This window comes from Neobacillus niacini, from assembly GCF_023715415.1.
GTDB classification, from domain to species: Bacteria; Bacillota; Bacilli; order Bacillales; family Cytobacillaceae; genus Neobacillus; species Neobacillus niacini_C.
The window spans coordinates 1-57,671 of the sequence record NZ_JAMBOB010000008.1 but is presented as its reverse complement, the minus strand read 5'-3'; the positions used below and the strand labels follow the sequence as shown (position 1 = coordinate 57,671).

Annotated in this window: 56 protein-coding genes, 1 rRNA gene, 2 pseudogenes and 1 riboswitch; of the genes and pseudogenes, 8 read left to right on the top strand and 51 right to left on the bottom strand. The window is 40.2% G+C overall.

Features of this window, described 5'->3' with window-relative positions:
* The first annotated feature begins 121 nt into the window (after positions 1 to 121).
* Positions 122 to 460: a hypothetical protein gene (locus M3189_RS19010; RefSeq protein WP_251636605.1), complete on the top strand. Its 339-nt coding sequence runs from the start codon at positions 122 to 124 to the stop codon at positions 458 to 460.
* Positions 461 to 693: 233 nt separating this feature from the next.
* Here the strand turns inward: M3189_RS19010 and M3189_RS19005 are convergent, their stop codons facing one another.
* From M3189_RS19005 to M3189_RS18965, 9 genes are all read right to left on the bottom strand, one after another.
* The gene (locus M3189_RS19005; RefSeq protein WP_251636603.1) at positions 694 to 2,160 is read right to left on the bottom strand and encodes a nicotinate phosphoribosyltransferase; all 1,467 of its coding nucleotides are present in this window, start codon (positions 2,158 to 2,160) and stop codon (positions 694 to 696) included.
* Positions 2,161 to 2,218: 58 nt separating this feature from the next.
* Complete coding sequence (locus M3189_RS19000; RefSeq protein WP_251636601.1) at positions 2,219 to 2,770, bottom strand: cysteine hydrolase family protein; 552 nt, start codon at positions 2,768 to 2,770, stop codon at positions 2,219 to 2,221.
* Positions 2,771 to 2,871: 101 nt separating this feature from the next.
* Positions 2,872 to 3,813, bottom strand: a complete 942-nt coding sequence (locus tag M3189_RS18995; RefSeq protein ID WP_251636599.1) for a diacylglycerol kinase — start codon at positions 3,811 to 3,813, stop codon at positions 2,872 to 2,874.
* A gap of 179 nt (positions 3,814 to 3,992) precedes the next feature.
* Positions 3,993 to 4,907: a hypothetical protein gene (locus M3189_RS18990; RefSeq protein ID WP_251636598.1), complete on the bottom strand. Its 915-nt coding sequence runs from the start codon at positions 4,905 to 4,907 to the stop codon at positions 3,993 to 3,995.
* On the bottom strand, positions 4,904 to 4,996 hold the full coding sequence (locus tag M3189_RS18985) for an LPXTG cell wall anchor domain-containing protein (protein ID WP_251636596.1): 93 nt from the start codon (positions 4,994 to 4,996) through the stop codon (positions 4,904 to 4,906). Before M3189_RS18985 ends, M3189_RS18990 begins: the two co-directional genes overlap by 4 nt.
* Complete coding sequence (locus M3189_RS18980) at positions 4,993 to 6,069, bottom strand: DUF6677 family protein (RefSeq protein WP_251636594.1); 1,077 nt, start codon at positions 6,067 to 6,069, stop codon at positions 4,993 to 4,995. Before M3189_RS18980 ends, M3189_RS18985 begins: the two co-directional genes overlap by 4 nt.
* Positions 6,066 to 6,548, bottom strand: a complete 483-nt coding sequence (locus M3189_RS18975; protein ID WP_251636591.1) for an anti-sigma factor family protein — start codon at positions 6,546 to 6,548, stop codon at positions 6,066 to 6,068. Before M3189_RS18975 ends, M3189_RS18980 begins: the two co-directional genes overlap by 4 nt.
* Positions 6,545 to 7,060, bottom strand: coding sequence for a sigma-70 family RNA polymerase sigma factor (locus M3189_RS18970; RefSeq protein ID WP_251636589.1), 516 nt, complete (start codon positions 7,058 to 7,060; stop codon positions 6,545 to 6,547). Before M3189_RS18970 ends, M3189_RS18975 begins: the two co-directional genes overlap by 4 nt.
* A gap of 194 nt (positions 7,061 to 7,254) precedes the next feature.
* Positions 7,255 to 8,037, bottom strand: coding sequence for a class I SAM-dependent methyltransferase (locus tag M3189_RS18965; protein WP_251636587.1), 783 nt, complete (start codon positions 8,035 to 8,037; stop codon positions 7,255 to 7,257).
* Positions 8,038 to 8,146: 109 nt separating this feature from the next.
* Here M3189_RS18965 and plsY point away from each other — a divergent pair, with 109 nt between their 5' ends.
* On the top strand, positions 8,147 to 8,773 hold the full coding sequence (gene plsY / locus M3189_RS18960) for a glycerol-3-phosphate 1-O-acyltransferase PlsY (protein ID WP_251636585.1): 627 nt from the start codon (positions 8,147 to 8,149) through the stop codon (positions 8,771 to 8,773).
* Between the two features lie 34 nt (positions 8,774 to 8,807).
* On the opposite strand, the gene M3189_RS18955 is transcribed toward plsY, so the two are convergent.
* Entirely contained in the window at positions 8,808 to 9,368 is a 561-nt protein-coding gene (locus tag M3189_RS18955; protein WP_353057452.1) for a thioredoxin family protein, read from the bottom strand.
* Between the two features lie 209 nt (positions 9,369 to 9,577).
* On the opposite strand from M3189_RS18955, the gene putP reads away from it, so the two are divergent.
* Entirely contained in the window at positions 9,578 to 11,056 is a 1,479-nt protein-coding gene (gene putP / locus M3189_RS18950) for a sodium/proline symporter PutP (protein ID WP_251636581.1), read from the top strand.
* 533 nt (positions 11,057 to 11,589) lie between these two features.
* On the opposite strand, the gene gatB is transcribed toward putP, so the two are convergent.
* The 8 genes from gatB to aceB all read right to left on the bottom strand — a co-directional run bounded on the left by gatB (position 11,590) and on the right by aceB (position 19,547).
* Entirely contained in the window at positions 11,590 to 13,017 is a 1,428-nt protein-coding gene (gatB, locus tag M3189_RS18945; RefSeq protein ID WP_251636579.1) for an Asp-tRNA(Asn)/Glu-tRNA(Gln) amidotransferase subunit GatB, read from the bottom strand.
* A 12-nt stretch (positions 13,018 to 13,029) separates the two neighbouring features.
* A complete protein-coding gene (gene gatA / locus M3189_RS18940; RefSeq protein ID WP_251636577.1) occupies positions 13,030 to 14,487 on the bottom strand; it encodes an Asp-tRNA(Asn)/Glu-tRNA(Gln) amidotransferase subunit GatA in 1,458 nt (485 codons plus the stop codon).
* A 66-nt stretch (positions 14,488 to 14,553) separates the two neighbouring features.
* On the bottom strand, positions 14,554 to 14,847 hold the full coding sequence (gene gatC, locus M3189_RS18935) for an Asp-tRNA(Asn)/Glu-tRNA(Gln) amidotransferase subunit GatC (protein ID WP_133370904.1): 294 nt from the start codon (positions 14,845 to 14,847) through the stop codon (positions 14,554 to 14,556).
* Between the two features lie 196 nt (positions 14,848 to 15,043).
* The gene (locus tag M3189_RS18930) at positions 15,044 to 15,589 is read right to left on the bottom strand and encodes a hypothetical protein (RefSeq protein ID WP_251636575.1); all 546 of its coding nucleotides are present in this window, start codon (positions 15,587 to 15,589) and stop codon (positions 15,044 to 15,046) included.
* 309 nt (positions 15,590 to 15,898) lie between these two features.
* Positions 15,899 to 16,330 carry a YueI family protein gene (locus tag M3189_RS18925; protein WP_251636573.1) on the bottom strand — a complete coding sequence of 144 codons (432 nt, stop codon included), beginning with the start codon at positions 16,328 to 16,330 and terminating at the stop codon, positions 15,899 to 15,901.
* A gap of 133 nt (positions 16,331 to 16,463) precedes the next feature.
* Entirely contained in the window at positions 16,464 to 16,601 is a 138-nt protein-coding gene (locus M3189_RS18920; protein ID WP_251636570.1) for a hypothetical protein, read from the bottom strand.
* A 42-nt stretch (positions 16,602 to 16,643) separates the two neighbouring features.
* On the bottom strand, positions 16,644 to 17,921 hold the full coding sequence (gene aceA / locus M3189_RS18915) for an isocitrate lyase (RefSeq protein ID WP_251636569.1): 1,278 nt from the start codon (positions 17,919 to 17,921) through the stop codon (positions 16,644 to 16,646).
* A 33-nt stretch (positions 17,922 to 17,954) separates the two neighbouring features.
* Positions 17,955 to 19,547, bottom strand: coding sequence for a malate synthase A (gene aceB / locus M3189_RS18910; protein ID WP_251636567.1), 1,593 nt, complete (start codon positions 19,545 to 19,547; stop codon positions 17,955 to 17,957).
* 248 nt (positions 19,548 to 19,795) lie between these two features.
* Between aceB and M3189_RS18905 the strand changes: the two genes are divergently transcribed.
* A complete protein-coding gene (locus M3189_RS18905) occupies positions 19,796 to 20,002 on the top strand; it encodes a hypothetical protein (RefSeq protein ID WP_251636565.1) in 207 nt (68 codons plus the stop codon).
* Between the two features lie 43 nt (positions 20,003 to 20,045).
* Here the strand turns inward: M3189_RS18905 and M3189_RS18900 are convergent, their stop codons facing one another.
* On the bottom strand, positions 20,046 to 21,095 hold the full coding sequence (locus M3189_RS18900; protein WP_251636563.1) for a glycoside hydrolase family 15 protein: 1,050 nt from the start codon (positions 21,093 to 21,095) through the stop codon (positions 20,046 to 20,048).
* Between the two features lie 167 nt (positions 21,096 to 21,262).
* Between M3189_RS18900 and M3189_RS18895 the strand changes: the two genes are divergently transcribed.
* Positions 21,263 to 21,439 carry a hypothetical protein gene (locus tag M3189_RS18895; RefSeq protein WP_251636560.1) on the top strand — a complete coding sequence of 59 codons (177 nt, stop codon included), beginning with the start codon at positions 21,263 to 21,265 and terminating at the stop codon, positions 21,437 to 21,439.
* A gap of 19 nt (positions 21,440 to 21,458) precedes the next feature.
* Here M3189_RS18895 and M3189_RS18890 read toward each other — a convergent pair whose 3' ends face one another.
* From M3189_RS18890 to M3189_RS18835, 12 genes are all read right to left on the bottom strand, one after another.
* Positions 21,459 to 22,085: an NAD(P)-binding protein gene (locus M3189_RS18890; protein ID WP_251636558.1), complete on the bottom strand. Its 627-nt coding sequence runs from the start codon at positions 22,083 to 22,085 to the stop codon at positions 21,459 to 21,461.
* Positions 22,086 to 22,094: 9 nt separating this feature from the next.
* Complete coding sequence (cobA, locus tag M3189_RS18885) at positions 22,095 to 23,540, bottom strand: uroporphyrinogen-III C-methyltransferase (protein ID WP_251636555.1); 1,446 nt, start codon at positions 23,538 to 23,540, stop codon at positions 22,095 to 22,097.
* A 106-nt stretch (positions 23,541 to 23,646) separates the two neighbouring features.
* Positions 23,647 to 23,967, bottom strand: a complete 321-nt coding sequence (gene nirD / locus M3189_RS18880; RefSeq protein ID WP_251636553.1) for a nitrite reductase small subunit NirD — start codon at positions 23,965 to 23,967, stop codon at positions 23,647 to 23,649.
* Positions 23,968 to 23,973: 6 nt separating this feature from the next.
* Complete coding sequence (gene nirB / locus M3189_RS18875) at positions 23,974 to 26,388, bottom strand: nitrite reductase large subunit NirB (protein ID WP_251636550.1); 2,415 nt, start codon at positions 26,386 to 26,388, stop codon at positions 23,974 to 23,976.
* 367 nt (positions 26,389 to 26,755) lie between these two features.
* Positions 26,756 to 28,303 carry an L-glutamate gamma-semialdehyde dehydrogenase gene (pruA, locus tag M3189_RS18870; RefSeq protein WP_251636543.1) on the bottom strand — a complete coding sequence of 516 codons (1,548 nt, stop codon included), beginning with the start codon at positions 28,301 to 28,303 and terminating at the stop codon, positions 26,756 to 26,758.
* A gap of 127 nt (positions 28,304 to 28,430) precedes the next feature.
* Positions 28,431 to 29,597 carry a CamS family sex pheromone protein gene (locus tag M3189_RS18865; RefSeq protein WP_251636535.1) on the bottom strand — a complete coding sequence of 389 codons (1,167 nt, stop codon included), beginning with the start codon at positions 29,595 to 29,597 and terminating at the stop codon, positions 28,431 to 28,433.
* A 13-nt stretch (positions 29,598 to 29,610) separates the two neighbouring features.
* Positions 29,611 to 31,617, bottom strand: coding sequence for an NAD-dependent DNA ligase LigA (gene ligA, locus M3189_RS18860; protein ID WP_251636533.1), 2,007 nt, complete (start codon positions 31,615 to 31,617; stop codon positions 29,611 to 29,613).
* Between the two features lie 73 nt (positions 31,618 to 31,690).
* Entirely contained in the window at positions 31,691 to 33,988 is a 2,298-nt protein-coding gene (gene pcrA / locus M3189_RS18855; RefSeq protein ID WP_251637083.1) for a DNA helicase PcrA, read from the bottom strand.
* Positions 33,989 to 34,053: 65 nt separating this feature from the next.
* The gene (locus M3189_RS18850) at positions 34,054 to 34,737 is read right to left on the bottom strand and encodes a heptaprenylglyceryl phosphate synthase (RefSeq protein ID WP_251636531.1); all 684 of its coding nucleotides are present in this window, start codon (positions 34,735 to 34,737) and stop codon (positions 34,054 to 34,056) included.
* Between the two features lie 174 nt (positions 34,738 to 34,911).
* On the bottom strand, positions 34,912 to 35,223 hold the full coding sequence (locus M3189_RS18845; RefSeq protein WP_251636529.1) for a YerC/YecD family TrpR-related protein: 312 nt from the start codon (positions 35,221 to 35,223) through the stop codon (positions 34,912 to 34,914).
* A 28-nt stretch (positions 35,224 to 35,251) separates the two neighbouring features.
* The gene (locus M3189_RS18840) at positions 35,252 to 36,298 is read right to left on the bottom strand and encodes a DUF3048 domain-containing protein (RefSeq protein WP_251636527.1); all 1,047 of its coding nucleotides are present in this window, start codon (positions 36,296 to 36,298) and stop codon (positions 35,252 to 35,254) included.
* 71 nt (positions 36,299 to 36,369) lie between these two features.
* Positions 36,370 to 38,112, bottom strand: a complete 1,743-nt coding sequence (locus tag M3189_RS18835; RefSeq protein WP_251636525.1) for an adenine deaminase C-terminal domain-containing protein — start codon at positions 38,110 to 38,112, stop codon at positions 36,370 to 36,372.
* A 165-nt stretch (positions 38,113 to 38,277) separates the two neighbouring features.
* Here M3189_RS18835 and M3189_RS18830 point away from each other — a divergent pair, with 165 nt between their 5' ends.
* Entirely contained in the window at positions 38,278 to 38,568 is a 291-nt protein-coding gene (locus M3189_RS18830) for a YgaP family membrane protein (RefSeq protein WP_251636523.1), read from the top strand.
* A 107-nt stretch (positions 38,569 to 38,675) separates the two neighbouring features.
* On the top strand, positions 38,676 to 38,822 hold the full coding sequence (locus M3189_RS27215) for an EYxxD motif small membrane protein (RefSeq protein WP_353057446.1): 147 nt from the start codon (positions 38,676 to 38,678) through the stop codon (positions 38,820 to 38,822).
* Here the strand turns inward: M3189_RS27215 and purD are convergent.
* The 18 genes and pseudogenes from purD to M3189_RS18740 form a co-directional block, all read right to left on the bottom strand.
* Complete coding sequence (gene purD / locus M3189_RS18825) at positions 38,800 to 40,071, bottom strand: phosphoribosylamine--glycine ligase (protein ID WP_251636521.1); 1,272 nt, start codon at positions 40,069 to 40,071, stop codon at positions 38,800 to 38,802. The two genes, M3189_RS27215 and purD, sit on opposite strands and share 23 nt — an antisense overlap.
* A gap of 15 nt (positions 40,072 to 40,086) precedes the next feature.
* Positions 40,087 to 41,625 (bottom strand): bifunctional phosphoribosylaminoimidazolecarboxamide formyltransferase/IMP cyclohydrolase, encoded by a 1,539-nt coding sequence (gene purH, locus M3189_RS18820; RefSeq protein WP_251636519.1) that lies wholly within the window; start codon positions 41,623 to 41,625, stop codon positions 40,087 to 40,089.
* Positions 41,600 to 42,202, bottom strand: a complete 603-nt coding sequence (gene purN / locus M3189_RS18815) for a phosphoribosylglycinamide formyltransferase (RefSeq protein WP_251636517.1) — start codon at positions 42,200 to 42,202, stop codon at positions 41,600 to 41,602. The genes purH and purN overlap by 26 nt, the downstream gene beginning before the upstream one ends.
* Entirely contained in the window at positions 42,199 to 43,224 is a 1,026-nt protein-coding gene (gene purM / locus M3189_RS18810; RefSeq protein WP_251636516.1) for a phosphoribosylformylglycinamidine cyclo-ligase, read from the bottom strand. Before purM ends, purN begins: the two co-directional genes overlap by 4 nt.
* 11 nt (positions 43,225 to 43,235) lie before the next feature.
* Positions 43,236 to 44,642, bottom strand: coding sequence for an amidophosphoribosyltransferase (gene purF, locus M3189_RS18805; RefSeq protein WP_251636514.1), 1,407 nt, complete (start codon positions 44,640 to 44,642; stop codon positions 43,236 to 43,238).
* Complete coding sequence (gene purL, locus M3189_RS18800; protein WP_251636512.1) at positions 44,618 to 46,846, bottom strand: phosphoribosylformylglycinamidine synthase subunit PurL; 2,229 nt, start codon at positions 46,844 to 46,846, stop codon at positions 44,618 to 44,620. The genes purF and purL overlap by 25 nt, the downstream gene beginning before the upstream one ends.
* Positions 46,830 to 47,513: a phosphoribosylformylglycinamidine synthase subunit PurQ gene (purQ, locus tag M3189_RS18795; RefSeq protein WP_251636510.1), complete on the bottom strand. Its 684-nt coding sequence runs from the start codon at positions 47,511 to 47,513 to the stop codon at positions 46,830 to 46,832. Before purQ ends, purL begins: the two co-directional genes overlap by 17 nt.
* A complete protein-coding gene (gene purS / locus M3189_RS18790; protein ID WP_251636508.1) occupies positions 47,510 to 47,764 on the bottom strand; it encodes a phosphoribosylformylglycinamidine synthase subunit PurS in 255 nt (84 codons plus the stop codon). Before purS ends, purQ begins: the two co-directional genes overlap by 4 nt.
* Complete coding sequence (gene purC / locus M3189_RS18785; protein ID WP_251636506.1) at positions 47,757 to 48,470, bottom strand: phosphoribosylaminoimidazolesuccinocarboxamide synthase; 714 nt, start codon at positions 48,468 to 48,470, stop codon at positions 47,757 to 47,759. The genes purS and purC overlap by 8 nt, the downstream gene beginning before the upstream one ends.
* 307 nt (positions 48,471 to 48,777) lie before the next feature.
* Complete coding sequence (purB, locus tag M3189_RS18780) at positions 48,778 to 50,076, bottom strand: adenylosuccinate lyase (RefSeq protein WP_251636504.1); 1,299 nt, start codon at positions 50,074 to 50,076, stop codon at positions 48,778 to 48,780.
* Positions 50,073 to 51,227 (bottom strand): 5-(carboxyamino)imidazole ribonucleotide synthase, encoded by a 1,155-nt coding sequence (gene purK / locus M3189_RS18775; protein ID WP_251636502.1) that lies wholly within the window; start codon positions 51,225 to 51,227, stop codon positions 50,073 to 50,075. The genes purB and purK overlap by 4 nt, the downstream gene beginning before the upstream one ends.
* Positions 51,214 to 51,702 (bottom strand): 5-(carboxyamino)imidazole ribonucleotide mutase, encoded by a 489-nt coding sequence (gene purE, locus M3189_RS18770; protein WP_251636500.1) that lies wholly within the window; start codon positions 51,700 to 51,702, stop codon positions 51,214 to 51,216. The genes purK and purE overlap by 14 nt, the downstream gene beginning before the upstream one ends.
* A gap of 255 nt (positions 51,703 to 51,957) precedes the next feature.
* Positions 51,958 to 52,059: riboswitch (purine riboswitch) on the bottom strand.
* 85 nt (positions 52,060 to 52,144) lie between these two features.
* The gene (locus M3189_RS18765) at positions 52,145 to 52,342 is read right to left on the bottom strand and encodes an NETI motif-containing protein (RefSeq protein ID WP_251636498.1); all 198 of its coding nucleotides are present in this window, start codon (positions 52,340 to 52,342) and stop codon (positions 52,145 to 52,147) included.
* A complete protein-coding gene (locus M3189_RS18760) occupies positions 52,339 to 52,881 on the bottom strand; it encodes a DUF2179 domain-containing protein (protein ID WP_251636490.1) in 543 nt (180 codons plus the stop codon). Before M3189_RS18760 ends, M3189_RS18765 begins: the two co-directional genes overlap by 4 nt.
* A gap of 122 nt (positions 52,882 to 53,003) precedes the next feature.
* Complete coding sequence (locus M3189_RS18755) at positions 53,004 to 53,921, bottom strand: alpha/beta fold hydrolase (protein ID WP_251636488.1); 918 nt, start codon at positions 53,919 to 53,921, stop codon at positions 53,004 to 53,006.
* Positions 53,922 to 53,985: 64 nt separating this feature from the next.
* Complete coding sequence (locus M3189_RS18750) at positions 53,986 to 54,438, bottom strand: MarR family winged helix-turn-helix transcriptional regulator (RefSeq protein ID WP_251636486.1); 453 nt, start codon at positions 54,436 to 54,438, stop codon at positions 53,986 to 53,988.
* Between the two features lie 111 nt (positions 54,439 to 54,549).
* A pseudogene (locus tag M3189_RS18745) lies at positions 54,550 to 54,807 on the bottom strand (sensor histidine kinase); the annotation flags it as partial.
* A pseudogene (locus M3189_RS18740) lies at positions 54,806 to 55,042 on the bottom strand (response regulator); the annotation flags it as partial. The pseudogenes M3189_RS18745 and M3189_RS18740, both read right to left, overlap by 2 nt.
* Before the next feature lie 60 nt (positions 55,043 to 55,102).
* Between M3189_RS18740 and M3189_RS18735 the strand changes: the two are divergent.
* Positions 55,103 to 56,323 carry a hypothetical protein gene (locus tag M3189_RS18735; protein WP_251636484.1) on the top strand — a complete coding sequence of 407 codons (1,221 nt, stop codon included), beginning with the start codon at positions 55,103 to 55,105 and terminating at the stop codon, positions 56,321 to 56,323.
* A 48-nt stretch (positions 56,324 to 56,371) separates the two neighbouring features.
* On the opposite strand, the gene M3189_RS18730 is transcribed toward M3189_RS18735, so the two are convergent.
* Together M3189_RS18730 and rrf are read right to left on the bottom strand one after the other, a co-directional pair.
* Positions 56,372 to 57,265 (bottom strand): fumarylacetoacetate hydrolase family protein, encoded by an 894-nt coding sequence (locus M3189_RS18730; RefSeq protein WP_251636482.1) that lies wholly within the window; start codon positions 57,263 to 57,265, stop codon positions 56,372 to 56,374.
* 282 nt (positions 57,266 to 57,547) lie between these two features.
* Positions 57,548 to 57,663 (bottom strand): 5S ribosomal RNA (rrf, locus tag M3189_RS18725).
* Positions 57,664 to 57,671: the final 8 nt, after the last annotated feature.

Below are 57,671 nucleotides of genomic sequence, written 5' to 3'. Positions count from 1 at the left end.
ATCTAATTGCGAAATCAGCCATAAATTGATTATATCCCCTTTACTTTCGCGTAAATTGTCGGAGCATATTCATTTAACAACATAACAAAAGTGTTTATAATTAAAACAATCCCGGAAGGAGGTGATTACGATAAAGAAGGTAAAAATTCTTCCCATCGCATTGCTCCTTGCCTTCGTATCCTTTACAATTCTTCTTCACCAATCAAAGGTAATTACTCATCTACATCATGAACATAAAGCAGTTCTAACCATTGATGATTGGAATACGAAATCAGCATCCGACGATGAAGAGAAACATCTATACCACCTATACTTTATTGGAGTACTTGCCTTATTTTCACAAATCGTAGTCACCATTCAAAGAATCTCCACTAGAATATACACCAAGAGTTTTATCTTCCTTCTACCCGTTTTTCATCAGTCGAATTACGTTATCTCCTCCCCTGATTTGATAAGTTAAAACTTACAAAAAGGGAGGAAAACTAAATGTGGATTCGCTTTTTAATGATTGGTGTATTTTCATTAACAGCAGCAGGAATGCTTACCTTTCAAGGTATAGAAATTTACCATGCTTTCATGGATTTCTTTAAACAAAAATAAACAGGAATCCCGCGGGCTACCGAAATAATCCCGCGGGATTTTATATTTATTCGGCCAAAATAAAGACACCCAGACTTGGGTGCCTTCCACTAACTATTCTGCCTTCATCTGTGCCACTTTCTCTTTTACTTCTTCAATATTCCTCATTTTGTTATCCCAGCATTTTTTGCTAAGGTCAACAGGATATTCCTCAGGATTCATGGTCCGCTTATATTCGTCCCAGAGGGCAACTAGGTTTTGCTTCACATACTCACGAGACTCCTCAAGACATGGCATTTCAAAAACAAGCTCTCCTTTGGAATAAATCACTTCATGTAATTCTTTTGCAGTAAAGTTCGTAACCACCTTATTCATATATGTATGTGTAGGGTGGAACATTTTCAGCTGCTTTTCAGGCAGTTTTTCGCTTGCAAGCGTAATATAGTCGCCTTCAGCATGGTTATTCTTATTATTAATAATACGGTATATTTTTTTAATACCTGGGGTTGTAACTTTTACTGGATTGGAAGAGATCTTAATCGTATCCTCCATTTTTCCATTTTCGCCTTCAATCGAAACGATTTTGTAGACAGCCCCAAGTGCTGCTTGTTCGAAGGCCGTAATCAGCTTAGTTCCAATTCCCCAGCTATCAATTTTTGCACCCTGTGCTTTTAAGTTTAGGATCGTATACTCGTCGAGATCACTTGAAGCAAAGATTTTGGCCTCCTTAAATCCTGCCTCATCAAGCAATTTACGTGCTTCCTTCGAAAGGTAGGCCAGGTCCCCGCTGTCTAAACGGATTCCTACAAAATTAATCGAATCTCCCATTTCCTTGGCGACTTTAATCGCATTCGGAACACCCAAACGAAGGGTATCATACGTATCAACTAAAAAGACACAATCCTTATGGGTTTCAGCATATTTACGGAAAGCGATATACTCGTCCTTATAGGCTTGGACCATAGAGTGAGCATGCGTACCGGAAACGGGAATTTGAAATAATTTACCCGCCCGGACATTACTTGTTCCATCAAACCCGGCTAGGTAAGCAGCCCTGGTACCCCAAATGGCTGCGTCCATTTCCTGAGCTCGGCGAGTACCGAATTCCATTGCGATTTCACTTCCTAGCACCTGCTTAATACGAGAAGCCTTCGTCGCAATTAATGTTTGATAATTAATGATGTTTAATAGTGCCGTTTCAATCAACTGTGCTTCAGCAAGTGGGGCGTCTACACTTAAAATAGGCTCATTTCCAAAAACAAGCTCGCCCTCTTTCATACAACAAATGGTCCCCGTAAATCGCAGGTCCTTTAAATAAGCTAAAAAGTCATCCTGATAGCCCACTTCATTTTTCAAATACTCCAAATCATCCTCTGTAAAGCGAAAGCCCTGGATATATTGAATAACTTTTTCCAAGCCAGCAAAAACGGCATAGCCATTCCCAAACGGGAGCTTTCGGAAAAACAATTCGAACACCGCTCGTTTATTATGTATACCATCTCTCCAATACGTTTCTACCATATTGATTTGATATAAATCTGTATGAAGAGTAAAGCTATCATCTTGATAAATGTTTCTCATTCTAACCCTCCGAAGACCTACTTTTTCAACATATTAAATAATTTTACCATTATAAAAACTATTTAACCAGCGCTCCAAGTGATTGCTCAAAATGCCCTAATGCCCATTCATGACCTTTTTGATTAAAGGAAGCAACAGCATCTTTGTAGACTACAATCTTAAAACCTTTATTGTATGCGTCTACAGCAGTATGAAGAACACAAATATCCGTACATACCCCAACTAGGTGCAGTTCAGTAATTCCCCGTTCCCGCAGCTTGATTTCAAGATCGGTGCCAGCGAATGCAGAGTACCGTGTTTTATCCATGTAATATACATTTTCTCGCTCTTTTTTCTCTTCGTAAAGTGTTTGCAGTCCACCAAACAAATCTCTGCCTGACGTTCCACGAATATTATGCGGGGGAAAAAGTTTTGTTTCTGGATGATACGTATCCCCTTCATCGTGAACATCAATCGCAAATACAACAAAATCACCAATATCAATAAACTCACGTGTTAATTGAACAACCTTCTCTTCAATTTCCTGACCCGGCTCACCACAGGTTAACGCCCCTGCATCTGCTACAAAATCATACGTATAATCAATATTAATGAATGCCTTCTTTTCCATTACGCTACCTCCCCAATGAATATATCCTATTACTATTTCTGTGCTGAAACCATTTATTCCTTTAAACCAAAAAGCCCGCTCCATATTGGAACGAGCCTTTATTAGCTATATCTCTGTCCCGGCACCCAATCAGTAGGTTTATCAAGCGGGCGAATATCATCAAGTGGAACAAACACCTCTAAATGACGATAAAGGTTTGCGAATTCTGCCGGTAGTAATCCACCAAATTCACCATCAAGATTTAGTTGTACCTTTTCAGACGAATGTACTTTAATTCGGCTCGCTTTCGCATAAATGACATTAGGATCATTAACATGCTCACCGCGAATCGCCAAAGTTGCGACTCGAATAAATTCTGCCAAATTGATTTTTTTCAAGATTAGCAATGAAAATAAACCATCGTTAATCGATGAATCTGGCGCAATCTTTTCGAAGCCGCCGATTGAATTCGTCAGCCCCACAAGGAATAGCATTGCTTCCCCTTCAAATAGCTTTCCATCATACTCAATCGTAACGTCCGAAGGCTTAATGGAAGGGAGCATTTCCATCCCTTTTAAATAGTAGGCAAGCTGCCCAAGCATTGTTTTTAATTTACTCGGAACTTCATATGTAAGCTCCGTAATCCTTCCGCCGCCAGCAATATTAATAAAATACCTGTCATTAATTCGACCAATATCAACTGGGATCCGTTCGCCTTTGGTGATAATATCAACCGCTGCCCCAATGTCCCTTGGAATGTGCAAAGCCCTGGCAAAATCATTCGTTGTACCTGCTGGAATAATTCCCAGCTTTGGTCTATATTCCTGCTCTGCAAGACCATTGACTACTTCATTAATGGTGCCATCACCACCTGCAGCAATCACAACATCATATTGTCGTTCAACCGCTATCCTAGCAGCAGCCGTTGCGTCACCTGCACCCGTCGTCGCATGGCAAGAAGCTTCATACCCGGCGATTTCAAGCTTTTCCATAATCTCCGCTAGATGGCGCTTTAGAATTTCCCGTCCTGAAGTGGGATTATATATCAATCGAGCTCGTTTCATCATTCATCATCCTATTTTTATGAAATCAATAAATGGCATATGATGGGTCCTTCTATATTCTACCAATTTACCCTATAGCTTACAATTATTAACCCAAGCAATATATCTTAGTCTATCCATATTGCCACCGTCTCCTATCATAACCTTTTTTTATTTTTTTGCAAAAAATAAGATGTAAATTAATTCGTATTTAAACTAACATGATACGTATTCGTTATATTTATATGATATTTACCCTCGCCAGATTGATATACAGCGTTTCTCTCTATACCTTCCACATCCGGGTTCACTTTTTCGGTAACCTTCCATGCTCCATCCATCCCATTTACTTCACCAACACCAGCGGCTGCAATGTTTAAATTGCTGTCTTCAGTAACCTTTACATCTAGTGAAGAGGCACCATTAATACTCCAATTATTCTCGAGTTTCCTTGGATTTAATGTAATATCAGCCCCAGTACTAATGACCTCTAGTTCCACACCCTTTGGGATAAGAATGGTTGAGGCAATTTCTTGATGACTATAAAAGGGTCCCAATTCATTAGGAAGTGTCTTAACATTTATATAAAGGGTATCTCCCTTTTTATTCGCATACACATAGTCATTTGCACTTGCTATGAGCTTTTTCTTTTTTGAAGTCTGTGTCCGATACGTTCCAAACATAGAGACCTCCTGCTCATCGGTTGCTTCAATCGTTGTTTGGTAGCCTACCGTTCTTAGTACAACACGCTTGATACTTTCATCCATTTGATAGGAAAAGTCAGGCAGCTCAAAAGATCGCTCTTCCCTCGCAACGACTTCTTCTACTTTCTCCATGATTCCAGTTGCACTTAGCATCGCAAACACAATTCCCACAGTTCCTAACAAACCAACAAAGATAATACTTAAAAAATCATATTTTAAAACGGGCTTCTCCTGCCGTGAGAAAAATAAGTAGAGGAGAATTTCGATTCCAAGAACGATTAATAAAATTGGCCACCATGCTGTCATCACATGAACTAGATCGAATCCTAGAAAACGCGAGAGAAAAAGGAAGAGGCCAAGGAATACGAGCGAGGCCCCCATCGAAAACGTACCAACACGCCATGTTCTCATGCCTGTTCCTCCTTTCTTTTTCTAAAAAGAAAACCAATTCCAGCTCCAATTAAGAGAACCCCTGTTAGTGTATTCTTCCATTTATTCATGATTTCCCTTCCTCCCTTTTTTGCTTGCTTCCGGATAACAGCTTTATTCCTCCGCCAATTAATAGCGCACAGACAAGACCCGTTTGGAAATATCGTTGTATCCAGTACATTAAATCAATTTGGATGAGATTCGAGATCATTGGAGAAACGACAGGAATAACCACATTCATGAAAAGGTAGTAGAGTCCCATCACAACTAATCCAATTCCAACCCACTTCTGATGATTAATTAAGTACGAAATAATCGGAACATCATCGATTTCTTCCTCACCATATTTGGATACCTTTTGCATAGCGTCAAAAAAACTGTAAAACCAGATAATTGGTATCAAGAACAAGAAGATCCCTAGACGTAAAACATCTAAAATATAGATAGAAAACAAGAAGGCGGCCATTAACTGAATCCCGCGTTGCTGTAAACCTAAATACAAGTGTCCTGCACCAGGGAAAATCGAGAGGAAGGTGGCAATCGATTTGCTTTTCTTCCCATCCTCTCTGCGTGTTTCAAAATCTTCAAAAATGGTCCGGTCAATAAGTTCCTCACTGCGCTGTTTCTTATTTAACTGCTGGACAGCGTCAAAAAATCCATACACCCAGATTATCGGCAAGCCCATTAAGAATACAAGAAACTCTGAACGACTGCTTAAAGCCGTTATAAAAATCACCATAATACCAAGTCCTAAAAACGCTGCTAACAATGTGAGCCCCCGGTTCATCAGCCCCAGTTGAAAATGGCCCAAGCCTGGGACAAATGACAGCACAATCGTATAGAACCGTTCTGATTCCTGTGTAGCCTGTACTTGAGGTTCATCGGGATTTGTTGTCTTTAATGCTTTCTTTTGCTTAGAAATTTGAACACCCAGGTCTATAAAACTAACTAAGTAAATAAAGATACCCACCATAAAGCACAAGATAGCCACTTCACCATTGTTGGAAAATACCGCAATGACTGTAATGAAAGCTAAACCCACCACAGAAAGTAAATAAAGAACTCCCCGTATCATGTTACCGAAATAAATATGACCGAGGCCTGGGAATAGCGATAGAGTTAACGCCTTCGTTGAACTTTTCATTTTTTATTTGCCTCCTTTTTCTCCAAAGAATCCATCCATGCAAATGTTTTATCGATTACGCCTTCTGTCACGGAAAGCTTTTTTTCCTTACTATGATGTGGTGCTTCTACAGCACTAGCGTAAGTAGCAAGCGACTGAAACACCCCTGAAAAGGTAAGCAATAACGTAGCTGCTGCAGCTAATAAATAATGAAACGCCGCCTGTTGATAAAATGGCTTTTTAGTTTGTATTGTTTGTTTCTGTGCAGCAGGTTTTATACTGGCTGCCTTTTGTTTCGCTATATCCGCCATCACCAAGTCTGTAAAACTGGACTCATTTGAAAGGATTGGAAGTGATGATTCATGGACAGCTACTGCTTGTAAGTAAAGCTCCAGGCATTCGTCGCATGTATATAAGTGACTTTCAAATTCCTCACGGGTCTTTTCATTTGTTTCTTCTTTCACGTAATTCAACCACTCATTGTAACTAAAATGCTTCATGAAAAATCGTCCTCCTTCCAATTCTTTTTCATCCAAGTACGCGCACGGTACAGCTTCGTTTCAATGGTTTTTACCTGTACATTTTGTTCTTCTGCCAATTGCTGATAACTTTTTTCAGCTATATAAAAACCATAAATAACATCTCGATAATTCTCAGGTAGCTCATCAAGTCTTTTTCTTACGAGCCTTTGCCTTTCATTAACGATTAGTTCTTTCTCAACACCATCCTTTGGAGTACCTAGTGCCTTCTGCTCCAAAGCTTCCACCACTTCTTCTTTTCTTCGTGCTTGCTTTCTCTTTATATCAATTGCATGATTTACAGCTATTCTGGTCATCCAAGTCTTAAAACCTTGGCTTTCGTATTGGGAGAGAGAGTTATAGATTTTCATAAAAACTTCTTGAGCGGCATCTTCGGCTTCCTTTTGATCACGAAGAACAGCAAAGACAGTCCGGAACACATCATTGCGGTACTTCTCAACCAAAAGGCGAAAGGCATGATCATTGCCGTCCATTACTTTTTGTATTAAAACTGAATCACTAATCGCTCTCTCCCCCTTTCTTTTGCGACCTTCACCTTAATAGACGAGATACTATTTACAAACCCCTACACGTTTATAAAAATATTTTTCTTTTCTCATTTAATAAAATAGTAGCATATAAAAAACGTGCGAAGTATTCGCACGCTTTTTACTTTCTAGACTTTCTTTTATTCTTTCAGCCTTAATATACAAACATTACATTCGTGTGGAATGATGTATGGCTCATGCTCTGATAAGGAATCTTTTAAATCTTGAAGTGCATTTTCTCTTACCTTCTCATCTAATCCTGCTAGCCAGGAGACGGATTCTATTCTCTCTATCCATTCTTCCTTTGAAAAGGTAACCGAATAGCTAAGCCTATAAAAATCACTTAACTCAAAGCCACTGTTTTTCCATTCATCAAACCATTCAACAGGAAATCCGTTTATTCTCTGCTTAGATTCAGCTTTAGCTCCTGCAGGTTTTAATCCACCACTTAGATATTTCGATAAGACTTCAAATGTCTTCTCAACCACTACAGAACCAGTAAGAAAGCCAGAATCTATAACTATTAATGTGCCTTTTTCTTTTAAAATTCGTTTTATTTCCAGAATTGCCTTATCACGGTCGAACCAGTGCCAGGCACGCATTACGGTTACGATATCGAACTGAGAATCTTGTAAGCCAGTATTCTCAGAACTCGCTTGGACATATGGAATTTTATGGTTCTTAGACCTATTTAATTCATTTGCATATTGCAGTAATTCTTTTGAGTGATCTACGCCGATAACATCAGCCTTTCTCATTGCCATTTTCCTTGTTAAGGCACCAGTACCACAGCCAATATCCGCTACTTTTCTCCCATCAAAGTAAATGCCTCGGATGTATAGGCTATCCATTAAACTTACAGGAATATCTTCTCTTGCTTTCGCATAACTATTAGCAACTTGACCAAAATTTATATGTTCCATATCGGTAGCCCCTTTAATATTTCCTATTTCAGGAATTATTAAAATAATACCATTGAAGTATGGTAAAATGCTATTGTTGTAGAAGATACTCTGACAAAGGAATGATGATATGCTTTGGTTGCTGCTCCTTTCCTCCTATTTGATTGGAAGCATTCCGACTGCGCTAATTGTGGGCAAGCTGTTCTATGGGGTTGATATTCGCGACCATGGAAGCAAGAATCCTGGTGCAACGAACACATTAAGGGTTCTTGGAAAGGGATCTGCCATTATCGTGGTACTCGTCGATATTGGTAAAGGGGCACTCGCTGCTTACCTTCCTTTATACTTCAACCTTGGTGTTGAACCACTTTACTTTGGTCTAATGGCAGTAGTAGGACATTGCTATCCCATTTTTGCCGGGTTTCGCGGTGGAAAAGCCATCGCTACCACTGCTGGAACTTTAGCAGTAGCAAGTTTCCCATTAGCTTTACTTGCTTATGCAACGTTCTTCTTGGTAATATTTTTAACAAAATACGTATTTTTCGGCTCCATCTCTGTAGGACTCAGCTTACTTATTTATTCTTATTTTTCGCCAGAAATTAAATTTGAACTTATTTTTCTATTTTTTACCTTATTTTTGATTTATCTTCACCGTTCTAATATTCGAAACCTAATTCTTGGAATTGAACCCAAAATCAATGACAAGAACCTAATTAACGACCGAATTCCACCAAAGAATAACGGTATAAAAATGTAAAAAATCCCTGGCTGAAAACGCCAGGGTTTTATTTTTACAAAATGGCTGTCATAATGCTGTTGGCAACGGTTTGCCAAATGGATGAATCAGTCTGATAGGATGTCCCAAGACGTTTATATAATGCCATTTGCTTCTCTTGGAAATCCGGCGCTTCCTTATCAGGCAGTTCTGCACGTCCTTTTTCTACAAGAGCCTGCATTTGGGGTGCACGTGGTCCCCAAACTCCCACTTCATTTCCTTCTTGGTCAATGAAAATAAAAATTGGAATCGCTCTTGATGTACCATTCGTTAAATATTGGTCCATTAACTCAAGATTTTGATCTCTTAGTACAAATCGAACCTCTACATTGGCTGCTTCGGCCACTCTAAGCAAAACGGGGTTATTCAACATGGCGTCACCACACCAATCCTCCGTAAGAACAATGGCTCGTAGCTTTTTCGACTGCACTGCCTCAAGCTTTCTTTTGTCCTCTTCGTTTAACTCAAAGCGTTCATAAATGGAGAGCATGTCTTCTTTATTCCTTGTCATTACATCAATATACTGATCTTTTGTTAATCCCGTTTGAAACCAAGAATTTAATTCCAATATAAACACTCCCTTCAACTTATTATTATCATCATAATCCTTTCAATCCCTACTTACAAACATATGGATTATCCCTTTCCTACTATTATTGTACAAGTATATTTTCCTATTTTAAGAAAGTAATAAATTAACAATGGAAAAAGTTTTTCTGAGTTGATAGAATATTTTATATATAATAAATATTATTTTATTTTATTTTTACAATAGGGGGAAAATCTATGTCCAATGAAACACTTCAGCTAGTATCAATTGGAATTTACCTTGCCATGATGCTTTTTATCGGTTGGTATTCCTATCGAAAAACCAGCAATCTAACGGATTATATGCTTGGGGGAAGGTCTTTAGGACCTGCTGTAACCGCCTTAAGTGCTGGGGCTGCAGATATGAGCGGCTGGCTGTTAATGGGCTTACCTGGAGGAATTTATGTAACTGGTTTAGCTGATGCCTGGATTGCCATTGGTTTAACAATTGGCGCTTATCTCAACTGGTTATTGGTTGCACCGCGGCTACGTTCTTATACACAGGTTGCCAATGATTCCATTACGATTCCAAGTTACTTGGAAAACCGTTTTAAAGATAACACGAAGCTCTTGAGGATTGTATCTGGTATCGTTATTCTTATTTTCTTTACTTTCTATGTTTCTTCTGGAATGGTCTCAGGTGCAGTCTTTTTTGAAAGCTCCTTTGGTACAAGCTATCATACAGGGCTATATATTGTTGGCGGTGTTGTGGTCGCCTACACTTTATTTGGAGGCTTCTTAGCAGTTAGTTATACCGATTTTATTCAAGGGTTAATGATGCTGATTGCTCTTTTGCTTGTTCCAGCAATAGGAATCTTTAGCACAGGTGGCCCTTCTGAAACATTTGAAACGATTCGCGCAATCGACCCAGCTAAACTTGATTTACTAAAAGGAACAACCTTTTTAGGAATTGTTTCTGCAATGGCATGGGGACTCGGCTATTTTGGTCAGCCTCATATCATAGTCCGCTTTATGGCGATTAAAACGATTAAGGAAACAAAGAGTGCCCGAAGGATTGGGATGGGCTGGATGATCATAACCCTTATCGGGACAATTTTTACAGGATTAATTGGAATTGCTTATTTTGAGAAGAATCCTCAACATGTATTAGAAAATCCCGAAGCCGTATTTATAGAATTGAGTCAGATATTATTCCACCCGCTATTTGCTGGTTTTGCGCTAGCTGCGATTCTTGCGGCTATTATGAGTACGATTTCTTCACAATTAATCGTAACATCAAGTGCATTGGTGGAGGATTTATACAAAGTGGTAATGAATAAAGATGCAAAGGATAAACAGCTTGTTTTCTTAGGAAGAATGGCTGTACTTCTTGTTGCTGTCGTTGCTTCTCTTCTAGCTTTCAAGCAAAACAGTACAATATTGGACCTTGTCGCCTACGCATGGGCAGGGTTTGGGGCCGCCTTCGGTCCAGTTATCCTGCTAAGCCTATTCTGGAAAAGGATGACTAATTGGGGAGCACTTTTTGGAATGATCGTTGGTGCTGTCACCGTTATTGTTTGGAAAAATGTTGGTCTTGGCGACACACTTTACGAGATTGTTCCAGGCTTTGTCCTTAACCTACTCGTCGCTGTAATCGTAAGCTTCATCACTTATAAGAAAAATGAAGAGATTGAAAAAGAGTTTGATGAAAGTGTCCGCTTATTAACAAAGGAATAGAAATTTTTAGAAATACCTGGATCTCAATATCCAGGTATTTTTTTATTTATTTGACTAACCGACAAATTCCTCCTTTTCTTGTTAATCAAACGTTTGATTAGTTTTGATTCAACTCCTGATAGTAAAGGTTTTTTATAAAAAAAGGGTAGAATCCTGTCATTTAACCAATCATTTGATTAAATAACGATTAAACCCTTTAACTGAAAGGCATTTTGCCTAAATGGTAGTAAAATGATTGTCGATTAATCGGTCCGAATCCAGTCCGTAATCATTATTGGCTGCTAATTGGTAACCACTCGACAATAATCCCCAGCGCCAAGACTAATCAAACGTTTGATTAAAAATTACTTCAACCCATATTATTAAAAGCTTTCCATTAAAAAAAGGGATGAATGATGTCGTCTAATCAAACGTTTGATTAGATTTATTCAAAGCCGTATGGATAATGAGTTTTCCCGGGAAAACTTCAAAAAAGTATGTCGAGTTCTTTTCGACAAAAAAACTGGCAGTATGTTATCTGCCAGCTTCGGATTTTATCGTTTGCTTAATTCCTGATTCAATAATTGGTTTACTTTTTGCGGATTTGCCTGCCCCTTTGTAGCCTTCATTAGCTGCCCAACGAGGAAACCAACTGCCTTATTTTTACCATTTTTAAAATCCTCAATCGATTGTGGATTGGCATCGAGCACCTCAGAAATAATCTTAAGGAGTGTTCCTTCATCTGAAATTTGAACAAGTCCTTTTTCTTTAACGATCGCTTCTGCATCGCCGCCATTTTCAATCAGTTCTTTAAACACAGTCTTAGCAATTTTTGAAGAGATGGTTCCGTCTTCAATGAGCTTAATCATACTAGCTAAGCCTTCAGGTGTTAATGCTATCTGATGGAGTTCTTTCCCCTCCGCATTGAGGTATGCAGAAACATCTCCCATGATCCAGTTCGAAGCCAATTTGGCCTCTGCACCTGCTGCGACAGCTCCTTCAAAGAAATCTGCCATTTCTTTCGTTACCGTTAATACCTTGGCATCGTAAACAGGTAGTCCTAGTTCATTTATATAACGCTTTTGCCGTTCGTCCGGAAGTTCAGGAATTTCAGCAGCAATTTGGGCTTTCCATTCCTCATCAATATAGATATCCAGTAAATCTGGTTCCGGGAAGTATCGATAATCATCCGATCCTTCCTTTACACGCATTAGAAGTGTAGCACCTGTAGCTTCATCAAAGCGACGAGTTTCTTGATCAATTGTCCCGCCACTCGTAACAACCTCACGCTGACGCTTTTCCTCAAACTCCAGACCTTTACGGACGAAGTTAAAAGAGTTTAAGTTCTTTAATTCTGTCTTCGTTCCAAACTCTTCTTGTCCAACTGGGCGGATAGAAATATTGGCATCACAACGAAGTGAACCCTCTTCCATCTTACAATCGGAAACCCCTGTATACTGGATAATTGATTTTAATTTTTCAAGATAAGCGTATGCCTCATCAGGCGTACGGATATCTGGCTCAGAAACGATTTCCACAAGCGGAGTTCCCTGACGGTTATAATCCACTAATGAATAGCCATTCCCGTGACTCAGTTTTCCTGCATCTTCTTCTAAATGAATCCTCGTAATGCCAATCCGTTTTGTGTAGCCGTTTACCTCAATATCAATCCAGCCATGCTCGCCAATCGGCTTATCAAATTGAGAAATCTGATAGGCCTTCGGATTATCTGGATAAAAGTAGTTTTTTCGGTCAAATTTCGTATGAGTGGCCACCTGGCAATTCAAGGCCATTGCTGCCTTCATTCCGAATTCTACTGCCTTTTTGTTAAGGACCGGCAGTACTCCTGGATAACCAAGGTCAATTACACTCGTATTCGAATTCGGTTCTGCCCCAAAATGGTTGGGGCTTGCTGAAAAGATTTTTGAATCTGTTTTTAACTCCACATGCACTTCAAGACCAATCACCGTTTCAAATTCCATCGTCTTCACCCCCTATATTCCTGGCTTCTTTTTATGGTAGTCAGTTGCTTGTTCAAATGCGTGCGCTACCCGATAAATGGTCGCCTCATCAAAATGCTTACCGATGATTTGCAAGCCAAGCGGCAGTTCATTATCAAAACCACACGGTATAGAGATTCCGGGGACACCTGCTAGGTTCACTGGAATCGTCAAAATATCATTTATATACATCGTTAAGGGATCATCGATCTTTTCACCAATTTTAAACGCTGGAGTTGGTGTTGTAGGACCAACGATAACATCATATTTTTCAAATACATCTTCAAAGTCCTTTTTAATTAGCGTACGGACTTGCTGTGCTTTTTTGTAATAGGCATCGTAATAACCAGAACTTAATGCAAAGGTACCGAGCATGATTCTGCGTTTTACCTCGTCTCCAAAGCCTTCTGATCTAGAATTCTTATATAAATCAAGTAAATTATCCGCATTCGGAGTTCTATAACCATAGCGAACGCCATCAAATCGAGCTAGATTGGCAGACGCTTCGGAAGAAGAAAGTAAATAATAGGCAGCTAAAGCATATTTAGAATGCGGCAAGGAAACCTCTTCCCAAACTGCTCCTTGTTTTTCAAGTACTTTTAAAGCATCTAACACGGATTGACGAACTGCTTCAGTTACACCCTCTCCAAGATACTCTTTAGGTACGGCGATTTTTAACCCTTTAACATCTCCAGTTAATGCAGAAACAAAATTCGGCACATCCACATTCGCTGATGTAGAGTCCATTGGATCTAGTCCGGATATGGCCTGCAAAAGATAAGCATTGTCTTCAACACTTCTTGTAATCGGTCCGATTTGGTCAAGGGAGGATGCAAAGGCAACCAAACCAAAACGTGACACACGGCCATAAGTTGGTTTTAACCCTACTACTCCGCAAAATGCTGCAGGCTGACGAATAGATCCCCCTGTATCAGAACCTAATGAAAATAATACTTCCCCTGCGGCAACAGAAGCCGCTGACCCGCCTGATGAACCACCTGGTACTCTCTCTAAATCCCATGGATTACGAGTCTTTTGATAATAGGAATTTTCGTTAGAAGAACCCATCGCAAACTCATCCATGTTTAACTTACCAATTGTAACAGTTTCCTGCTGCTGCAGCTTTTGAACAACCGTAGCATCATAAATTGGATTGAAGTTTTCTAATATCTTACTAGCACAGGTTGTCCGGATTCCTTTCGTGACAATATTGTCCTTTATGCCAATCGGCATCCCAAATAACAAGCTGTTTGCGGAATTTGCAGTAAGCTTCTCATCAAGTGAATTTGCCGTTTGTCTTGCCTTTTCTTCATCTAACGTTAGAAATGCTTGTACCTTGTCATCAACCTGAGCAATTCTTTTATATGACTCTTCAACAAGATCAGCGACTTTTAGTTCTTTTTTATGTAAAAGTTCATGGAGATCTGACACTTTATAATCAAATAAACTCACACTTTTCCTCCTTCTAGCTAGCTCCAACGCTAAGGGCTCACCCTAAGCAAGGCGCTTACGCTTTACTTACTCCCCGATTATTGCAGGTACTTTTATCTGTCCATCCTGGTGATCTGGTGCATTTTTCAATACTTCCTCACGTGGTAATCCTGTTTGCTTAATGTCCTCACGGAAGATATTTTTCATATCTAAGACATGATATGTTGGTTCAACATTTTCCGTATCTAATTCATTTAACTGTTCTGCAAATGTAATAATTGCATCCAATTGCTTCGTGAACTTTTCAGCTTCTTCTTCTGTTATCGCTAATCTAGCTAAGTTTGCTACGTGTTTCACTTGTTCGTTTGAGATTCGTGTCATTTTTTTTACCCCCAATCCCTTTTGTCATAGTCATTTTATTAATGATAATACCAAACTTTTCTGCTTTACCGCAATGATTCCCTCACTAGTATCGGCAAAAGGATTGCTTTTTAGATTGCTAGCATAAAAAAAAGGAGCATTAGCTCCTGTCTTAGTTTTTATTTGAAACCATTTCCATCCCTCGATTATGTATTGATTATTGTTGAGGTATAACCTCTCCATTACTATTTAGAGCTCTGACCTGCGGGCGGATGCCTATTCCCACATAATAGCGTTTTCCATCCTTTTTAATCATTTTTGCCTTTTTATAATCTTCCGTATCCTGGTTGGCGATTTCAATGGCAGTGATATTCTCATTATTGATTTCTCCAAACACAACGTAAATATCCTTATGAACATTACCTTTGTCATCATACTTGGTGTAGTTCTCATTATAAATGGAATAGGTTTCGCTCTCCGCATGTTCCCACCCATTCGGACCATCATTTTTCCATCCTTCTTCATCGTTCCCTTCAAAGAAAGAAACACCCAGCACCGGTTCCTTTATATCTTCCACTTCTTCCCCTTCTGCTTTCGTTGAGTACAGGACGATTGTTATCCCATCACTTTTCGACTTGTATAAAACTTCTTGCACTTCAAAAGGGATCGTTTCTGCAATCGCCTTTTCTAGCGTCGGATATTTGCATCCTGCCAGAGTAAACATCATAACAATCACTATTAAAAGAACTATTCCTCTTCTCATAATTATCTCCTCCTAGATTTTGGCCAGATGTTAGTAATCTAGTTATCTCTAGCAAAAAGTACAGCGTAAAATGAATACCGACTTCCTACTGACCATTTTTCTTCTCGTTCCTATTATGAGGTTGCTATCTATTTACTCCCTTCCTAATTTAATGACTTAAATGATAGTCTCCTTATAAATAATAATATTCCAACTTTTCGTATAATTCCAGTTATATCCAAATATAGTTCTAAATACCCCTTCTAATGAACCTAGTTGAATGACAAAGGAAGCAGTCTGGGGATAGACTGCTTCCTTTGTGCATGATCGCTATCGTTTAAAGAGTTTCGCAAAGAGTCCTTTGCTTTTTTGGGGTTCAGGCTGGCTGATTTCTTTCTTCGTAATGTAAATGTCTTCTTTATCAACTGCTTCGTCCATCGTAAGTAATAAACCCACTTCTGTATCATGTTCCTTGTTGGTTACAATTTTATGCTCAATATTGTGTTTGGCTGCTAATTTTACATATTTGGATAAGACCGTATAGTCCATATTTCCGTTCAGTAAAAGATTTACCTTAGGATTTTTCTTCATTTCTTTCTCTACTTGGGGATAAATCGTCGCTTCGGCCACTTGGCTTTTCTTAAGAGCAAGAATGATGCGTTCTCGTAAGGTACCTAGAAATTTCCGCCGTTCATCTGGCTTCGTTTCCAAAGGTCCATGTATTCCCTGTTGAAGGACTTCCTCCACGTTCGGCTTTTTCAAACAGATCAACTCCTTTTAAAAGGACTATTATTATGTATGATAATACCCTAAAAAATGTTCATTTCCAAAAAAGTAGCCGTTATTCGCGAGTGTTTTCTGCTTCCGAGAGTATTTCTTGCTATCCGCAAGTATTCTACGCCATCCGCAAGTATTTTCCGCCATCCGCAAGTATTTTCAGCCATCCGCAAGTATTTTCCGTCATCCGCAAGTATTTCTCGCTATCCGCAAGTATTTTCCACCATCCGCAAGTAAATGCCTCCCGCCAAGCCAAAAATCCCCCTTCTCAACTTAGAGAAAGGGGATAACGTAAAGGCTATTTTGTAAATTGCTCTTCTTCAGTTGAACCTTTTAATGCGGTCGTAGAAGATGTGCCACCAGTGATGACCATGGAAACTTGGTCAAAGTAGCCTGTTCCTACTTCACGTTGATGTCTTGTTGCTGTGTAGCCGTATTGCTCGCTGTCAAACTCAGCCTGCTGCAATTCGGAGTATGCCGCCATACCACGCTCCTTGTAGCCGCGAGCTAATTTAAACATGCTGTGGTTCAAGGCATGGAAACCGGCTAATGTTACGAATTGGAACTTGTAGCCCATTTTTCCAAGCTCTTGCTGGAATTTTGCAATCGTTTCTTGATCGAGTTTCTTTTTCCAGTTAAACGATGGTGAACAGTTGTAAGCAAGCATTTTACCAGGGAACTTTTCATGGATTGCTTCCGCAAAACGTCTCGCTTCCTCAATGTTTGGCTCTGATGTTTCACACCAGATTAGATCTGCATATGGTGCATAGGCTAAACCGCGGGCAATCGCCTGATCAAGTCCTGCCTTAGTACGGAAAAAGCCTTCTGCTGTCCGCTCACCCGTAATGAACGGTGCGTCGTTCATATCAATATCACTCGTAATTAAATCGGCAGCATTTGCATCCGTGCGTGCAACCAATACAGTTGGAACTCCCATAACATCTGCAGCCAAACGAGCAGCGATTAAGTTCCGAACCGCAGTTTGTGTTGGCAATAAAACTTTACCGCCTAAGTGACCACATTTTTTCTCAGAGGAAAGTTGATCTTCAAAATGGACGCCTGCAGCTCCTGCTTCAATCATTCCCTTCATCAATTCAAAGCAGTTTAATTGCCCGCCAAAGCCCGCTTCTGCGTCCGCTACAATTGGAACAAACCAATCAATCGAATCATCGCCTTCTGAATGGGTAATTTGATCCGCACGCTGAAGGGCTTGGTTAATTCGTTTTACCACACTCGGCACGCTGTTTGCGGGATACAAGCTTTGATCCGGATACATATGCCCAGATAGATTGGCATCTGCTGCAACCTGCCAACCACTTAGGTAAATTGCCTTCAACCCAGCTTTTACCTGCTGAACAGCTTGATTTCCTGTTAACGCCCCTAGTGCATTAACGTAATTTTCTTCATTCATCTGCTTCCAAAGCTTTTCTGCACCACGTCTAGCCAATGTATGCTCGATATCAAGAGAACCACGAAGCTTAATAACATCCTCAGCACTATATGGTCTAGTTATCCCATTCCAGCGTTTATCTAATTCCCAGCTTTCTTGTAATTCCTTCGCTCTTGAATTTGTCATTTTAAATTCCTCCTATTAATCTATCAAATTTTTTTATAAAAGCTTATACCCAGGTAATGTTAAGAATTCTACAAACTCATCATTTAGGATCAATCTGTCAAATAGTTCCACCGCTTCAGTGAAGCGGCCATTCTCATAAGTGTCAGAGCCAATTTCATTCTTTATTTTCTCTAGTTCCTCAACCTTAAAATGCTTATACATCTCTGCAGTTACTTTCCTTCCGTCCGCCAACACACCTTTTGGGTGGCGGATCCATTGCCAAACTTGAGCCCGTGAGATTTCAGCCGTTGCCGCATCCTCCATTAAGTTATGAATAGGTGCAGCCCCTCTGCCAGATAACCACGAAGCCATATATTGAATTCCTATATTGATATTTACGCGCACACCTTCTTCGGTAATTTTACCGTTTGGTGTCTCGAGCAAATCACTCGCTGTTATCGTAATCTTTTGTTGTTTGTTTGTATGAATCTGGTTAGCCATCGGCATTTCTCGATCAAATACTTCTAGAGCTACCGGGACAAGACCCGGGTGTGCTACCCATGTACCATCATGACCATCGTACGCTTCACGTTCTTTATCTCCACGAACCTTTGCGAATGCTTCCTCGTTAGCCTGAGGATTATCACGAATTGGTATTTGTGCCGCCATCCCGCCAATTGCGGGCGCTTTCCGTCGGTGACAGGTTTGAATCGTCAACAAGGAGTAAGAACGCATAAATGGTACAGTCATACTAACCTGAGATCGATCTGGCAGAATGATATTTTCATGGTTACGCAGTTTTTTCAAATAGCTAAAAATATAATCCCATCTGCCGCAGTTTAAGCCTGCTGAGTGTTCCTTTAATTCAAATAGAATTTCATTCATTTCAAATGCTGCCATAATGGTCTCAATTAAGACGGTTGCTTTAATCGTTCCTTGAGGTATTCCAAGTTTTTTCTGTGCAAAATTAAATACATCATTCCAAAGCCGTGCTTCTAAATGGCTTTCTAGCTTCGGCAGGTAAAAATAAGGACCTGTTCTTCTTGCCAGCAGACTTTTTACATTATGGAAAAAGTACATTCCAAAATCAAAAAAGCTCCCAGAAATAGGCTTGCCATTTAGCAGCACATGTTTCTCTTCTAAATGTAGTCCACGCGGTCTTACAAATAAAACTGCTGTTTCCTCATTCAGCACATATCTTTTGCCATTTTGATTTTCATAGGAAATCGTTCGATTTACTGCGTCTCTTAAGTTGATTTGTCCCTCGACGATATTTTCCCAGGTTGGTGAAGTTGCATCTTCACAATCTGCCATAAAAACCTTTGCACCAGAATTTAGTGCGTTGATGACCATTTTTCTTTCTGTCGGTCCAGTAATCTCTACACGGCGATCCTGAAGATCTTTTGGCAATGGAGCAATTGTCCAGTCCCCATTACGAATAGGCTTTGTTTCAGGAAGGAAATCCGGAAGCTTTCCGTGATTCAATTCCTCTTGGCGTTTTTGCCTGTACTGCAACAGTTCCATTCGCCTTGCACCAAAGTTTTGCTCAAGTTCCTCGATAAACTTCAGTGCCTTTGGTGTTAAAACCTCATCGTATTGCGCTTTCTTGGCACCAACCACTTCAATTCCTGTTGTTTGCGTCGACATGAACGTATTCACCTCTTTGTTATAATACAGCGTATATCCATGTGTTGTATTATATAACACTAATTTTCAAAATGGAACTATTTTTCAGAAAATTTTCAAAAATAGGTACAAATTCCCTGTTGAAGTTTTCTTACGTAATATCTCCAATCTGATTAGATCATTTGAAAGGTGTTTTTTTCCAATAATATTTAGCAAATGGAAGGTCATGATATAGAGGTGCTTCACAATTGTTTAAAGGAGGAATCGTTATGCCACAAATTGATGTCAACCAATTAAATCAAGCGAAAGCGAATGTAACGCTGACACAAACACTGCTTAGTCAAGCAATTGAAAAAGCAAATTCAGATCCAACCCTAGCTCAGGAAGCGATGAAACAAGCATCAAGTGAAATCTCTTCTGCTTTATCAGCTGTTACGCAAGCACAAAATACAGTAAAAGCTACTTCAACCGAATAATTTAGAAAAAGGGCTGCCGAATGATCTCCGACAGCCCTCCTACCTATACAATTCTTTCATATCTCTCTTTTGCTAAAATATACATGGCACTTCCCCAGCCTAGCGGAGTATTGGAATTATAGCTATCTGTTCTTGCAAAATACAGTTCTGGCAAGCTCCCGTCACTGAGCATTACCTTTTCTGTTCGTTTTATGTAATGATTCGCTTTTTCAACATTCCCTAATTCTAAATGGCAAAGCGCCAGCCATGGCAGCCCAAAGGTCCACTCCGCCTCCGTACCATAATAAAATGGAAAATCGTGATGCCTTCCTTCGTGTTCAACCGTGGAATAATAGGAATCCCCTTTATAGCGGATAACCCCGCGTTCACGTAATAAGTGTGATTCAATTTGGTCAACCACCACTCTCGCCTCGTCCCCCATCAAAACCCCGTAGGGGAAGATTAAACTCAATTGTGCTAAATCAAATGGACGGTCACTGCTTTCATGTGGATAAAGATGAGTAAGGGTCTGCCTGCCCTTCGTAATCCATTCTTCTGGCACAAATACGATATCTTTTACAGCCTGAAGGCCTGCTACACACGCCCCAACAGAGCTTGAATGAATTTCCCTCCATTCTTCCCACATGCCATTATCTGCGTCTTCCCAGTACTGTACACAGCCTAAGTAGCCAACCAGCTTTTGTACAATCTCGTGATCCTTATCGTCTCTGATTATCGTTTTACCTCTTTTTTGGCCCATCCCAATCCCCCAAAGGATAGCTCCAATGGCGTCATGCTGGGCATGTCCCCAAGGTGTATCTATTTCCCTGACTTCAGATGCGGAGTATCTAGAGTGAATGTATTCCCATTGCTCTCTTGGCCTTTGAACGGTATGAATATCCAACTTCCATTCGTATTCTCTAAACAAATCCAAAATTCGATGATAGGTCATTTCATAAATTTGATTGTTTTTTTCTAAATAAGGCAATGACATATAAAAAGAATCTCGTAACCAGACATAATGATAGTCCTTTGAGGAAGAGGCCAAATACAATCCATGCGGCAAACGTAACTGATCTAAAATTTGATAGCTATGAAATATTCTCTCGTTCATCCATTCAACCTCATTTCCTTTTTATCTTTCTTTTTAGCCCGTTTGCAGCCTTTTTATACAACCAAAAAATATGTATAAACTATGAAAAAGTTGTCTATGCTTACTACTATAAAAATAGATTAGGAGAGTGGGGAACATGAAGTTTTTGATAGTAGGGGTGAACAGCAATGAGCGTGGATGAATTAGATAAAATTATTGCTGTTAAAAGGATGGATTTAGAGGAATGTGAACATGAACTTAACAGTCGATATTACCCGTCGGTAGTAAGAATTGCGATGATGAATTACATTATAAATCTACAAGAACAATTAGAGGAATACGAAAACAACCCGATTAACTTGTAAAAAAAAATGACGTGTGAATTCACACGTCATTTTCTATGTATTGCAATAACCTTGAAAAGTCAGCCTCACGATTTGGATTTTTCAAGAATTCTTCACTTACGATTGCTGTTAATATTTTTCCCTTTCTAGAGGGGTCTTTCACTTCTTTTAAAATTCGCTGCCTAGCTGAAAATAGGAATTCTAGATATTCATCATACGATTCATCAAATTGGTTCTCTAACTGTTCTCTTATTTTCCTCGCAAGTGTTGGACTAGCCCCGCCTGTAGATACAGCAATGCTCAACCGTCCCCGCTGAATATGAGAGGGAACATGGAAATCCGATCCATCTGGGTCATCGGCAATCGTCACCAGCTGATGGTCGCTCGCTGCCATTTTGATAGACTGATTTAACACTTTATCATTCGTTGCAGCAAAAATTAAAAACGCCTCTTCAATATCCTCTTTTGAAAAAGACTTTTCAAGCCACTTTATCAATCCACCACTCGCTAGTCCTTTAAGTTCATCTGTAGCTTGAGGACTAATTACCGTGATAAGCGAGCCTGTACCGAGCAGTCCGGCTACTTTCCGTTCTGCAACCCTGCCGCCGCCTATGACCACTACTTTTTCCCCCTCGAGCCTTACCATAATCGGATAGTTCGAATTCAATCATAAACCCTACCTTTCCTCAGGCATCCTAGACTGGATTAAGTATTCCACCATAGCTTTTCTTGTTGGAGCATCAGGCATTCCATCTACTACTAAGCTCGCACGTTCAGCTGCCTTTTTTGTGTTGTGTCCCATGCATACCACTTGTACATCCTTCAAAAGGTCAAACACGTCAATACCGCATTCCTTCAGGCTTTCGATAAATACTTCGACGGATGCCGCACTTGGAAAAACCATTGTATTTACATCAGCTTCTTCTAGCATACGATGAAAAATAGGCAGAAACTGCTGATCTAGCTCTTTTTTACTCGTAACTAAAAAGTCTGCATTTTCAAACTCATATTTATTATTCTCTCCGACAACCAGCAAGCTACCTTCCTGTGGCATGTCTTTGATGAGTCTAGCAATAAACCCACGCTCTCTTAATGCGTTAATCGATTTGCTCGAGCACCCATAGAAATCAGCAGTTATTTTTCGAATATCTATCCCTTTTTCAATAACGGCACTAAAGAATTCATCGACACTTTCAGGCGATGAGAACATAATTTTATCGAAGTCGGTAATATTCCCCAATTCAACAGGTACTTTTGTCTTTTTCCATTTAGGAAACTCGATGACGTCTGCCCCCTTTTCCATCAATTCCTTCGCTATGCCACTAACACTTACACCTGTGCGGGCAAGTAATATTTGACGGCCGTACAAGGGCATTTTTTCAAACCAGCTGATTTTTTCACGGAGAGAAATGACATCTCCAACAAGAATAATCGAAGGGTTGCTAAACTTCGCCTCAAGCACCTTTGCTACAATATCAGTTAAACTTCCTTGTAAAGTCTTCTGGCGCCCAAATGTTCCCCACTGTATTAAAATCACTGGCGTGGCTGCTGATTTCCCATGGGCGATGAGATTTTCACAGATATATGGCAGATTACCAACACCCATGTAAAAAGCTATCGTATCAACACCGCGGACAAGGCCCTCCCAATCAAGCATTGGCTTACCATCGACTGATTTATCATGTGCCGTTACGACTGCGAATGATTCCGCATGTTCACGATGAGTAACAGGAATTCCGGCATAAAGGGGGGCTGCAATCCCCGATGAAATGCCAGGAACAATTTCAAATGGAATTTGATAGTGTGCAAGGGCTGCCGCTTCTTCGCCAACACGGCCAAAAACACCAGGATCTCCGCCCTTTAATCGGACTACCATTTTACCCTCTAATGCTTTTTCAACTAAAAGGTCGTTGATATGCTCTTGCCGTAAAGTATGGCGGTCAGGTAATTTGCCGCAATAAATCAGCTCGCAATCATCTGGAGCAAACTCCAATAGCTTTGGATTGGCCAGGCGGTCATATAAAATAACTTCCGCCTGCTGAATTGCCTCCATTCCCTTCACCGTGATTAAGCGAACATCCCCTGGCCCTGCTCCCACTAAAAATACTTTTCCTGTTTTCATCCTGCAGCCATCCTTCCAAACTCTTTATAAAAAGCTCTTTTCTTAACCTTTATTGATTTGTAGATTAGAAACACTTGAATGAGCAATAAATTATTGCAAAACAGCCTTATATAATAATATAAACGTTATTTCCTTCTACTTCCACCTGATAGGTCTTTACTTTGCCTTCATCCGGTGCTTGAACTTTTCCGTCAGCTAAGGAGATTTTCCAATCATAGACTGGGCAGAAAACAAACTCACCGCTTACTAGACCTTCGGTTAAAACACCGCCTTTTGGATGCGGACTTCGGTTTTCAATTGCGAATACATTACCGTTTGAAACTTTAAACAACGCTATTTCATTATCATCAATTTTCACGGAATAACCAGCCTTGACTTGGAGATTAGAATAATTAGCAACTAGAGTACGAGTTTTTGTTAAGATCATTTATAATCACTCTCCTGCCTTGACAGTGTGTACTGCATAATATTTTTCTTTAATATTTTCACTTTCGATTGCTTCATTCCAAGGCTCAATGTACTTCTTCAACGTTTGATTCATGCGCTCATTTAACGCTTTTCTCTTTTCTTCGTTTGCGAGGACCTCTTTTACATGCTCTAAGCCAACTCGTTCTACCCACTTTGAAGTACGCTCCAAGTAATTGGCTGTTTCTCGGTAATATTGAAGGTAGGCACCAGTCATTTCCATGACTTCAGCTTCTGTTTTCACTGTAGCTAATAGGTCACCAGCACGAAGATCGACACCCCCATTACCGGCTACATAGATTTCCCAGCCTCCATCAATACCTACAAAACCAATGTCTTTAATCCCCGCCTCTGAGCAGTTTCTTGGGCAAGCGGACACACCCATTTTTACTTTATGTGGTGTATCAAGACGTTCAAATTTCTTTTCGAGCTCAATTCCAAGTGCCATTGAATCCTGTGTACCATAGCGGCAGAATTGTGCTCCTACGCAAGTTTTAACGGTACGAAGTGTTTTTCCATATGCATAACCTGATGGCATATCAAGCTCTTTCCACATGCTTGGCAGGTCTTCTCTTTTCACTCCAAACAAGCCAATCCGCTGCCCGCCGGTTAATTTTACTAATGGCACCTCATACTTTTGGGCAACCTCAGCAATTTTTTTCAAATCAGCAGCAGTCGTAACGCCGCCATACATTCTTGGAACAACTGAGTAGGTTCCATCCTTCTGTATATTCGCATGCATTTTTTCATTTACTAGACGTGAGTCACGGTCATCTTTGTATTCATCCATGTGAATCATGCCAAGGTAATAGTTGATAGCCGGACGACATTTCGTACAACCTTCTTCGTTATTCCACTCTAGAACGTTCATAACTTCTTTCACACTTGTTAAGCCTTTTTCCTTAATTTCAGCAATCAATTCTTCACGGCTGATGGTTGTACAACCGCAAATGCTTGTTTTTTGTGCTGCAGCGGCATCAAATTGATCACCAAGTGTATAAGCTAAAATGTCATTCACCATCGGTTTACAGCGTCCGCAAGAACGGCCGGCATTGGTACAATGACTAACTTGATCAAGAGTAGTCAGACCTTGTGTTTTGATCGCTTCGACAATTGCACCTTTCGTTACACCGTTGCATCCGCATACCAATTCATCATTAGGCATGGAGGCAATGTCGCCGCTTCCGCCTTCTGCTGAACATTGTGATTCAAAAATCGCTACCCCAGTAATATCCTCTTTTTTGGACAGCATTCGGAACAATCTTGTACTATCTTTTGTGTCACCATAGAGGACAATCCCAACAATTCTGTTATTGCGGACTAATACCCTTTTATAGATACCCTCATATTCGTTGTAAACCATAATGGATTTAGTGGTACCATCTTCGAAAATTTCACCTGCTGAGTAAAGGTCCACTCCAGCAACTTTAAGTTGAGTTCCAGTAACGGAGCCCTTATATGGCGCCGCTTCTATCCCACAAATTCTTTCCGCCAGAATTCTACCTTGCTCGTATAATGGCGCAACTAAGCCATATACAATTTCTCTGTGTTCGGCACATTCACCAACAGCATAGACATTCGGTGCACTTGTTTCCATATAGTCATTCACAACAATTCCACGATTGACATAAATTCCGCTGTCTTTTGCGACACTGGTATTCGATTTTATTCCGATTGCCATTACAACAAGATCCGCTCTCGCAAAGGTCCCATCTTTAAAACGAAGCCCAGCAACACGCTCATCACCGATGATTTCAACTGTTTCCTTTTCCATTAAAAAGTTCATACCCTGTGATTCGAGCTCTGCTTTCAGTAGGGATGACGCAATTGGATCTAGCTGACGCTCCATTAAACTCGGCATTAAGTGGACCACATCCACCTTCATGCCTAGGTTTAGTAGTCCTCTTGCTGCTTCAAGACCTAAAAGTCCGCCGCCAATTACCACTGCTTTTTTATATTGATTTGCTGATTTGATCATCATTTCACAATCATTTATATCACGAAAACCGGTCACACCTAATTTGTCTGCACCCGGAATTGGCAGGATAAAAGAATTAGAGCCTGTGGCAATAATCAGTTCATCATACTCAACTTCACGACCTTGGTCGGAAATCACCTTCTTTGCTTCTATATCAATCCTCGTTACTGCTTCACCAGTAAATAATTGAATCTTATTTTCTTTATACCAGTCTAATGGATTAATAATAATTTCTTCAAAACTTGTATCCCCTTGAAGAATATTTGATAATTTTATGCGATTGTAGTTGGGGTGTGGTTCTTGTCCAAAAATAGTAATTTCAAATTGATCTGGTGAAAGTTTAAGAATTTCCTCTATTGTCCTAACTCCCGCCATCCCGTTTCCTATCATCACTAGTTTTTTCATCTTGGATTCGCTCCTTATAGGGTTTATCTATGAATTTACGTTAATTATGTTTTTCTCTATAAATACATAGTAATCCTCTTCGGACAGAAATATTGTGAAGTACGTCACAAATTACCTTTAGTTTGTGAACACCTTCACATAATTGTCAAATATAGATAGGAAAGTGGATGGTGGGTAATCTTTTGGACTATTTTGGTGGGGTTTTGGACTTTTTCAGAGGGTTATGGACCATTTTCGTATAGTTTTGGACTTTTTTATAATCGTTTTGGACTTTTTCCAAGGGGTTTTGGACTATTAGACATTATTTTCCATAAATCAATGAATTAAAAAGCCCAACTCCTTTGAATTGGGCTTTAAAAATTGGAAATTAATACATCTCAGATGTTGTTTTAGCTTGCATATGAAGCAGCAAGTAGTCAGGACCGCCTGCTTTGGAGTCCGTTCCAGACATGTTGAAGCCGCCAAATGGCTGATAACCAACAATTGCACCCGTACATGAACGGTTGAAGTATAAGTTACCAACATGGAAGTCTTCACGAGCCTGCTCAAGGTGTTCACGATTCGTCGTGATAACGGCACCCGTTAAGCCATACTCAGTGTTGTTCGCAATTTCAATCGCTTCCGTGAAATCCTTTGCTTTCGTGAAACCAACCACTGGTCCAAAGATTTCTTCCTGCATGATTCGTGCATCTGGAGCAAGGTCAGCAATCACCGTAGGTTGAATGAAGTAGCCTTTTGAATTGTCTCCTTCGCCGCCAGTCATTAACTTGCCTTCTTGCTTGCCGATTTCTACATATTCCATGATTTTCTTGAAAGCATTATTATCGTTAACTGGACCCATGAATGTACCTTGCTCAGTTGGGTCACCTACTGTTAATTCTTTGGTTAATTCAACCACACGGTTCAATACTGTATCATAAACACCCTCAACGATAACGGCACGAGAGCATGCTGAACATTTTTGACCAGAGAAACCAAATGCTCCAGCAACAATGGATTGTGCAGCAAGCTCAAGATCTGCTTCTGAGTCAACCACGATGGTATCTTTACCGCCCATCTCCGCAATCAAACGCTTCATCCAAACTTGACCTTGGTTTACTTTTGATGAACGTTCGAAAATACGAAGTCCGACATCTCGTGAACCCGTGAAGCTGATGAAACGAGTATCTTTATGGTCGACTAAGTAGTCGCCAACTTCAGCGCCGCTTCCTGGTACAAAGTTTAAAACACCTTTAGGAAGACCTGCTTCTTCCATGACTTCAACGAATTTCGCTGCAACAACAGGAGTCGTAGAAGCTGGTTTAAGTAAAACCGTATTTCCAGAAACAATCGCTGCTACTGTTGTACCAGCCATAATCGCTAATGGGAAGTTCCAAGGTGAAATGATGATTCCAACGCCTAGTGGAATATAGTTATAACGGTTAAATTCGTTTGGACGGCTATTTACCGGAACGCCATCTTTAAGTTGTAGCATTTGGCGGCCGTAATATTCAAGAAAGTCAATGGCTTCTGCAGTATCTGCATCCGCTTCTCTCCATGGTTTACCTGCTTCCTTTGTTAAAAGAGCAGAGAACTCATGTTTACGGCGGCGAATGATGGTCGCAGCTTTGAATAATACATCTGCACGTACTTCAGCTTTCACTTTTTTCCAAGTTTTAAACGCTTCAACAGCTGCCTGCATGGCTTGTTCCGCAAGATCCCTGCTAGCTTTGGATACGCTGCCAATTATTTCTTTGTGATTAGATGGATTATAAGAAACGATTTTATCTTCGGTTGTAATTCTTTCTCCGCCGATTACAAGTGGGTAATCTTTGCCTAGGTAACTCTCAACTGTCTTTAAACCGTTTAAGTAGTCTTGACGGTTTTCTTCATTTGTAAAATCTGTGAATGGTTCATGCTTATAAGGTTGCACCATATCTTAAAACCTCCTATGTATTAAAAACATTACATCCTTGTACATTCTAACATGTTTCTTTTATCGCTATCAATGGATTGCGTTAAAGGGACATAAATGTAAAAAAAGACCTGACCAAGAAGTCAGGTTAGTAAATATGGACAAATGGTTCGGCTTCGTTTGCCTTGCGGACAATTAATGCTTCTGGTCCGTCAACACTAGATACATTTACCGAAACGGATATATAATTTGGAAAATGCTCGAGAACAAGACCGGTTACATATTGTGTAAATCCAATAGCCTCTGATTTCCCATAGAACTGGATTGGGATGGTAATATCTAAATCAGTAAATTGATCTCCAATATAGAAAGCCCGACCAATGACGCCGTTAAAGTTTGGAAAATACTCCTCAACATCCTGTTTAAAGTTTAAAAAGGCTGTTACATCATCACGATGTGCCTCTTGTGCCTCCGTAGATGGAAATAGGAAGTATTTTTCAGCAACTGGCTCCCAAGCATTAATGGTTGAACTTCCTTTATCAACAGTTGCATAGGTGAAAAAAGTGCCTGGAACAACAGAAGATCTGCTTTGCTGCTCAAATAGAGCAATAGTAATCGGAACATCCTTTAAATTCTTCGTTGCCCGGAGACGTTGAAGGACCTCTTCCGCTATCTTTTTCCCTTCCCGTTCCATTTCAGCAAACTCAATTTTCCGCTCAAAGTAAGGTTCACCTACGGCCGTTCTGTAATAATGGACAGAATTTAATGCAAGTCCTATAACGACACCGCCCAATTTAACAGTATCATTTTCACCTTTGATTAGGTAATTATGTTCCAAAATATGAGCTAAATAGATTGGGCTTTGACTATTTCCTTCTTTAAAATCTGCTCCGTCTGCCATAAGCGGGTTTAAGCCGATATTTTCATTTTCTTTCAAACCCTCTTCTTTTAGTTGCGCTTCTGTAAACTTACGATTCAACCAAAGCCTGACAGTATTTCGTTTTAATTCCTGTCCTTCACGGAATAAATAGGTTTTTGGATCAAATTGGTGCTGAGCAATTCTCATTAACCCAGTTTCAAATTCATTAATGTCATATCTAGTATTAATATTTCCAACGATTAATCCGCGTGCTTCCCCTGGTTCGAACGGTAATATCGTCCGATAGTAGTTGTCTGAAATATTATATTTCGGAATAATTGCTTTCTCTTTCGCCTCTTCTTTTGTTTGCACAACATTCTCCTGCTTTTGAAAGTTTGGTGCACATCCACTGAGCAGAATGACAAGGGAAAGAGCGAGCAATGAGAGTTTTCTCACATCGATACACCTCTTATTTATTTAATTCTACCAAGAGCTTCTCCTCGTCCCAAACTTCAATTCCTAGCTCCTCGGCCTTTTTTAGCTTTGAACCAGCATCCTCACCCGCAATTACAAGGTGCGTTTTCTTGCTGACACTTCCTGAAACATTCCCTCCAAGAGCTTCAATCTTCTCTTTGGCTTCATTTCTAGAAAGCTGTTCCAATTTACCTGTTAGAACGACCGTTTTTCCAGCAAAAAAACTATCTGAATCTTGTGCTGAAACAGGTTTTGCTCCTTTGTATTCCATGTTAACTCCGGCCTCTGCTAATTCCTTTAGCAGTGCTTCCGCTTCTTCTTGTTCAAAAAAGGCAACAATTGAATCTGCCATTTTATCACCAATTTCATTGATTCCAATCAAGTCTTCCTTTGTTGCAGCAGCTAGTTTGCCCATACTATCAAAGCTTTGTGCAAGTGTTTTAGCTGCTTTTGCGCCAACATGGCGAATTCCCAGGCCAAATAATAGCTTTTCTAATGAATTAGCTTTCGATGCTTCAATCGCTTTTAACAGATTCGTTACTGATTTTTCGCCCATTCTTTCTAAAGCTATCAGCTGATCATAGGTTAGTTTATAAATATCCGCAACATCCGAGATTAGTTTTTCGGCAAAAAGCTGGCTGATGACTTTTTCACCAAGGCCATCAATATTCATCGCATCACGAGATACAAAATGAATCAACCCTTCACGAATTTGCGCCGGACACTTCGGATTTATACAGCGTAAAGCAACCTCACCTTCAAAACGGACAAGCTCACTTTCGCATTCTGGACAATGCGTTGGCATTTGAAAATCACGTTCTTCACCGGTTCGCTGTTCTAGTAGGACATTAACCACTTCAGGAATAATATCTCCAGCCTTTTTAACAACCACCTGATCGCCAATCTTAATATCTTTTTCTCGAATTAAGTCTTCATTATGCAAGGATGCACGCTGAACCGTTGTCCCTGCTACCTTAACTGGTTTTAAGATGGCAGTTGGAGTGACAACACCAGTCCTTCCAACGCTTAATTCAATATCTAAAAGCGTTGTAACGACTTCCTCAGCAGGGAATTTATAGGCAATTGCCCAACGCGGGCTTTTCGCCGTTGTTCCAAGCTTGCTCTGGTGTTCATAGGAATCTACCTTTATAACAATTCCATCTATTTCATAGGGTAAATTCGGGCGTTTATCCACCCAGCTATTTACATATTCAATGACCTCGTTAATAGTAGGGCACTTTCGTCGCTCTTTATTTGTTTTGAAGCCAAGATGATCTAAATAATCGAGTCCCTCACTATGTGAAGCAGCGTCTATCTCATTACCTCCGCCAATTCCATATAAAAAGACATCAAGGTTCCGTGAAGCTGCAATTTTCGAATCAAGCTGCCTTAGTGAACCCGCCGCCGCATTACGTGGATTTGCTGCTAACTCTTCCCCGCGTTCTTCTTTTGCTTTATTTAATGCCTCAAAAGAACTCTTCGGCATGTATGCCTCGCCTCGAACCTCTAATGTTACAGCTTCACGTAAGCGAAGGGGAATCGATTTAATTGTCTTTAAGTTAGCCGTAATATCCTCGCCAATGGTGCCGTCCCCTCTTGTTGCACCTTGGATAAATAAACCATCTTCATACCTTAAAGAAACAGCAAGACCATCAATCTTTAATTCACAAACATACGTGAAATCATCTCCCACCGCCTGGCGAATACGGCGGTCAAAGTCTTTTAAATCCTGTTCGTTAAAAGCATTCCCTAAGCTTAGCATAGGTGTGCGGTGCTCTACTTTTTCAAATAAATCTAGTACCTGACCGCCAACACGAACAGATGGTGAGTCTGGTGTTTTTAATTCCGGGAAATTTGCCTCAATCTCTAGCAGCTCCTGCATTAAACGGTCATACTCAGCATCGGGTACAGTGGGTTTATCCAGCACATAGTATTCATAGCCATATTGATTTAACAGGCTTCTTAGTTCATTGACTTTCAATTCCGCTGTTTGAAGGTCCATATATCCAGCCCTTTCATTGTAAAATAATACGAGAATAGCCCCATAGCTGGGGCAATTCTTTTTTTATACTACCTTATACTTTTTTTGTAATGGGAGCGAACTTTGCCAGCAGGCGCTTGATGCCGGTTGGACTTGGGAACGCAATATCCAGCTCAGTTCCTTCGCCTTCTCCTTTAACACTTACCACTGTTCCAATACCCCATTTTCCATGTTCAGCTTTATCGCCGACTCTCCAGCCAACCGTATCCCCGCCAGTAGCTGCAGCTAAAGGTCTCATGACTGGTTTTCTAGTTACCGGTGTTCCGAAGGATGTTCCCATCGTTCCAGATGTGTTTCTTCCAAAAGAAGTTCCTGTCGTTCCAGAAGTGCTTCTTCCAAAAGAAGTCCCTCTTGATCCGAAAGGAGTATTCATTCGTTTCTCCTCTTTTTCCACACCTTCTAACAGGTCTTCCGGTATTTCACTGATAAACCGGGATGCGGGATTCATGCTTGTACGTCCATACAACGTTCTCATCTGAGCATTTGTGATAAAAAGAGATTGCTCGGCCCGAGTTATACCTACGTATGCCAAGCGCCGCTCTTCTTCCATTTCCGCTTCTTCCATTAATGAACGGCTATGTGGGAAAACTCCTTCTTCCAATCCAATTAAAAAGACAACAGGAAATTCCAGCCCTTTTGCAGAGTGCAAGGTCATAAGAGTAATGGAATCTGTTTTTTCACCTTCATCATCTAACGAATCAATATCGGCGACGAGTGCTAAATCCGTTAAGAAAGCAACTAGGCTTCTATCCTCACTGCCTTCTTCAAAGTTTTTCGTAACAGATAATAATTCATCTAAGTTCTCGAGTCTGCTTTGGGCTTCGATTGATTTCTCCGCTTTCAGCATTTCACGGTAACCTGACTTATCTAAAATATCCTCTACCAATTCCGTTACGGATAAAAACTCTTGCATTTGAGTATAGTTATTAATTAAATCTCTAAATTCTCTAGCGCCCTTGGTAATCTTTGGACTTAATCCTAGTAACTCAACGGAGTCGAGCGCCTTAAAAATAGAGATATCATGCATAGCAGCAAAGTTAGCCATTTTATCTACTGAGCTTGACCCAATCCCACGTTTTGGGACGTTAATAATACGCTGTAGGCTGATATCATCATCAGGATTAGAAATAAGTCTCAAATAGGCAAGCATGTCCTTGATTTCTTTTCTGTCATAGAACTTTGTTCCGCCGACAATGCTATATTCAATATTTGACTTTAAAAGCACTTCCTCCATTACACGGGACTGAGCGTTAGTCCGGTAAAGGATGGCGACGTCTGAATTCTTGTACTTGCCATCACGTGTTAATTCTTTTATTTTCCCCGCAACAAACTGTGCTTCTCCTTGCTCACTATCTGCACGATAGTAAACTAGTTTGTTCCCCTCTGGGTTTTCAGTCCAAAGGTTCTTTGCTTTACGGGTTGCATTATTTTCAATGACTTTATTTGCTGCTAGCAGAATTCTCTTTGTGGAACGATAGTTTTGCTCTAAGAGAATCACTGTAGCATTCGGATAATCCTTCTCAAACGAGAGGATATTGGCAATATCTGCACCCCGCCAGCGATAAATCGACTGATCAGAATCCCCGACAACGCACAGATTCTTAAAACGGTTTGCAAGAAACTTGACCAGCATATACTGTGCTCGGTTTGTATCCTGATACTCATCCACATGAATGTATTGGAATTTCCGTTGATAATATTCGAGTACTTCAGGTACACGCTGAAATAGCTGAATGGTCATCATAATCAAGTCATCAAAATCGAGTGCTTGATTTTTCCGTAATCGTTTTTGATACTCTGTGTAAACATCACTTACCGTTTGTTCAAAATATCCCCCAGCGGTTTTTGCATACTCTTCCGGGTCAACCAATTCATTTTTTGCTGAGCTGATTGCTCCTAAAATTGCCCGTGGGTCATACTTTTTAGGGTCAAGATTCTTATCCTTAAGAATTCCTTTTACCACTGATTGCTGATCACCAGTATCTAAAATTGTAAAATTCCGGTTATAGCCCATCCTGTCAATGTCTCTGCGCAGTATTCTTACACACATCGAGTGGAACGTAGAAATCCAAATTTCTTCGGCTACCCCGCCCATCATTTTCCCGATACGCTCTCTCATTTCACGAGCCGCTTTATTTGTAAAAGTAATCGCTAGAATGTTATAAGGATTTACACGTTTCTCAACGATTAAATAGGCTATTCGATGCGTTAGTACTCTCGTTTTTCCACTTCCTGCACCAGCCATAAGTAAAAGCGGGCCGTCCGTTGCTTTTACTGCACTTTGCTGTTCTGGGTTTAACCCATTTAAAAGCTTTTCTGATAAGTATTGCAATTCCTTCACCACCAAACCAAACATTTGTTCTTATTTTAACTCTTTCTATCCAATTAAGCAAATTTTCATCGTACACTTTTTACGGTTGCTAACGCTTGTTCAAAGTGATCATAAATGGCGTTTCCAACCACAATGACATCTGCATGCTCCGCCATTTCAACGGCTTGCTCAACAGATGAAATTCCCCCGCCATAAAACAGTACTGTTTTCTCAAGGACGTTTTTAACTTCTGAAACTAATTGAGGATCACCATATTTACCGCTATATTCAAGATAGAAGATGGGTAAATGGAACATCTTCTCCGCCATCATTGCGTACGCCTTTACTTCTTCGGTTGTAGCATCTGAAATGGCTGATGTCAGTTTAGCTGCTTTGCATTCTTCATTCAATATGCAATAGCCTTCCATGACAATCTCTTCCCAATCCATAATTTCACCAAATTCTTTTACTGCCCGATGGTGAAGTCCGGTTATCCACTTTGGGTCATTGCTATTTAAAATTGTCGGAATAAAATAAAGGTCAAAGCCAGGGGTAACGATATCAATACTTGAAACTTCGAGGACACAAGGAACAGTATAGCGGCGGATTCGAGCCATAAGATCAAGAACCTTTTCCAAGGTTACCCCATCACTGCCCCCCACAATAACAGCGTCTGTTCCAGATTCGCATATTTTCTCTAACTTCTCATCACATATCTCTTTATTTGGATCGAGTTTAAACACATGGCGCCACTCGCGAAAATCATACATCCCAAGATCCTCCCATTCTTCCTACATTACACCATTATAGCATTAGCACAAAGTATTAAAAAAGAAAACACTAAATTCAGTAATAGAAATTCTAACCAGATAAAAAGCTCCAGCTTCTATACGCTCTGACAGGAGGACAAAAGAAAAACCGAAGAGCTATGTCTTCGGCCAGGTTTACTTTTCTTCTTTTACTTCTTCTGTTTTAATTCGTTCTAACACCATTTCATAGGTATCATTTCCAAAATTCAAGCAGCGTTTTACTCGTGAGATGGTTGCCGTGCTTGCACCAGTCTCTGTCTCAATTTTATGATAAGTGTTTCCCTCACGAAGCATTCTTGCAACATCTAAACGTTGGGCTAATGATTGAATTTCATTAATGGTGCATAAGTCATCAAAAAAGGCATAGCATTCTTCAAGATCCTTTAAGGAAAGAACAGCTTGGAATAATTGATCAAGCTCTTTTCCGCGCAATTTATTTATTTGCATATATTTTACCCCTTAATTAATTTATGTTTTAGTTAGCATTAATCGAAACACTTGATTGCAGGCCAGGATTCGTTGGAACCACATTGACCCACGTTTTCCCTGGTACAAACGGAACAACTTCACCATTTCTCACAGGAACGATTAGTCCGTTATCGTTTTTCCATTCCACTTCGATTACCTTACCTTTTTGAAATAAATAACCAGATCCCCCTGATTGTAAATCTATTTCTTTATGTGCAGCATCATCTATGACTTGATGAGTAGTTTCAATAATAAACAAATTATCAATCAGAATCGGTTCTTTCGTTTCGTAATCTATGGTTTGCTCCCCATCAGAGTAGCGCTTGTATTTTCCAACTGAATCATCATACTCGTAGGTGGAATTGAAAACCCCGCTAGCAGAGTAGGAAACCATTACTGAATTTGCTTCTCCTCCCGTTACTGACTCACTATCTTCCTCTGATAGAAATTGAAACGCAGGCGGAGACTGATTCATCGAGTATTTCTTTTCATTGGCACCTTTTAATACATTCTCATACGTAATATAGGAATTATGAGGTGCAACACGGAAGCTTGCTCTTTTAAACAATGTACCGTCATAGACCATACCATTTAAATTATCAACATAGTTGCGTTCGAGCAACTCTTTAGCCTCTTCACTATAGCCGTGGGCGATAAAAAGAGCATCCAGGCCTTTTGCCAGATCAATGTAATAGTCTCTGGCACTTCGAACAGGTCCAATATTTTCTGGTTTTTCACTTTGGAAAACAGCAAGGAACCGGGTAACATCACCTTCGGCTAGAAGTTCATAAACAATATCAGCTTTGTGTAACCCAGATTGCGGTCTTGCTTTAGGATGATTATTAACCATAACCGCCACTGCCCTGCCATCTGTTTCTATTTCTGAACCCACCCCAGTTAATGGGTAATGGTAAGGTATTTCATTCTCCACTTCTTCCTGTACTACTTCTTCAACTTCTTTCACTGGCTCCTTAGGTCCATTGACCTTTTCCTTATTGCTGCACCCCGAGAGCAGTAAAAGAGCTGCTGTTGCTGCAACAGCCCATTTCTTCATTATTTTTAAACACTCCAATCTCTATTTTAAAAGAACCCTATCGATTTAATTAAAATATTCACTTTAACATTTTAACGCATTATCGATGGAAAGAGTACTGTTTTGTTCATTACATCATACATTCCCTGTTGGGTAATTCGGATATAGGGTAAATGTGTAGCCGAAAAGAATAACAAACTGTAAACCGGATCTGAGAAGGAATATCCCCGCTCTTTTAATTCCACAAGCAATTTCTTTTCTTCGTTTATTAATTCCTTTATCGGGAGGTTTGACATAATTCCATTGAGCCTTAAAGGAACCTCACATACAACCTGCTCTTCCTCAACCATAACAATCCCACCGCCTAATTCCTTCATTCTATCGAAGGCAGCAAGCATATCACGTTTATTTTTCCCAATTAAGATTATGTCACCTGTATTGGAAAATGAACTTGCGAGTGCAGAAAGATTGGTTGCAAATCCCTTAAGCAATGTATTAATCCTCCACTTGCCATTCCGATCTAGCAGCGTGAAGAAACATTCATCGTGGTCGGTGGATAACTCTTCGCCTGAAGCATCAATCGCAATGGAATAAGGTTTGGTGATAACTGAATTCTCCATCTTTATTCCAAAAGGCATGGAAAATTGTAAATCGTCCACGCTTAGGTTCCAGTCAAGTTCCATTGGTTTAAGACCATACTCATCCCAATTTACGGAATGATAAGCATCCATTACTTGGCCGTCGCGTTTTACCCATTTACCTTTTGCAAGGACAGAATGAGGTGTTGGATTTTCAATACTTGATAAGAAGTTGATATTCGCTACACGACCTGTTGCGATATTTCCGTGATGATGGTCAATGTTGTAATAACGAGCAATATTTACGGTTGCCATATTATAGGCATCGATGACTGGTACCCCTTTTTCAATGGCAATTCGAATCATCTGATCATTGATTCCTTGCTCATAAAAAGTAGATGTTGAACCATCCGTGTTAAACATTAACCGATCATAGGCCTCTATTCCTAATCGTTTCATATCATCAAGTAAATCGGGCAGGTCAGGGCGAATGGAGGAATATCGCAATGAAACCATATATCCCTGCAGTAAGCGATTATATACTTCTTCCCCTGTCATTGCCTCATGATCGCTGTCTGCTCCTAATAACATCAATTTCGCCAATGTTTTCTCCGATGCTCCTGGAAAATGACCTTCAATCTTTTTGTTCAACCTTTTTGTCTCTTGAATCCAATGCAGCATCATATCGTCGCCGTCTACCAATTTTGGCCAGCCAGTCAACTCCCCGCCTTGTAGAACTGCGTCATGCTCTAACCAAGACTTGATATTGCTATGTGAAAAAACATCTTCTTCATTTAATATTTCAGTTTGTGGATCAAACCGGCACCACCAGAACATAGTTGTTGGGATGGAACGCAGGTCCTTTAACAAAGAAAACGCTTCCTTTTTCTTCAAATTCATAATCAAAGACATGTTGTCATTAATGATGGTTGTTGTTCCGAACTGGGATGCATATGCCGCCAGAGTATGGGGATTATATAATTGAAAAGGATGGGCATGCGGCTCAATATATCCTGGAACAAGAATTTCATTTGTACAGTCAATGATTTCACAGTTTTCCAATTTCGCCGGCAAATTCTCGCCAACATATACAATCCGATCTTCATATATCCAAATATTCGCGCGCATCCACTGGCGAAATGTTTGATTTAAATATAAGGCATTTTTTAACAATATGGTTGGTGAAGTTTTCCCATCTATAACGGATACATGCATGCGTAAATGTTTATTTTTCCATCGATAACGTTGTTCCAGCATACGATACCCTTCCTTTCTTTGAAGCTATCTATCTATTATAAATATTGATTTATCAATAAAGAAAGCCCTTACAAAATGTATTATTTTTATACTAACATATTTTACTGTTTAACGCATTAAAGAATTGGATATTGACTGTAAAATTTTTGTGAAGGAGTGAACATATTGAACATTTCTAAAAATATTGGCATTTTGAACGCATTAGTAAGGATTACGATTGGGCTTACCGTTCTTTCTTGGAGTACAGCTAAAATGGTGAAATTTCCATGGAGAGATTCCTATTTATTTATTGCCATCTGCGGGGCAATGAAGGTTGCGGAGGGAATCGTTCGTTTTTGCCCGGTAACTGCCTTATTCGAAAGGTATCAGGAAATGGATAAGCAGACACCCCTTTCCCTAGGTGACGGCTCAGAAAACATGGATGTAGATGAAGTCTTGCCATACAATCCATCCTAAATTTACAAATAAAGTTTGCCTGAAAGCTATTCGTACCCTTCCCCTTGAATTTTTGAAGTTTGCGGTAACGAATAGCATAAAAAAAAACAAAATAGGGCTGACCGGATATGGTCAGCCCTTCCAAAGGAAGGTACTATTATATGTTTTGGGAATATTTATTGGATATGTCGTTCGTACTCATCAGCTTAATCGGCGGTATAGTTGCCATTTTATTTGTATTTATCCGCCGCTCTAACAATAGACGCGCTCGATAGCCTTCGAGCCGATATCCTTACGGTAGAATACGCCGTCACAGGCTAACTTTTCAAGCTCTTGGTAGACAGCAACTTGTGCATCCTTTAAACATTCAGCTTTTGCTCCTACTAAGAGTACCCTGCCTCCATTAGTAACAAATTCCCCTAGCTGGTTTTTATCGGTTCCAGCATGGAAGGTATAGACCTCCTTTGAAAAGTCCCCTAAACCTTTAAGAACTGCACCTTTTTCATATTGCTCTGGATACCCTTTGGCTGCAACCACAACCCCAACCATTGATTGTTCATCCCAAACTAGTTCCGGGGTACTGCCGTTTAAAACATCTAAAATTGTCTGAACCAAATCGGATTTTAGTCTTGGTAAAATCACTTGTGTTTCCGGGTCTCCAAAGCGAGCATTAAACTCAATCACCTTTGGACCATTTTCACTTGCAATTAAACCTGCATAAAGAATACCACAAAAGCTTCTTCCCTCTTGAACCATCGCCCTAGCTGCAGGCTTAAGAATCGTTTCAATCGCCGTCTCAACAATCCCATTCGCAATATGAGGAACTGGAGAATATGCACCCATACCGCCTGTATTTGGACCGTTATCACCATCAAAGGCACGTTTATGATCTTGAGCGATTTCCAGTGGTATCACCACGTCTCCATTCACAAACGCCATAAGGGAAAATTCCTCACCGCTTAGGAACTCTTCAATTACTACTCGTGATGAAGCTTCACCAAATTTTTGACCAACGAGCATTTCTTCGGTGCTTTGTAGCGCTTCTTCTAGTGTTAAAGCAACCGTAACACCTTTTCCTGCTGCTAAGCCATCAGCCTTTATAACAATAGGAGCGCCTTTTTCTTCAATATATTGCTTGGCTTCCTGATAATTCGTGAATACAGCATAGTCAGCAGTAGGAATCTCATACTTTCTCATGATTTCCTTTGCGAACGATTTGCTTCCTTCAATTTCAGCTGCCAATTTGCGAGGTCCAAAAACAGCTAAACCTTCAGCTTCAAACTTATCTGCTAACCCTTCTAGTAAGGGAACTTCTGGTCCGATGATGGTAAGACCGATTTCCTGTTCCTTTGCGAATTGGATAAGTTGTTCGTGGTTACTTTCTTCAATCAGAACACGTTCTGCAACATCTTCCATTCCGTGATTACCAGGAGCTGTATAGACCTTTTCAACCAGCGAACTTTCACTTACCTTTCGGCACAGAGCATGTTCTCTTCCGCCTCGACCAATGATTAGAACCTTCACACATCTCACCTCATTTTAGTGTTTAAAATGTCTAACTCCGGTAAACACCATAGCAATTCCATATTCATCCGCTTTTTTGATGGAATCCTCATCACGAATGGAACCGCCTGGTTGAATGATAGCAGTAATTCCTGCTTTAGCTGCGGCTTCTACTGTATCATCCATTGGGAAGAAGGCATCAGAGGCGAGTGCCGCTCCTGCTGCTTTTTCACCTGCTTGTTTTAAAGCAATTTCAGCAGCGCCAACTCTGTTCATTTGTCCTGCGCCAATTCCAATCGTCATATCTTCCTTTGTTACGACAATGGCATTCGATTTCACATGCTTGACTACTTTCCAGCCCAGCTTTAATGCTTCCCATTCCTGCTCAGTTGGCTGTCTTTTCGTAGCTACCTTAATCGAAGCATTTTCTAACGTAAATGTATCCTGCTCTTGTGCAAGCAGTCCGCCTTCAATGGTAGTCAGCTTCATCTCTGATTTTTTAACTCCAGAAAATGGAATGGTTAATAAACGCAGGTTCTTTTTCGCTTTTAAGATGGAGAATGCTTCCTCCGTGAAGGAAGGAGCAATAATTATTTCTAAGAAAATCCCATAAAGTTTACCAGCTGTTTCTGCATCCACTTCGCTGTTAAAGGCAATGATTCCGCCAAAAATAGAAACAGGATCTGCCGCAAACGCCTTTTCAAAAGCAGTAAAACTATTGGTACCCGTACCAATACCACATGGATTCATATGTTTTACAGCAACTGCTGCAGGTTCGGTGAATTCTTTAACAATCTGCAAAGCTGCGTCTGCATCGTTAATATTATTATAAGAAAGCTCTTTTCCATGAAGCTGTTCTGCATTCGCAATCGAGAACGTGCTGCCAAGTGGTTTTTTATAAAAAGCAGCTTTTTGATGTGGATTTTCCCCGTAACGAAGTGACTGTTTTAGCTCATATGTAACGGTTAATGTTTCAGGTGTTTCTTCCTGTGCAAGATCTGTCATGTATTCAGCAATGAGGGCATCATATGCTGCTGTGTGGCGGAATACCTTTGCTGCTAGTTTTCTGCGTGTTTCAAGTGTTGTACTACCCTCAGCTTTTAATTCCTCTACTACTTTTCCATAGTCAGCTGGATCAACGACCACTGTAACATATTGATGATTTTTAGCGGATGCACGTAACATCGTCGGACCGCCGATATCAATATTTTCAATTGCATCCTCAGTGGTTACATCTGGCTTTGCAATCGTTTGTTGAAAAGGATATAGATTCACACAAACAATTTGAATGGGATCAATGCTATGTTCTGTAAGCTGCTTTTGGTGTTGCACATCATCATGCTTTGCAAGTAAGCCGCCGTGAATAAAAGGATTTAACGTTTTGACACGTCCTTCTAATATTTCTGGAAAGCCCGTTACGTCGCTGACACCAAGGACAGGAATACCTTGTTCTTGAAGTGCCTTTTTTGTTCCGCCTGTTGAAATAATTTCAAAACCTAAGCTGACTAATTCTTTAGCAAAATCAGAAATACCATTTTTATCAGAAACACTAATAAGTGCGCGCTTTTTTGTCACTTTTTACTTCCCCTCTCGTTAACAGCATTTGCAGGATGGATGGATAAAGTTTATGCTCGATCTTTTGTATTTTCTGCTGCAGGCTCTCTCTTGTTTCTTTTTCGCTCAGTTGGACTCGTTCTTGGACAATAACAGGTCCTGTGTCCATTCCTTCATCAACAAAGTGAATGGTAACACCACTCCATTTCGCCTTTGCCGCCAGCGCCTGACCAATCGCATCTTTACCAGGAAAATCAGGAAGAAGCGAAGGGTGGATATTAACAATTCGTCCAGAGAATTTTCCGAGCAAGGTTGGACCTACTAGCCTCATATAACCTGCAAGTACAATAAATTCTACACCAAAACTTGTTAATTTCTCCAAAATAACCTCTTCATAAGCTTCTTTTTTGCTATAGTCTTTTGGATTAAAACTAAAAGCAGGAATATGCGCAGCATTTGCCCGCTTGATTGCAAAGGCTTCAGGCTTGTCACATACGAGCAATGCTATGTCTGCTTCAAGTTCTCCCGTTTTCACTACATCAATTATCGCTTGAAAATTGCTGCCATTTCCCGATGCAAAAATAGCAATTTTTTTCATCGGCGACCACCTAGGATAATTCCTTCTTGGTCTGTCACCACACCAATCTCATAAGCAGTTTCGCCGGATTGCTTTAAATAATCAATTACATCTGCTGCGATATTCTTATCAACGGCCATCACCATGCCGATACCCATGTTAAAGATGTTATACATCTCCTGCTGATTGATTTGTCCAACCGTTGTGATTAGATTAAAAATCGGAGGAATCTCCCAGCTTTTTTCATAAATCGTTGCTCCAAGACCCGTCGGGAGCATCCGAGGGATATTCTCAATAAAACCGCCGCCTGTAATATGCGCCATTCCTTTTACTTCAAATTTCTTTAAAGCAGACAGAACTGGTTTTACATAAATTTTTGTAGGTTTTAGTAGCTCTTCTCCCAAGCTGCTTCCGAGTTCGTCAACATATTCCGTTAACGACCAGTTATTGAAAACCTTGCGAACAAGTGAATAGCCATTGCTGTGAATTCCACTTGAAGCTAATCCAATCAGCACATCGCCCGACTTGATATTTTCCCCCGTAATCAATTGGGATTTTTCACAGGCCCCAACCGTAAACCCAGCAAGGTCATATTCATTTTCACTATATAATCCAGGCATTTCAGCGGTTTCTCCACCGATAAGTGCACAGCCAGCCTGCTCACAGCCGTCTGCAATTCCTTTTACAATTGCCTCAATTTTTTCAGGTTCAGCCTTCCCACAAGCAATATAGTCTAAAAAGAATAAAGGCTCTGCCCCTTGGACGACGATATCATTGACACACATTGCTACTGCATCAATACCAATACTATCATGCTTATCCATCCAAAAAGCGATCATAAGCTTAGTGCCCACTCCGTCTGTTCCTGAGACAAGAACAGGCTCTTTCAGGTTAAGCGAGGATAGGTCAAACATTCCGCCGAATCCACCTAACCCGCCTATCACACCAGCTCGGGCTGTTTTTTGCACATGCCTTTTCATTCTCTCAACAGCTTCATAGCCTGCTTCGATGTTTACCCCTGCTTCTCTATAAGCGTTCGCCATGATGGTCCCCCCTATTTTTGATAATAATATTGGAGTGTGTCTGGATAAATTTCTGTTGGATAATTACCTGTAAAGCAGCCGAGGCAGAAACCTTCTGTTCCTTCTGTTTTCACGATTGCTCCAACCATCCCCTCTGTACTTAGGAACGTTAGAGAATCAGCACCAATCAGCTCTCTAATCTCTTCGACTGATTTATCTGAGGCTATTAATTCTTCCTTTGATGATGTATCAATCCCATAGAAACAAGGATTTTTAATCGGCGGAGAGCTGATCACAACATGTACCTCTGTTGCTCCTGCCTCTTTTAGCAGGCTTACAATTCGTCTGCTCGTTGTCCCGCGAACGATTGAGTCATCGACCATAACGACACGTTTTCCTTCCACAACACCACGAACAGCAGATAATTTCATCTTTACTCCCTGCTCCCGTAACGATTGAGTTGGCTGAATAAAGGTCCTGCCAACATATTTGTTTTTTATTAATCCCATCTCATAAGGAATACCCGCTGCTTCCGCATAACCAATGGCTGCTGAAATACTCGAATCTGGAACTCCCGTTACAACATCAGCTTCAATTGGTGCTTCAACCGCTAATCTTTTCCCCATGTTTTTACGGGCTGTATGAACATTGATTCCTTGGATATTGCTATCAGGTCTTGAAAAATAAACATATTCCATTGCACAGATTGACTTTGTTGAATTGAATGCAAACTGTTCAGAAGTAATTCCGTCTTTGTTAATAATCAATAATTCTCCCGGTCGAATATCACGGATATATTCCGCCCCAATGACATCAAACGCACAGGTTTCGGAAGCGACCACATAAGCATCTCCCAAACAGGCCAGCGATAAAGGTCTTAACCCATGAGGATCTAGAGCAACCATTAGTTCATTCTCCGTTAGAATTAAATAGGCGTATGCTCCTTTTAACATCGAAAGCGCATTTTTTACCTGATCCTTAATTTGAGAAAAACCACTTCTTCTTATTAAATGGGCTAAGACTTCCGTATCAGAGCTTGTTTGAAAAATACTCCCCTGTGTTTCCAGCTGATGCTTTAAGTAATTGGCATTCACTAGGTTCCCATTATGAGCAAGGGCAAGACTTCCGGTTTGAGAATGGAACAGCAAGGGCTGGACATTTTCATACCCGCCGCCTCCTGCTGTCGCATAACGAACATGCCCAACGGCAGAGGTTCCCTTTAACTTTTCCATCACGTCCGCTGTAAAAATCTCTGAAACTAATCCTTCACCCTTCACAACTCTAAGCTTTTCTCCGTCGGATACGACAATACCTGTACCCTCTTGACCACGGTGCTGCAGGCTATGAAGTCCGTAATAGGTAAGCTGTGCAGAATCTGGATGTCCAAAGACACCAAACACGCCGCACTCTTCATTTAATCCCTTGATTTCAGCAAGCATGGGATAGCTCCTTTCCAAGCATCCTTCAATTGGTTTACAGAAGCTTCTAGAACGGTATTATTATCACCTTTGACTTTTAGTGTTGCAGTATCATTTACTTCACCAATCAGGTTAGCACTTACTAAACTTTCAAACTCTGCTTGGTGTTCTTTTTTCACGGTTAGAAGGAAACGAGATTGTGTTTCACTAAATAGGGCCGAAGTGAGATTTCCTGTGATGTTGATTTCCGCACCAAGCTGTTCATTCGTAAATAAGCTCTCTGATACAGCCACTGCTAAACCACCTTCTGACAGGTCATGTGCTGATTGAACAACACCTGCACGAATAGCAGCTAAAACTTGGTTCTGACTTGCTTTTTCAATTTCAATATTTAATTCCGGTGCTTTTCCAAAAACCTTTCCATAAACCAGCTTTTGAAGTTCACTTCCGCCAAACTCATCCTTTGTTTCTCCAACTAGGTAAATAAGGTCGCCGTTATTTTTAAAGTTCTGTGTTGTAATATGGTCAAGGTCTGTTACTAATCCAACCATTCCGATGACCGGTGTTGGGTAAATTGCTGTTCCGCTTGTTTCGTTATATAAAGAGACGTTACCGCCAATAACTGGAGTTTCAAGAACCCGACAGGCTTCACTGATTCCGTCTGCCGCCTTTTCAATCTGCCAGAATACTTCCGGTTTCTCTGGATTTCCGAAATTAAGGTTATCGGTAATCGCTAACGGTTCTGCACCTGAGCAGACAATATTTCGGGCTGCTTCTGCTACGGCAATCCTCCCGCCTACTTCAGGATCTAAATAGACATAGCGTGAGTTACAATCCGTTGTCATCGCTAATGCCTTACGTGTACCGCGAATCCTTACTACCGCTGCATCTGAACCTGGAGACACAACTGTATTGGTGCGCACCATATAGTCGTACTGCTGATAAACCGATTCCTTGCTTGCAATCGTTGGCTGGCTTAATAGCTTTATAAGTGTCTCTTTTAGATCCGCAACCTGAGGGATATCGTTTTCCATAGCTTGGAATTCCTCAAAATAGGCAGGAACCTTCGATGGTTTATGATAAACAGGAGCGTCTTCTGCTAATGCATCGACTGGAACATCTGCAACTACTTCTCCGTTATGGATCAGTCTTAGCTTTTTATCGTCTGTTACTGTACCAATGGCTACTGCTTCTAAATCATATTTTGAGAAAAGCTCGTTGATTTCTTGCTCTCTTCCTTTTTTAATGACAATCAGCATCCGCTCCTGAGATTCTGAAAGCATCATTTCATAAGCGGTCATACCTGTTTCACGCTGAGGCACAAGATCAAGGTTCATTTCGATTCCCATTCCAGCCTTACTCGCCATTTCCGCAGATGAACTTGTTAACCCTGCTGCACCCATATCCTGAATACCAACAAGTGCATCCGAGTGGATCAATTCCAGACAAGCTTCTAGTAAAAGCTTTTCCATGAACGGGTCACCAACTTGAACAGCTGGACGTTTTTCATCAGATTGCTCTGTTAATTCTTCTGAAGCGAAAGTCGCACCATGAATCCCGTCGCGGCCTGTTTTTGCGCCAACATACATCACTGTATTGCCAACACCTTGTGCAAGACCTTTTTTAATGTCTTTGTGGTCAATTAAACCGACACACATGGCATTTACTAAAGGATTTCCTTCATAACAAGCTTCAAATTGTACCTCACCGCCAACCGTGGGGATACCGATGCAGTTTCCGTAGCCTGCAATCCCGGCAACAACTTCCTTAAACAAATAACGTACCCTTGCAGATTCATCTAGTTCACCGAAGCGAAGTGAGTTTAATAGAGCAATCGGACGGGCACCCATGGAAAAAATATCACGGATAATTCCGCCGACTCCTGTTGCTGCACCTTGATAAGGCTCAATTGCCGATGGATGGTTATGGCTTTCAATCTTAAAAACAACCGCTTGATTGTCACCGATATCGACGATTCCTGCACCTTCACCCGGTCCTTGAAGAACTCTTTCACCTGTGACAGGGAATTTTCTTAGGACTGGCTTTGAATTTTTATAGCTGCAATGCTCCGACCACATAACCGAGAAAAGACCTGTTTCGGTGTAATTCGGCGTCCTGCCTAGAATATTTTCAACAAGCGTAAATTCTTCATCGGATAAGCCCATTTGCTGATAAAGTTTTTCTGTCTTTACTTGATCTGGTCTTGGTTCATGCTTTAACAACATTTGCTTCCCTCCAGCTTCTTACAATCGATTGAAATAATTTCAAGCCATCTGCTCCGCCTAATAACGTATCAACAGCTCTTTCAGGGTGAGGCATCATCCCTAGAACATTACCTTTTTCATTGATGATTCCTGCAATATCCTCTAAACTTCCGTTCGGGTTATCTTGATACGTAAAAACGATTTGGTTATTCGCTTTTAGCTGAGATAGTGTTTCTTCATCACAATAGTAGTTTCCTTCGCCATGCGCGACAGGAATCGAAATGATTTCGCCTTGTTTGTATGCAGTAGAGAACATCGACTGATTGTTAACTACCTTTAAATCCACCGGTTTACAGATAAACGATAGACTTTCATTTCGTCTCATTGCCCCAGGCAGTAAACCTACTTCTAATAAAATCTGAAATCCGTTGCAGACACCAAGAATGGGTTTCCCTGCTTCTGCCGCTTTTACAACTGCTTTCATTACCTTACTAAAGCGAGCAATGGCTCCTGTACGTAGATAATCACCGTATGAAAATCCGCCAGGAAGTAAGATTCCATCAAACTCATCTAAGCTCTCCGTATCATGCCATACATATTCAACCTGCTCACCAAGTTCATCCTTTATCGCATGGTACATATCGATGTCACAGTTAGACCCTGGAAAAACGATGACTGCAAACTTCACTGAGGAACACACTCCTCTACTTCATAACGGTAGTCTTCAATAACAGGATTTGCGAGAAGCTTGCTGCAAATTTCGTTAATCACTTCATCAAGATTGCGCTCTGATTTTTCTACTGTTAGTTCCATATATTTACCGATTCGAACATCGGATACTTCTGGAAAATTTAATGAATGGAGTGAATGAGTGACAGCCTTACCTTGTGGATCTAGTACACTTTCTCTTAACGTGACATACACCTTTACCTTAAACATGCTGTTTTCCCCCTAATCTAGCCAAAATAGTTTCATATGCTTCTGTTAAACTGCCAAGGTCACGACGGAATACATCCTTATCGAGCTTTTCATTTGTCTTTTTGTCCCATAATCTGCAAGTGTCTGGTGAAATTTCATCTGCTAATAGAATCTGGCCTTCGTGGTCTTTACCAAACTCTAGCTTGAAGTCGATGAGGTTAATGCCTAACTCTGCAAAAAAGCTTGATAAAACTGTATTAATTTTTAGCGCCTTTTCTTTTAGGATTGTTAGTTCCTCTTTTGTTGCAATGTTCAATTCGTAGATATGGTCAGTGGTTAGAATTGGGTCACCAAGGTCATCATTTTTTAAATAAAACTCTACGAGCGGCTTTGTTAATGCTTTACCCTCTTCGATTCCTAATCGCTTTGAAAAACTACCAGCAGCAACATTACGAACTACAACCTCGAGCGGAATAATATTTACCCTCTTCACTAGCTGTTCCGTTTCAGAAATACGCTTTACAAAATGGGAAGGAATTCCGTTTTCATTGAGCTTTAAAAATAGCAAACTAGTAATTTCGTTATTCAAACGCCCTTTACCCGTAATATCTGCCTTCTTTTGCCCATTGAAAGCTGTTGCCGAATCCTTATATTCAATTAAAACAGTCTGTTCATCGTCGGTTCTAAAAATCCGCTTCGCTTTTCCTTCATAGAGAAGTTCTCTCATTAAGAATCACTCCTATTTCGCAATATTGGGAATCTTCTGGATAATACTGGCTACTATTCGTGACCAGTATTTTAATTTTCAAGGTCTTCGGTAATTAATAGGGCTCTTTGGTTACCAACTTCTTGTTTTTTCAACCGTTACACCAAGAGCCCTCTTTGGTTACCACTTTCTCACTTTTTCAACCGTTACGGGCACCAAAAGCCTTCTTTGGTTACCACTTTCTTACTTTTTCAACCGTTACGGGCACCAAAAGCCTTCTTTGGTTACCACTTTCTTACTTTTTCAACCGTTACGGGCACCAATAGCCTTACCCGTTCAAGCCTAATCGATCAAAGATTGTATCGACATGCTGCAGATGGTAGTTGTAGTCGAAGCAGTCTGCGATTTCTTCTGCTGAAAGCAGGCTGGTAATCTTCGGTTCACCTTCAACCAAGGTGCGGAATGGCACTTGATTTTCCCATGATTCCGCTGTTTTTGGCTGAACCGTATCATATGCCTCTTCTCGGGATAAACCTTTGTCAATCAACGCCAGGAGGACTCGTTGTGAGTAAATTAAGCCAAGTGTCCGGTCCATGTTGCGAAGCATATTTTCAGGATAGACAGTAAGATTTTTAATGATGTTTCCAAAACGATTTAACATATAGTTCAAGGCAATGGTTGCATCTGGTAAAATGATTCGCTCTGCAGAAGAGTGTGAAATATCGCGCTCATGCCATAGTGGAACATTTTCATAGGCTGTCATCATATAGCCGCGAATCACACGTGCTAAACCAGTCATATTTTCAGATCCAATTGGATTGCGTTTATGCGGCATCGCAGAAGAACCTTTTTGTCCTTTTGCAAAAAACTCTTCCACTTCACGGGTTTCACTTTTTTGCAATCCACGAACTTCAACGGCAAATTTTTCAATCGACGTTGCAATTAAAGCGATGGTTGACATATAGTGTGCGTGACGGTCGCGCTGTAAGGTTTGGGTTGAGATTGGTGCAGGCTGGGTACCCAGTCTTTCACACACATATTGTTCAACAAACGGGTTGATATTAGCGTAAGTTCCCACTGCTCCAGAAATCTTCCCAAACTCAACACCCGCAGCTGCCTGGTTAAACCGTTCCAAGTTACGTTTCATTTCTTCGTACCACAGTGCGAGCTTTAAGCCAAAAGTAGTCGGTTCCGCATGTACTCCGTGCGTACGTCCCATCATGACGGTAAATTTATGTTCAATTGCTTTGTTCTTTAGGATTTCAATAAAGTTTTCAAGGTCCTTCCGAATAATTGCATTGGCTTGCTTTAATAAGTAAGAACTTGCGGTATCCACTACATCCGTTGAAGTTAAACCGTAATGCACCCACTTTCGCTCTTCCCCTAATGTCTCGGACACTGCACGAGTAAAGGCAACCACATCATGTCTTGTTTCTTCTTCGATTTCTTTAATCCGTTCAATATCAAAGGATGCATTTTCACGAAGCTTCTTTACGTCTTCTTTCGGAATTTCACCTAATTCTGCCCATGCTTCACATGCAAGGATTTCAACCTCCAGCCAAGCTTTAAAGCGGTTTTCCTCTGTCCAAATCGCACCCATTTCAGGTCTTGTATAACGATCAATCATCTTTTGGCCTCCAAACTTTTTTCTTCCCAAATGTTACTAGTATTCACATCTTCAAGGGCAGTATCAACAGTATCACACAGAATGGTTACATGCCCCATTTTCCTCTTGAATTTCGCTTCTTTTTTCCCGTAAAGATGAACTTTCCAATCTGTTACGTTTGTTACCTTTTCTAACACGTTTTGAACATGCTCTCCTAATATATTAACCATGACCGCAGGCTTTAATAGCTCTGTCTTCCCAAGGGGCAGGTTACACACAGCCCTAATGTGCTGTTCGAATTGTGACGTTTCACAAGCTTCAATTGTATAATGCCCGGAATTATGCGGTCTAGGAGCGAGTTCATTTATGTAAATGATGTCCCCCGCTGTTAAAAACATTTCAACCGCCAATGTTCCCACTAATTCAAATTCATTCGCAAGTTGTATAGCAGATTGAATGGCTTTTTCCTCAGCATAATTGCTTATCCGTGCTGGAGCAATCGTTTGATGGAGAATATTATCACGATGAATATTTTCTCCAACTGGAAATACTGCTGTTTCACCATTTGTATTTCTTGTGATAATGACGGAAATTTCTTTCGTAAAAGAAATCCATTTTTCCAGGATACATTGTCCGTTTTCAAGAAGCACTTGAGCCTCTACAATATCCTGATGACTTTTAAGAACGGCTTGCCCTTTGCCGTCATAGCCGCCTCGTGCTGTTTTTAATACAACGGGATAGCCAAGACGTTCGCAGCCTTCATGTAGATCATTCAGCGAATTGATTACGGCATATGGTGCCACCTGAACACCGGCGTTTTCAATTGCCGCTTTTTCTTTCACTCGGTCCTGAGTTATTTCAAGTAAACTCTTACCCTGTGGCACATAAGCTTGATTACATAGCCACTCAAGTGCAGCTGCATCAATATTTTCAAATTCATAGGTAATGACATCACTGACTTCAGCTAATTTCTTTATCGCCTCTAAATCATCATAGTCCCCGATTACCTTATAATCGGCGACCTGACCGCAAGGAGAATCTTCAATAGGGTCTAAAACAGCAATTCGATAACCCATTGATCTTGCGGGAAGGGCCATCATCCTGCCCAGCTGACCGCCGCCAATTATGCCAATTGTTTGTCCCGGTAAAATCGTTTTATTAGACAAGCTCATCACTACTTTCTATTACCACCACTTTTGACTCTAAGCGGACTTGCTCTAGTCGGTCTTGTATTTTTGAATCATTAATGGATAAAATTTGAGCTGCCAGCAACCCAGCATTTGTTGCCCCTGCCTTACCTATTGCTACTGTAGCCACAGGTACTCCAGCTGGCATTTGCACAATCGATAAGAGTGAGTCCATTCCGTTTAATGCCTTTGATTGAACAGGAACACCGATTACGGGCAATGTAGTCTTTGCTGCAACCATACCAGGCAGATGAGCGGCACCGCCTGCACCTGCAATGATTACCTTAATACCTCTTACTCTAGCATTCTCAGCAAATTCAAACATCAAATCAGGAGTGCGGTGGGCTGAAACCACCTTTTTTTCATATGGAACCTCTAACCGGTCTAGGATTTCACAGGTGTGCTTCATCGTATCCCAATCTGATTTGCTTCCCATTATTACCGCCACAATCGGATTCATATTCTCTCCCCTTTGTCTAGCTCCAGCGCCTAGGGGCTCGGGGTCATAAGCCAATCCGTCAAGAAGGTTAAAGAGCAACCTTCCCGCCGGCTCGTCTTATGCCTGTCGCCCCTGAACAAGGCGCTTACGCTTTTCATACTTTACCAATATAAAAAGCCCAAACAGACACTTCCCCAATTTCATGAAATGAGAGAAAGCAGTCTGTCCGGGCTGAAATCGGCACAGTAAATGACCATGAAACGAGTTAACGTTTCCGGCATTTCCACTTCCCCTCATAGTCCAATCATTTACGGTAATTGGGTAGATACTTATGGGCCATATTCCCATTATTATACGAGGGTGTTACGTTATATATTTTTTTGACACCTTTATATTACAATTTTAGGGGCAAATGGTCAATAAAAACGAACGATTTTATTTTTTCTAAAACTAACGTTCGTTTTTAATCTACACTTACAGCCTCAAATACAATCTGCCTTCCAACCGGTTCGTAGGATGTTTCTTTTCCATTAACTACCTCCTGAAAGATAGGTTTTTCCGTGCGGCGCACCGGAATATATCCCTGTTTTTTCATCCGCTCCAAACAAGCTTCAATACTTTCATTTTCTTGTACTTCAAATTGCATCTTCTTTTTACTCATGAAAATAATTTCCCTCTCTTCACAGATTTCACCCAGAATCCTCCATGGATTGACTTGGGCTCATAGACAATAATGAAGGCTTTTGGATCCAATGACTTAATCAAGTCGTATAATTTCAGTTCAAATTTTCTCGGTGTTAAGATTTGTAAGGCCATCCGATTCCCCTCAAGACCGTTCGCTTCCCAGTTTGTTACACCGTAACCTTTTTCTCTTAACACTTTAGGCAATTCTTTATCATATTCTTTTGTAATCACATTAACCGTAATATAGCCTAACGCCAGCTTTTCCTCTATTTTCATCCCGACAATAACCCCAATACCATAACCAATCGCATAAGCAATCAGATTTTGGATTTCATCAAGATTATTTAAAACAAGACCGAGGCCTAACACATAAATAACGACCTCAATCATACTAAGAAAAGCAGCCAAGTACCGCTGACCTTTTAACGTTAAAATCATTCTTATCGTAAAAAATGAAACATAAACAATATTTATGATAAGAATAATCGCAACCATCATAAAACTATTCTCTAACATCTAAACCCTCCTCAATCTCTGCCAAGCCAATTTTAAGTTGTATTTTGTTAGTTTAACCTTTTTTATTAAATTTTTCATTTCATTTAAAAAAGACCTGCCATTTGACAGGTCTTACGCTAGGATTATTTTACTAAGGGGAGTTGATTAGAAGGATTTTCTTTTGCTCGATCAAGGATTGTAGTTAGAATGTCATTCCAGATTTTATCATCGTCCGTTAAAAAATGTCCTGCTCCTGGAATAAAGTGGGTGTGGCAATTCGGAGTCGTAGAAGCGGCTTTTTTCATTTCTGCTGCCGGAGCCATCCTATCCTCTTCGCCATGCCAAACATCCGTTGGCACAGGAATGTCTTTAAAGGAAAATCCCCAAGGCTTTGATAATAATACAGGTTCATTCACACATTCGTCCACAGAAATACGGAATGCCTCACCCATATGCATCATTAGTCCTTTTAACTGTTCGTCTGTCTGTAAAAATTGGCGATCCCACTCATGTAAATGCTTGTTCCCCTTTTTGTTTTGCTCCATGAACTTTTCTGGCTGCTCTTCAAGCAGCTTTTTTGTAGACCGATAGCTTGCTCTTACAAGCCACGGTGCTTTTCTTGCTAGAAAAAAGGCAATTTTATTGGCTGTCATTGTGCCTTTAGGAGACTTTCCGTTTACAAATGGAATCGTGCTCGCTACTAATGCTATTGAATGGAGCCTTTCTGCGAGCTTATAGGCACAGGCTGCAGCGAACGCCCCACCGCCAGACACACCAATGATCGAGAACTTATCTAGCTTTAAATAATCCGCTGCTTCGTTCGCATCATCTGCCCAATCGAGCAGCGTACGATTTGGTTTCGGGTCAGAAAGCCCATATCCAGGCCGGTCCAATGATATCAACTTTATTCCTAATGCCTTTGACGTTTCGTCATCTTCAAGAAATAGTAGACGTGAACCCGGAGTGCCATGGAAAAACATAACTGGAAGCCCCTGTTTATCTCCATATTCAATCACGGCTAACTTCCTGCCATCGGTAAGTGAAACGAGATATTCTTTCATCAAAATCCCCTCCACTGTTTAATTATATTAATATTTAAGTTTACTTAAATATATGACAAAAAATTTATTTTTTCTGAGCCTCGACTGCGATATGGTAGAGTTTTTCATGGATGTCTAATAGCTTTTCCAGATCTTCCTTCGGCAATTTCGCATAATACTTTTCAATGATAAACAGTTGGTTTTTATCTACCATTTGATTATAGTAATGACCTTTTTCACCTAGTTGTACGATAATTTCACGGCGATTGTCAGGATTTATCTCTCTTTTTACATAATCCTGCTTTTCAAGTTTTGAAATGAGTTGGCTTGCAGCGCTAGCACTAATCGATAAAAAGTGTGCAATTTCATTTACTGTCCGATTTTTTACTCTTAAAAGCTCTAGAACCACTTGTTGTTTCGTTGAAAGTTCCGCAAATTCCTCTGTCATTAACTTCTTATAATCCTCTAAAAACAGTGAACTTAATGCATTTGAATAATCTAGTATTTTGCTGCATACAATCGCTAGCTCTTTTTCCATTCACTTCCACCTCTTTATACCCTTATTGTAAACCACCCTAAACATTTAAGCAATCTTAAATATGAAATGATAAAAAAACTAGGCTGAAGTACCAGCCTAGTTTCTAAATTTACTCACACTTCGTATAATTTTTTCTAACGGAAGCATTTCTACATAGAAATCATGTTCGAATTCATCTAGGCGGGCAGTATATAACACCATTTCCAGCCCTTTTTTCAAACGATCTAGTTCATCACCTATTGCAGTAAAGTGCGGTTCATCTTCATCCTTTATCATCAAATGAATAACAGACAAAGGTGTTTTCATTTGATGCACCCATTGATTAATGAACTGAATGTGATTCTTTAATTTATGCTGAAAATGGTGTAGAAATAAAAATAATCGGGCAGGTGGATACCTTGCGAGTCTGACGGCACCAATAATAGCCATCAAATTTAGGTAAATTAACATCAAGTAAAACCAGGTGCGGGGAATACCTATCAAATTGCTCCAACACCGAATCAAACTGATTAACTGGCTGTGTATCAAAGCCAAACTTATGTAAATGTTCATCAAGCAACGTTACAAGTTGTTTATCATCCTCAACAATAAAAATTTTGAACATATTTTTCTCCTTATTTTGGGAATTATAAGATTTAAAGAAAATAGGCGGGTGACTTTACAAATGAAAAAGGTAATCTTCTTGATTCTTATGATACTTATCTTCCTTCCAGTTGCCGTATCAGCAGAACCTAAGGAAAACTTGAAAGCAGCTTTTGTAAGAAACGAACATTTATGGCTAAAAATAAAGGATAAGGAAATGAAAATTACTAATGCAGGTTATATAAGATACCCCAAATGGTCATTCGATGGCAGCTGGGTTGCTTATTTGAAGGGAGCCAAGGAGGGGAACGTTATGGATCTCTGGCTCTACAACAGTATGAGCAAACGTCATTTTAAGGTTAAAGAAAATGTTAGTAACAATTTTCAATGGTCACACAATGAAAATAAAATTGGATTCCAGGTTGTAAAAAACTTATTTATCTTAGATACCAGCCAACTAGGCTTATTCATCCCTATAGCTAAAAACATAGAAAATTTCTCCTGGCAGCCTTCTGGCAGTGGATTACTTGTGTCAACAAAGAAGAGTCCAAAACTCCATTCAGATATTATTTTATCAAAAGTTATCCTGAGAAAAAAAGAAAAGCCTATTATTAACCATTTTTATACCATTAAGATAGATGAAAATGATATCTTTGCCTCTACAAGTGAATTTAAATGGTCTAATGATAAGAAGTGGATTAGCTTTCTGTTAAATCCTACAGCATCCCTGTCGGCTGACGGGAATACTTTATGTGTCCTATCCGCTAATGGAAAAACATTTCAAATAATAGATGAAATGTTAAATGAATCTGCTTGGTTCCAATGGGCTCCCTTTAATGGGCTGTTAGGGTATGTAAGTGGCGTTGGCCGGGAAGCAACAATCAATAAAAGAATGCAGGTTTTAAAACCCCTATCCATGAAAACTGCCCTGTATACACCAAGGGGCTATGTAGATCGTGATTTTACCTGGCAAAATAATCGAACAATAATCGTCTCACGTTCAAAGGAAAACGGATCAGAGAACTTAGAGAAAAGAGTATTGCCAAGCCTCTATAGGGTAGGCCTATCAGATAACAAACAAACAACACTTACTGTTCCTTCAGAAAAGGACGGCGATTTCAGACCACAAATCGTCAGGAATAACCTATTTTGGATAAGAACAGATCGAAAAAATGCCAATGTAATGATTTCTCCAACTTATCAAATGAAAGAAACACTTTGGATTAAAAATCTTAGTATGGGGAGCTCCTATTATGAAAAATGGAGCTGGGATGAAGTATTTAGTTTATATACGGGGCGTTAGAATTTTGGAGCGCCAGGCAGGATTTAGTGCCTGGCTCTTACCCCAAATTTATTCTTCAATTAGCTTATTGGTTAGTGTACCTAATTTTTCAACTTCAACGGTCACCACATCACCAGGCTTTAAGTAAACTCTTTTTTCGAATGGGTAGCCTATGATAACACCCTCTGGAGTTCCCGTAAGGATGACATCACCCGGTGTTAGCGTCATATGCTGCGAGATATAGCTGACAATTTCATCTACATAAAAAATCATATCTGAGGTATTGGAATCTTGACGTTTTTCCCCGTTCACATATGTTTTTAATTGTAAGTTGTTAGGTTCAGGTACTTCATCTGCTGTCACAAGGTAAGGGCCAATTGGACTGAAATCATCACATGTCTTTCCAAGTAACCATTGATGTGTCTTTTTCTGAAGATCACGTGCTGATAAATCATTAGCAGTACAATAGCCAAATACATAATCTAATGCATTTTCCTTGCTTATATACTTCGCTTCCCTGCCAATTACTACCCCTAATTCAACTTCGTAATCCAGCCTTTGTGTCACTTTTGGAACAGCTATCTCACATTTATGTCCAGTTAATGCATTATTAAATTTGCTAAATAAAATAGGTACTTCAGGATAAGGAGAATTTGTTTCGTCTGCATGTTTCCGATAATTTAATCCGACACATATAATTTTGTTCGGGTGTGTAACACAAGGACCCCATTCCACTTCTTCTTCATCTTTTATATAATTTGGTTTATTATCCGTTGGTAGATTCGTAATATATTCCTCGATTACTGATAGAGCTTTATTCCCGCCTGAGATTACCTCCATAATATCCGTATGTACCTGATTATTAGGATGTTCTTTTAATGCCTCTTCAAGGTCGATTAGGCTATTCTCAATTTTTACACCTAACACGTGCTTGCCTTGCTTATTTATTGTTACTAGTTTCATTGAATCATAGTCCTCCTTGTATTTAGCTGACTTGTTATCATTTGTTTTCTCTACTCAAACCATATTATCCTTCTTTTCCTTTTAATTAGTTAAAAGTGTTTTTTGAATTAGCAGGTACCAAAACAAACAATGGTGACTAATTTCGTTTAAGCTCTATTCATTACCTATATCTTCGATAATGGCATCGAACGGGCACGAATCACATTCTTCACTTTATCTTGCCGAAATTAACCCGTCAGACGACACAAAAAAACACAACCCTAATCGGGTTGTGTTTCATTTGCCTGGCAACGTCCTACTCTCACAGGGACAAAGTCCCAACTACCATCGGCGCTGAGAAGCTTAACTTCCGTGTTCGGTATGGGAACGGGTGTGACCTTCTCGCCATTGCTGCCAGACTATTTTT

Coding starts and splice junctions, on each gene's coding strand:
- M3189_RS19005 (WP_251636603.1), bottom strand. CDS start 2,160: ATGAGAAACATTTATCAAGATGATAGCTTTACTCTTCATACAGATTTA.
- M3189_RS19000 (WP_251636601.1), bottom strand. CDS start 2,770: ATGGAAAAGAAGGCATTCATTAATATTGATTATACGTATGATTTTGTA.
- M3189_RS18995 (WP_251636599.1), bottom strand. CDS start 3,813: ATGAAACGAGCTCGATTGATATATAATCCCACTTCAGGACGGGAAATT.
- M3189_RS18990 (WP_251636598.1), bottom strand. CDS start 4,907: ATGAGAACATGGCGTGTTGGTACGTTTTCGATGGGGGCCTCGCTCGTA.
- M3189_RS18985 (WP_251636596.1), bottom strand. CDS start 4,996: ATGAATAAATGGAAGAATACACTAACAGGGGTTCTCTTAATTGGAGCT.
- M3189_RS18980 (WP_251636594.1), bottom strand. CDS start 6,069: ATGAAAAGTTCAACGAAGGCGTTAACTCTATCGCTATTCCCAGGCCTC.
- M3189_RS18975 (WP_251636591.1), bottom strand. CDS start 6,548: ATGAAGCATTTTAGTTACAATGAGTGGTTGAATTACGTGAAAGAAGAA.
- M3189_RS18970 (WP_251636589.1), bottom strand. CDS start 7,060: ATGGACGGCAATGATCATGCCTTTCGCCTTTTGGTTGAGAAGTACCGC.
- M3189_RS18965 (WP_251636587.1), bottom strand. CDS start 8,037: ATGGAACATATAAATTTTGGTCAAGTTGCTAATAGTTATGCGAAAGCA.
- plsY (WP_251636585.1), top strand. CDS start 8,147: ATGCTTTGGTTGCTGCTCCTTTCCTCCTATTTGATTGGAAGCATTCCG.
- putP (WP_251636581.1), top strand. CDS start 9,578: ATGTCCAATGAAACACTTCAGCTAGTATCAATTGGAATTTACCTTGCC.
- gatB (WP_251636579.1), bottom strand. CDS start 13,017: ATGGAATTTGAAACGGTGATTGGTCTTGAAGTGCATGTGGAGTTAAAA.
- gatC (WP_133370904.1), bottom strand. CDS start 14,847: ATGACACGAATCTCAAACGAACAAGTGAAACACGTAGCAAACTTAGCT.
- M3189_RS18930 (WP_251636575.1), bottom strand. CDS start 15,589: ATGAGAAGAGGAATAGTTCTTTTAATAGTGATTGTTATGATGTTTACT.
- aceA (WP_251636569.1), bottom strand. CDS start 17,921: ATGACAAATTCAAGAGCGAAGGAATTACAAGAAAGCTGGGAATTAGAT.
- aceB (WP_251636567.1), bottom strand. CDS start 19,547: ATGTCGACGCAAACAACAGGAATTGAAGTGGTTGGTGCCAAGAAAGCG.
- M3189_RS18905 (WP_251636565.1), top strand. CDS start 19,796: ATGCCACAAATTGATGTCAACCAATTAAATCAAGCGAAAGCGAATGTA.
- M3189_RS18900 (WP_251636563.1), bottom strand. CDS start 21,095: ATGAACGAGAGAATATTTCATAGCTATCAAATTTTAGATCAGTTACGT.
- M3189_RS18895 (WP_251636560.1), top strand. CDS start 21,263: ATGAGCGTGGATGAATTAGATAAAATTATTGCTGTTAAAAGGATGGAT.
- cobA (WP_251636555.1), bottom strand. CDS start 23,540: ATGAAAACAGGAAAAGTATTTTTAGTGGGAGCAGGGCCAGGGGATGTT.
- nirD (WP_251636553.1), bottom strand. CDS start 23,967: ATGATCTTAACAAAAACTCGTACTCTAGTTGCTAATTATTCTAATCTC.
- nirB (WP_251636550.1), bottom strand. CDS start 26,388: ATGAAAAAACTAGTGATGATAGGAAACGGGATGGCGGGAGTTAGGACA.
- pruA (WP_251636543.1), bottom strand. CDS start 28,303: ATGGTGCAACCTTATAAGCATGAACCATTCACAGATTTTACAAATGAA.
- ligA (WP_251636533.1), bottom strand. CDS start 31,617: ATGGACCTTCAAACAGCGGAATTGAAAGTCAATGAACTAAGAAGCCTG.
- M3189_RS18850 (WP_251636531.1), bottom strand. CDS start 34,737: ATGTATGATTTTCGCGAGTGGCGCCATGTGTTTAAACTCGATCCAAAT.
- M3189_RS18845 (WP_251636529.1), bottom strand. CDS start 35,223: ATGCAAATAAATAAATTGCGCGGAAAAGAGCTTGATCAATTATTCCAA.
- M3189_RS18840 (WP_251636527.1), bottom strand. CDS start 36,298: ATGAAGAAATGGGCTGTTGCAGCAACAGCAGCTCTTTTACTGCTCTCG.
- M3189_RS18835 (WP_251636525.1), bottom strand. CDS start 38,112: ATGCTGGAACAACGTTATCGATGGAAAAATAAACATTTACGCATGCAT.
- M3189_RS27215 (WP_353057446.1), top strand. CDS start 38,676: ATGGTCAGCCCTTCCAAAGGAAGGTACTATTATATGTTTTGGGAATAT.
- purN (WP_251636517.1), bottom strand. CDS start 42,202: ATGAAAAAAATTGCTATTTTTGCATCGGGAAATGGCAGCAATTTTCAA.
- purM (WP_251636516.1), bottom strand. CDS start 43,224: ATGGCGAACGCTTATAGAGAAGCAGGGGTAAACATCGAAGCAGGCTAT.
- purF (WP_251636514.1), bottom strand. CDS start 44,642: ATGCTTGCTGAAATCAAGGGATTAAATGAAGAGTGCGGCGTGTTTGGT.
- purL (WP_251636512.1), bottom strand. CDS start 46,846: ATGTTGTTAAAGCATGAACCAAGACCAGATCAAGTAAAGACAGAAAAA.
- purS (WP_251636508.1), bottom strand. CDS start 47,764: ATGTTTAAGGTAAAGGTGTATGTCACGTTAAGAGAAAGTGTACTAGAT.
- purC (WP_251636506.1), bottom strand. CDS start 48,470: ATGAGAGAACTTCTCTATGAAGGAAAAGCGAAGCGGATTTTTAGAACC.
- purB (WP_251636504.1), bottom strand. CDS start 50,076: ATGATTGATCGTTATACAAGACCTGAAATGGGTGCGATTTGGACAGAG.
- purK (WP_251636502.1), bottom strand. CDS start 51,227: ATGAGCTTGTCTAATAAAACGATTTTACCGGGACAAACAATTGGCATA.
- purE (WP_251636500.1), bottom strand. CDS start 51,702: ATGAATCCGATTGTGGCGGTAATAATGGGAAGCAAATCAGATTGGGAT.
- M3189_RS18765 (WP_251636498.1), bottom strand. CDS start 52,342: ATGAGTAAAAAGAAGATGCAATTTGAAGTACAAGAAAATGAAAGTATT.
- M3189_RS18760 (WP_251636490.1), bottom strand. CDS start 52,881: ATGTTAGAGAATAGTTTTATGATGGTTGCGATTATTCTTATCATAAAT.
- M3189_RS18755 (WP_251636488.1), bottom strand. CDS start 53,921: ATGAAAGAATATCTCGTTTCACTTACCGATGGCAGGAAGTTAGCCGTG.
- M3189_RS18750 (WP_251636486.1), bottom strand. CDS start 54,438: ATGGAAAAAGAGCTAGCGATTGTATGCAGCAAAATACTAGATTATTCA.
- M3189_RS18735 (WP_251636484.1), top strand. CDS start 55,103: ATGAAAAAGGTAATCTTCTTGATTCTTATGATACTTATCTTCCTTCCA.
- M3189_RS18730 (WP_251636482.1), bottom strand. CDS start 57,265: ATGAAACTAGTAACAATAAATAAGCAAGGCAAGCACGTGTTAGGTGTA.